Here is a 57,671-nt window from a genome sequence, read left to right as displayed (position 1 = left end):
GAGGATTTCGCCCAGATGGTGCGGGTAATCTTCGGGCAGGCGACCGCTGATTTCTGAACTGGTTTGCAGGATGTCGCCCTTGTTGGTGTGCAGCACGTCGACGTAACGGTATTTATCTACTCTTACATTCTCTGCCACCCGGCTCAGGTCGTTCCTTATCAGATCTACGATGGTGGCGTGTTCTGCTGCCTCTTTCCGGTCTTCCATCAGCAGCTTTTCGGCATTGGGGAGGGATGCATCCAGGGTTCCCTTCATGGGATAGGAGTAGATTCTTCCGCCCTTGATTTTGACGAAGGTTTCGGGCGAAAAGCAGACGAAGGGATTTGAAATCTCTTCGATGATGTCTTCTTTCTTATAAGCTATATTCTGTGCTTCTTCTTTTTTCTGCTGAACTTTATCTTCTGCTTGATTTCTCTTTTTTCTGAGCAGCAGTTTATACTTTCCTTTTGCACGATGGAAAATTTCTTCTAATGAAAGATTGCAGCTTACGGGAACCTTGCAGGTGAGATTCGTGAGATAGCTGTTGCCCGCCATGATGTTGTTCTTCACGATGCCGAAACTTCGCTCGTAATCCTCATAAAGGGGTGGGGCTATCTGCCAAGAAATCTCCGCAATCTTTTCCGAATTATTTTTCATCTCATCAGAAGAATTCCCTCTTCCTTCGAAATCAAAGAGGCATTCTTCGGGATTTATATCTGATAGCTGGCGGATGAAAGCCTTGTCTCCCTGATAGTTGATAACAAAGAGAAAAGGCTCATCCTGGCTTGCCAATCGATTGATTTTATCTATGATTTCCTGTTTCATGTCTGCAAAGATACTGCTTTTATTTGGATGGGCAAAAGATTGGTTACAGATTTTTGTTTGATGGGACGTCTTCTCCACACGCCCTGAAAGGGCAGAAGTTCCTAGCCCAGGGCAACACCCTGGGTTTTAGCAAGATTTCAGCAATGCGCCCTGTAAGGGCAAAAGCTTTAAAATGCGGCGATGATAAAGCTTTTGCCCTTACAGGGCGACGTTGTTGCTTGCATGTTTACCCAGGGCGATGCTCTGGGCTAGGAGCTTCTGCCCTTTCAGGGCGTGTGGAGCATATTTAATAGGCTTTTCCTGCCTTTTCAATAGGCTTTCCCTGCCTTTTTTAATACGCTTCTCCCTGCTCTATCTCTTCCTGCGTGATGCGCTTGCGGTCGATGGCACGCCAGGCGAAGACGATGTAGGCGAGCACGAACGGGATGAGGAGGGAAACTATCGCCATGGTGCGGAGCGTGAACTCGCTGCTGCAACTGTTGGCGAGAGTGAGCGAACTCTGAAGGTCGATGTTGGATGGATAGTAGGCGGTATTGTTCCAGCCGGCTATCAGCAGCAGAACCAACACGGTAAGCACGGTTCCGATGCCCGTAAACCAGATTCCCTTTCTATACTGCACGCTCCTCGATGACTTGAAAATGCCGAAGAGAACGAGCACTATTCCTATTAATAATATTACAATCAAGATTGGCATCTCCAGAAGATTGTGAAGATACTTCATGCTCTCTATCGTAATGTCGGAAGAAGAAGTGCTGAATCCATCCTTTACCAGCAATCTGATGAGGAATGGCAGGAAGAACAATAGGAAGAGCAGGGCATTCCATGGCAACTGGCGGGTGCAGCGCTCCTGAATCTGCTGGTGCTCAATGTTGTTCTTGATGTAGAGCATGCCCAGAATGCGGGCTAGCATCAGTACGGCAAGTCCCAGCACCACATTCCATGGGTCGAGCAGGGCATCAAGACCATGGCTGGCGTTTGCCCAGCGGCTGATGACGGGTTGCAGACTGTTGGTAATATTGCCCTTGTCTATCAGAAAATTGCTGCCGTTGAAGAAGGTGGCTACGGCGCCGCCAAGGAGCAGAGGACCTACGATGCCGTTGATAATGAGGCAAATCTGAAAGGTTTTCGGTCCAAGAAAATTACCTATCTTGTTCTGGAATTCATAGCTCACGGCTTGAATCACAAACGAGAACAGGATGATCATCCACAGCCAGTAGGCTCCGCCGAAACTGGTGCTGTAGAACAATGGGAACGAGGCGAAGAAGGCTCCGCCGAAGGTGACGAGCGTGGTGAAGGTAAACTCCCATTTTCGTCCCGTAGAGTTGATGATGAGGCGACGCTCTTCTTCCGTTTTTCCCAAACAGAATATCAAGGTGTTGGCTCCCTGTACAAACATGAGAAACACCAGCAGGGCTCCTAATAATGATACGAGGAACCACCAGTATGATTGCAAAAATTCGTATGTCATAATGCTAATGTCATAAAGTTAATTCATAATCTTAAGTTTATCATCTTAAGTTTTTATTCGTATTCCGGTCCTTTCTTAATCTGCTTCACCAGGATGCTGATTTCCACGGCAAGCATGGTGGTGAAGAGTGCCAGGAAGATGAAGAAGGTGGTGGCCACGCTGCCTGCCTCGATGTCGGAGATGGCGGCACTTACTGGCAGCAGGTCTTGGATGGTCCAAGGCTGGCGACCGATTTCTGCTACTATCCAGCCCGATTCTGAGGCGATGTAAGCCAGCGGAATCATGATGATGGCGGAAATGAGGAACCATCGGTATTGGGCGATTTCCTTCTTATAGACCAGGAATAGGCTGAGGGCGAAGAAGAGGATGAGCAGGCAGCCTACTCCCACCATCAGGCGGAAGGCGTAGAAGCAGATCGGGATGCTCGGTACCAGTTCTTTGGCGTCCTTGATGTAACCATATCCGAAGTATTTCATGTTCTCCTTTAAGATAGGGAGCTGGTCTTTCGCCTGGGTTGCGCGATAGGTTTTCAGGGCAACAATCGCCTTCTTGCCCCGCGCTATCTTTTCCTGTACGGATGGTTCCCGGGTGCCATCCTCTTTAGTGTAACCCTTGATAATATCGTTTACGCCTGGCACGTAGCCATCGGCTGTGCGGGTGGCTAAGAACGAGAGCATGTTAGGGATGGCGATGCGCATGGCTGGCTCTTGCTCGTTTTCGTAATCGGGCTGCTGGAAGGGGTGAACGGCTGCTATTGCCGTGAGGCTTTCGCCATTTCCTCCATTATATAATGCTTCCATCGCAGCCAGTTTCATCGGCTGCACTTGTGCCACCCGATAGGCGGAATTGTCGCCGGTCATCGCAGCCAGCAGGGTGGCGATGAGTCCTACTCCGGCACCCATCTTGATGCTCGCCTTCGCCAGCTGGGTTTCTCTCTTTTTCAGTAGATACCAGCAACTTACGGCTACCACGAAGGTGGCGCCGATGATCCAGGAGGAAGTAACGGTATGGGTGAACTTGATGATGGCGAATGGCGAGAGTGCCACATCCATAAACGAAGTCATCTCGAAGCGCATGGTGTCGGGATTAAATTCTTGACCTACAGGATATTGCATCCAGGCGTTGGCTACGAGAATCCACCAGGCTGAAATGGTGGCGCCAAGTCCCGTGAGCCAGGTAGAGGCAAGGTGGAAGCCCCGGCTCACCTTATCCCAGCCGAAGAACATTACGGCCACGAAGGTGCTCTCCATGAAGAATGCCAGGATGCCTTCGATGGCTAGGGGAGCGCCGAATACGTCGCCCACGAACCAGGAGTAATTGCTCCAGTTGGTGCCGAATTCAAACTCCAGGATGATGCCTGTGGCAACGCCCATGGCGAAGTTGACGCCAAAGAGTTTTTGCCAGAAACGGGTTACGTGCTTCCAGAACGGCTTGTTGGTGCGGTAGTAGCATGTTTCGGCGATGCCCATGATTACTGCCAGTCCCAGGGTGAGCGGCACGAACAGCCAATGGTAGATGGCCGTGAGTGCGAATTGCGCCCTCGACCAGTCGATGGTGGCTGATGTAATGTCTAACAATAGATTTGTCATCATAGTTGAATGGTTTTAAAATTGTTATTATATAATGTTTTTGTATTTCTTTCGATGTGAAGGTTGCGGGGATTCTGAGTCTTATCTGCTCAGAATTTCCTTTGAAACGAAGCCAGCCTTATCTCCGTTCTTGGCATTCGTATTGATAAAATCTGGAAAGAAAAAGAGCTTGAGCACCAGGAAGATGATAGCAAGCTTGATGAGGATGACAGCCCAGAGCGTCTTGCCCAGGGTCATCGTCCTGAAACCATCGTAATAGAGATGGAATATCCGGGACAGCAGTCCTTGTTTCATCGGTTTTACATCCGTTTTCATCAGGTTTTTATCCTTTTTCTTCTGCATAAGCACTCCTTCTTAAAAAAATCTGCTGCAAATCTACAATAAAATTATGTAACTACCAAATATTTTCTTGAAAAAGTTACAAAAAGATTATTTTTAGGTATCCCATAAGGGAGTTATTTTAAAGTTTTTCTTTTTTTTATGAGATAAGTCTTGCCGTTTCATCAGAATTCATTATCTTTGCAGAAAAAATGCTGCACTCGGCAATTTGAAAGCAAGCTTTCATTGCGCTCGTTTGCAATTTCTTTGTCCCCTAAAACATAGAAACATTTTAATCAGAAATAATCAGTAGAAATGATGAATATAGAATCAGTTAGAGAGTATTGCCTCTCGCTTCCCCTCGTAGCTGAGGCTTTTCCTTTTGATGAGCGGACCTTGGTGTTTCGCATTTTGGGCAAGATCTTTGCCTGTGTTGACCTGGAGCGCCCCGAGTGGGTTACGATGAAATGTAATGCCGATTATGCCCTCGAACTCCGGGAAGTGCATCCCGAAATAGAAGGCGCATGGCATTGGAATAAGAAATACTGGAATCAGGTAAACCTTTATGGCACGTTGGAAGATGATTTCATCCAGGCCCTGATTCGCCACAGTTATTCCGAAGTGGTGAAGAAACTCAAGAAACAGGAAAAGCTTGAGCATCCTGAAATCATGGAGGTGGTGGAGTAGTTTCTACCACTCCACCTTATCGTTGAGAATCACGCCGTCGGTTGCATCTTCGGCTGTAAAGGTTTCGGCCTTATACTGCACGCAGAGCATCACGAGTGGTTCTGTACCGTTGTTGCGAACAGAGCGCTTGCCGGTTGGTGCTACTCTCACCACGCTTCCTTCCTGAATAGGGAATACCTTGCCATCCACCTGGAACTCGCCCTTGCCGCTGAGGAAGAAATACAGTTCCTCATGGTTCTTGTGGGTGTGGAGGAATCCTGTCTCTGTGCCAGGAGCAAAGCTTTGGAATGAGAACTCACCACCAGTAGCGTTCACGCTCTGACCTCCGAATACCTTTCCGGGAATCTTAATCTCAGGACCCATCTCTAAGGTGTAATCCTTGAGATCACTCATCTTGCCAAAATCTGTGGCTGTGAAGTTTTCAGCCTTTGCAATAATCTTTGTTTCTTTCATCTTGTCTGTTATTTTTAAATGTTTATATTTCTTTTTCTTTCTTTTTGTGAATTTGTGAATACTTCTGTTTTCTGCTTTCATTTCTGAATTACGCTGCAAAGATACTGCGAAAAACCGGTTCCTGCAAGAGGGCACTTGGGGGTAAGATGGTTACCGGGAGGTAACTATTGCGTGGGAATGGGAGAAAGAAAAATGAAGCGTTAACTTAGATTAACTTGGTATGTTTGGTATCTTTTCGGATATTAGTTACTTTTGTAGCCTATTGCAGAATATTGTAGAGTTTTGCAGAATATTATAGATTATTGTAGAATATAAAGAAGATAGATTATGGGAAGAATGATAAAAGAAATGGTAGTACAGGACTGTCCCATCCGTAACGTTTTGGCGCGCGTTTGCGACAAGTGGTCGCTACTGGTAATCTACACCCTGAAATATCATCAGGATGGCCCCCTCCGGTTTAATGCCCTGCGTAAGCTGATTCCGGATATTTCGCAGAAAATGCTTACCAGCACGTTAAAATCGTTGGAGGCTGATGGCTACGTTACCCGCAAGGCTTATGCCGAAGTGCCGCCAAGAGTGGAGTATTCTCTCACACCCCGTGCTGAAACCCTTATTCCTATTATGGATCATCTGATAGAATGGGCGCTGGATAACATGGCTGTGATTCTGAAGGATAGGGATAAGGCAGCAGGCTGATTTCCAAGATGAGTTTTCCGGAAAATCATTCATTTTTTCTGTAGTTGGGGTAATGCGTGTTTTCGGGAATCTTCGTATCTTTGCACCCAGAAATCATAATTAAAACTGTAAGAAAATGTATATTGAGAAAATAAAGTCGCCAGCAGACTTGAAGAAGCTGGATTTGAAGGAACTGCAGGTGGTGGCTGATGAAACCAGACAGGCTGTGCTGAACCGTGTAAGCAAGCATGGCGGTCATGTGGGACCAAACCTCGGATTCGTGGAGGCTACCGTGGCGCTTCACTACGTTTTTAATGCGCCAAAGGATAAGCTCGTGTTTGACGTAAGCCACCAATGCTATCCGCATAAGGTGCTCACCGGACGAGCTGCGGGATTCCTCGGCGATGTGGATGACATGAATGCCATTTCGGGCTATTCTTCTCCTGCCGAATGTCCGGAGTATGATAACTTCGAGGTGGGGCATACTTCCACTTCCGTGAGTCTTGCCACCGGTTTGCAGAAGGCGCGCGACGTCAAGGGTACCGATGAGAACATCATCGCCATTATCGGCGACGGCTCCCTTTCAGGCGGCGAGGCTTTCGAGGGACTGGATGAGGCTTCGGAACTCGGTACGGGCATCATCATCGTGGTGAACGACAACGAAATGTCTATCGCCGAAAATCATGGCGGAATCTACAAGAACCTGCGTGCCTTACGCCAGAGCAACGGAACCTGCGAGCACAACTGGTTCAAGGCGTGGGGCTTTGAATACAAGTATCTGGAAGAGGGTAACGACATCGAAAAACTCATCCAGGTTTTCGAGAGCGTGAAGGATACGGATAAGCCTACCGTGGTTCACATTCATACAGAGAAAGGTCATGGATTTGCGCCAGCCGTAGCCAATAAGGAGGCTTGGCATTGGGGAATGCCTTTCAATCTGGAAGACGGTTCGCGACCAAGAAGGAATGCCGATGGAACCCTCCCGGAGGTTGCTCCAACAGAGGATTACGGCACTTTATTCTCTGACTGGATGCTCAGCGAGATGAAGCAGGATAAGACGCTCATCGCCGTAACCGCCGGTACTCCTGCCGCAGGCGGCTTTACTGCCGATAAGCGCCAACTGGCTGGCAATCAGCACATCGATATGGGAATCGCCGAAGAGCAGGCAGTAGCGATGATTTCGGGAATGGCGAAGGGTGGATTGCATCCGGTATGGACTGTTTACAGCACCTTTATCCAGCGCACCTACGACCAGATTGCGCAAGACCTCTGCATCAATTCCAACCCAGCCGTAATCAACGTGGTAGGAGGCGGAGTGAACTCGATGAACGACATCACCCACATCTGCCTTTTCGATATTCCGATGCTCTGCAGCATTCCGGGGCTCATCTATCTGGCTCCAACCACCTGCGAGGAGTATTTCGCCATGCTCCGCTGGAGCATTCTGCAGGATAAGAAACCTATCGCCATCCGTGTGCCAAGCAATGGCGTGGTTCATGCGTCTGAAACCGTTGATGCTGAGTATGGCTACGAGGCAAAGTACAAGGTGATGCATCAGGGCGAGAAGGTGGCAGTCATCGCCGCTGGTTCGTTCTATCAGAAGGGCGAGAATGTAGTCCGCCTGTTGGCTGATAAGGGCATCGATGCTACGCTCATCAATCCCCGTTATCTGAACGAGGTGGATGCCGAGACGCTGGATAGCCTGAAGGCAAATCATCAGTTGGTGGTAACCTTGGAGGATGGCTCGAAGGAGGGAGGATTCGGAGAGCGCATCGCCTCTTACTATGGAACTTCAGAAATGAAGGTGATGGTGGGCGGCATCAGGAAGGGACTCTACGACAGATACGATGTGCAGCAGTTGCTTTCGGATAATCGCCTGCTCGATGAGCAGATTGTGGAAGACATCTTGTTAGTGATTAATGATTAATTATTAATGATTAATTATTAGTTAGTCGGCATAGTTAGTTTTTATTTAACGAGAAATCCAAGCCGGAGAATGATCTCTAGCTTGGATTTCTTCTGTTTTATCATCGAATGTTTGTCTTAATCTTAGTCATCATCCCTGTCATTATCTCAATCATCATCATCATCGTCATCATCATCATCATCCCAATCTCTATCGTGCTTCCACTTCTTCTTGTCGTGCTTCCACTTCTTGTCGTGCTTGTGATGCTTGTCCGGCTTTCCAGGTCCATAGGTTACATGGGTTCCGCCTGGCCATCCTGGTCTTCCGTAGCTGCACTCAGGGCGAGGGCGGCGCTTGTCGTGTCCCCAGTTATGCTTTGGATACTTGGTGTAAATATGGTGAACATACACATGATTCTGCCAGCCGATAGGGCGATAGAAATAGTATGAGTTCTTAAATTTCTTCCATTGTCTGGCGGTCATCATGCGCTTGAGCTGCTTGTTGCGGTAATGCCAGCCGTAGGCATCGATGTCGCGATAGCTGCGGATGCCATTGAGATAATTGAGATTGATGTTCAGGATGCTGTTGCGCTGGGCGCTGCTCAATCCCAGTTCCACCACCATCTTATCTGTGATAAAACGGGCTTCTGCCTGAATATTTGTCAGTCTCTGAGCATTCATAGATGTAATCATCATCCATACTGCTACCAATGTCATAATCATTCTTTTCATAACTATCTTCTCTTTAAAGGGTTATTACTGCATTTATTTTAATTGAAGAGGCTACTTGGTGCCGCTATCAACTTTTTGATGGTGCAAAGATAGGGAGAATAGCTGAAAACAACAAGGGGAAAACCATAATCTGATGTATGATTTTCCCTAAAAGCATCGGGGAAACTCCCGTAATAAAATTGTAGTATCTTTTATCTGCTAATTAAAATCCTTGTAACCTCTTTGACACATAATACCCCTACCTTTGCACCCGAAATTTAACAGGTATTACCCCGGAAGGGGAAATCTTTAATAAAAGAATTATAGTCAGATAAAGAAAAATGGAAAAGAAAGTATCGGGTAAGCATAGCAGCATGAATGGCTTTGCTATGATGAAAGGTAGAGTAGCAACTGTAGTTTTGGCTTCGGCTTTATTGTTGGGTGGAGGCTTGACTGCACAGGCTCAAAACGCAGCATTAACAACCTGTTCTCAGAGTGCAGCAACCGCAATTCCGCAGAATCCAAACTGGAAGGCGAATGCTGCCGAATGGCAGAAACTGAAGGGCGAAATCACCCTCTACATGACCAATGATATGGGCCGCAACGGCTACTACGACCAGAAGCCTATCGCCGAACTGATGGGCGAGATGGCGGGCACGGTAGATCCTGAATGCGTACTTGCCGTAGGCGACATCCACCATTTCAATGGCGTGGCTTCCACCCAGGATCCTCTGTGGCTTACCAATTACGAATATGTTTATTCTCATCCCGACCTGATGCTCGACTGGTTTCCGGTTTGTGGAAACCATGAGTATCGTGGTAATACTCAGGCTTTTATGGAATACGGCAAGGTGAGCCGCCGCTGGATGATGTCAGCCAAATATTACACCAAGGTGTTTGACCACAAGGGAACTACCATCCGTGTCATCTTCCTCGACACCACACCTCTTATCGATTCTTACCGCAAGAATTCAGAAATCTATCCTGATGCCTGCAAGCAGGATGCTGAGGCTCAGCTTTCATGGCTCGACGAAACCCTGAAGAATGCCAAGGAAGACTGGGTCATCGTGGTAGGCCATCATCCTATCTACGCCTACACCACGAAGAAGGAGAATGAGCGCCTCGACATGCAGAAGCGCCTTCTGCCTATCCTCCATAAATATAATAATGTGGCGATTTATGCCTGCGGCCACATCCACAACTTCCAGCACATCCAGAAGAAGGGCGACAACATCGACTACGTAGTCAATTCCTCTTCATCTCTGGCTCGTCCTGTAAAGCCTATCGATGGCACCGTGTTCTGCAGTCCAGCCGATGGTTTCTCTGTATTTACAGTAGATAAGAAGCAGCTGAGAATGTCGATGATTGACAAGGATGGAAAAATCATCCACACGGTTCTAAAGGTAAAAAAGTAAAAAGGTAAAAAAGTAAAAAGAGCTTTAACCCCTTTGTCCCCCCGTTCCCAGCGATTCCATCGCTGGTCTCCAAGCTTTTATATTAAAGGTAAAAGAAACTTTTTTGCAAAAAGAAACGAATGAAGATTTCAATAGCGATATAGATGAAAAGATTTTTACTGAGTGCGGCGCTTCTTGCCGCAGCGACTACCGCCATCCAGGCACATACGCTGGATGGTATAGTCAAGGATAACAAAACGGGCGAACCCCTCATCGGAACCGTAATCCGAGTAAAGGAGCTGCCCAACGTGAGTACCACTACCGGACTTGATGGTACTTTCACCCTGCATGAATTGCCTGATAAAGGCAAGGTGACCATCATCGTTTCCTACATGTCGTACAAGACCAGGGAGATGGTAGTAGATGTGGCTAAGAAAGACAAGGTGGATATTCCGATGGATGAAGACTTGAAGCAGTTGGGCGAAGTGGTGGTTACCGGTCATCGTGAATACCGTAGCGACCGCAGCGCCATAGAAACCGTGAAGAATGCCGGCAATGTGCTCAACGTGATGAGCCAGCAGAGCATCCAGCTTTCGCCTGATGTCAACGTGGCGAGCGTTCTGCAGCGAGTATCGGGTGTAACCATGGAGCGTGATGCATCGGGCGAGGCTTCCTACGCCATCCTCCGAGGCATGGACAAGCGCTACAACTACACCCTGGTAAACGGCGTGAAGATTCCTAGTCCGGATGATAAAAACCGTTACATCCCATTGAATATCTTCCCTTCAGATCTGATGGACCGCCTCGTGGTTTCCAAGTCTCTTACTGCTGATATGGAAGGCGATGCAGCCGGCGGCGTGGTGGATATGGTGATGAAGGATGCCCCATCCCGCTTTCAGATTCAGGCGAATGCTGCCATCGGAGCAAGTGATTATTTCTGGAAGGATGGCAGAGATTATCTTACCAGCAATCGCTCTGATTATACAAAGAAATCTCCTTACGAGGCTTTCGGAAAAGACTACAAGGCGCAGATGAGCGATTTCAAGAACGGTCCTGTTCAGTTGAAGAGCCATTCTCTTCCTGCTCCTAACTTCATAGGAGGTCTGAGCATCGGCAACCGCTTCTGGAACGACCGTCTGGGCGTGATGCTTGCCGGAAGCGTGCAGAATGTTTTCCGTGGTACCGAGCGCACCTACAATTCCGTAAAGATGGCTTCGGGCGAGCAGGCCATGTACATTTCCAATCTGCAGCATCGCTACTACAGCATCCACGACCTTACCACGGGTGCTCATGCCAAGATAGATTTAACCCTGCCTGGCTACAAGCTGGAATGGTACAACATGTATGTGCACACCAATTCCAAGGGCATCAGATACAACAATAGCGTCAATACCGAATACATCGGAGCCGACAGCTACACCCAGGATGATGAGGTGCGCTCTCTCTCAACCACCCAGAGCATCTTCGCCACCAACCTGAAGGGTACGCATCATCTTACCAAGGATTTTACCGTAGATTGGTCGGGCGTGTTCTCGCAGGCTAAGGAGGAAGATCCGGATAGAACTTACGTTACCCTGACGAATACCGTGAGCAGAAAAGCCGAGAATGGCGGCGATGCCGTTTCGGGTTCCATCTGGGAAGGCGACAAGAACATCACCAAGACCCTGCCTAAGAGTGCCGAACGCCGATTCCAGCACAACAAGGATACCGACTGGGCGGGTTACATCAACCTCTCTTACGATACCCATTTCGCCAACTCTGTGGAGGCTCTCTGGAAGGCGGGCGCGCAGTATCGCAGAAAGGAACGCAGCAACAGATATTATTCTTACATCTTCAATCCTGCCGACATCTCGCAGCGATTGGATGGCAACGGAATAGACCAGTTTGCTCACATCGATTGGGTTTGCAAGACTCCTTATTCTCAGGCTTCGCAGCTCAACTACGATTCCAAGGAGCACATCGGCGGAGCCTATGCCATGGTAACCCTGAAGAGCGAGGTGGGCGAACTGAATGCCGGTTTCCGTGCCGAGCACACCAACCAGATTTACACCATGCTCCAGCATTTCCGCAACATGGGACAGGTGGGCGAGCAGAGCTACTGGGATTATCTGCCATCGGCATCCATCAAGTGGACGCCAACCAAGAAGATGAACGTGCGTCTCTCTTACTATCGCTCCATCAACCGTCCGGGCTTCTACGAGATAGTGCCTTATCAGATTCAGGGCGAGGAGTATCAGGAAAAGGGTAATCCAAACCTGAAGCGTGCCCGCATCGACAACATCGACCTGCGCTGGGAGTGGTTCCCAAGCAAGACCGAACAGATTCTTGCTGGCGTATTCTATAAGTATCTGAAAGACCCTATAGAGCAGGTGTTCGTAACATCGGATGGCAAGATTGGAGCCGGAACCGATGCCTATTACATGCCGGACAATCTGGGTAATGCCAAGAACATGGGCTTCGAAATCGACGTAATCAAGTACATCCGCCACTTCGGAGTAAAAGCGAATTATACTTACACCCATTCTGAAATCACCACCTCGAAGCGTGAGTACCAGGAGGGTAGTGCCGAGTATAAGACGGGTGTAACCCAGACCCGTCCGCTGGTTAATCAGGCTCCTCATACCGCCAATATCTCCTTATTATATAAGGATACGGAGCATGGCTGGAATGCGCAGCTGGCCTCTTCCTTCACGGGCACCAAGCTTGCCCTGGTTTCTCCCTTCAAGGATGCCGACCAGTGGGACAAGGCGATGTTCGGTCTCGACCTGAGTGCCGAGAAGCAATTCAAGAACGGCATCTCCATCTTCTTCAAGGCAAACAATCTGCTCGATGCCAAGCGTGAGAGATACTTGAAGACCGTGAACAAGAGCAATCTGGAGTATGAGGGCCAGAAGAGCGATAAGACCATCGTGGGAACTTATCAGTATGGCAGAACCTTCCTTCTGGGAGTAAGATACAAGCTATAAAAGGTAAAAAGGCTTTTAAAGGTAAAAAGGTAAAAAAGTAAAAAAAGAAGAAATGAAAAAGATAAATACTTTTGCTGCTTTGCTGTTGATGGCAGCAGCTGCAATGTTCTCCACATCTTGCGAGAACGATAATATCAATCCATACGATTACGTGAATAATGGCGGTAATGGAAGTGATGGCAATGAGAACCAGGGTTCTAAGGATGTCATCACAACGAAGGTGGCAGAATATCCTAAAGGTTCTGTGGTTTGGACCAAGGATACTACCCTGAGCCAGAGCGTTGAAATTCCAGTAGGAGCATCGCTCTACATTGAGCCAGGCGTAACCGTTACCTGCAAATCAGAGGTTCAGGTGCCGGTAGAAATCGTAGTATTGGGCAATCTCTATTGCCTGGGAACCGCCGAAAAACCGGTAGTCTTTACTTCTGATACCAGGAAGCCTGCTGATTGGGGCGGCATCATCTGCGGCTACAATTCAGAAGAGGTGGTGCTCAACCACGTGGATGTGGCCTATGCCGGTGCTACTCCTACCGAGAGTTCAGCTTCTTTCCAGAACAAGCTTTTCAAGACCACCATCGATGGCGGTGTGCCAGCCTTTCACTTCTGTAATGTAAACGGCAAGTTTGTGATGGCAAACAGTTTCTTCCATGACAACTACAACGACCAGACTTATTTTACAGGTGGTAACGGCGTGATTATCAACAATATCTTTGCCGATAGCGGAAATGCAGCCGATGGTGGCGAGGCCATCAACGTAAAGGCAGGTTGCAAGATTGATGTAGCCAACAACATCATCTACAACGCCTGCACCAACGCCTTCAAGCTTTCTAATGCCGGCAATAGCGAGGTAATCCCTCTCTCTGAGATGACCGTCTATAACAATACCATCATCAACTGCGGCTGGCGCCGTTCCAAAAACAAAAAGGGTGGTTCTGTCTGGGTAGAGAAGGCTGCGAAGCCAGTCTTCGTGAACAACCTCATTTACGATTCCCGTTTCGGACTGAAGCAGCCAAAAAAGGATGGTGCTGATATGGAGCACAGTCGTCTTACACCAAACTACTACTTTGCATCTACAGAGACAGGCGTAGCGCAGATGTCGAAGGATGCAGAGCTCGGCATCTGGTTTGATACCGATATCAAGAGCAGCGTGGCTGGTCAGCTCAATCCTCTCTTCAAGAACTTCAAGCAGAGCGACAAGATGAACATTAATTGCGAGATAGATGATGTAGCCCAGGGGGCTCCATTGGCATTCGACAAGAGTTGGAATTTCGATTATCAGGCAGACAGTCCTGCCCTTTCAGGAGGTGTAACCGATTTTGCCCGCCTCTTCCCACAAGGTCTGCCATTCTTCGGCATGAAGCAGGTGAATTTCCTGGATAAGAATAACGACCAGAACTATTACTTCACCGCCCCATTGCCAAGCGCAAGATTCGGAGCGAGATTGTAAAAAGCGATTATAATATCATAGCGCGATTAAATAAAAGAGGATGCGTGCAGGCGACAGAGATGTAGCTTGCACGCTTTTCTTGTACAATCGGTTTAGTTCGAGATAGAAACAACGTCTTTTCTTCATCTCTCTTACCTTCTTTCTTCCTTCTTCCTGCATTAATTTTGTGTTAATCCTAGGAAAAGTCTTGGTTGATTATAGGATAAAATGTTCTTTAACCCTATTGAAATCTCCGTTCATAGACGTTGAACGGCGGTTCAGCGTCTTTGAACGGCGGTTCAACGTCTTTGAACGGACATTCAACGTCTATGAACGGAGATTTTATCTAAGTATAAATGTTTCTTTTCTTAGTTGAAAGAACTGTTTTAGTAGGGTAAATTCCTTGTTTTACCTCTTTTTTTGTTCTAATTCATCCGCTTACTCCGAATGATGCAAGAAAAAAAGAAAAAGCTTTGAAAACAATCTCGTTTTCAAAGCTTTTTCCTTATTTATGCCTCTTTCTTCTTCGTCTTAGGAAGAACGAGGTTGAGTACTACGCCGATGACGGCGGAAAGACCGATGCCGGAAATGGCGAAGGAACCGGATGAGAGAACGGCGCCACCCAAGCCCATCGTCAGCATCACAGAGGTGATGATGACATTGCGGGTTTCATTCATGTCTACCTTGTTCTGCATCAGATTCTGAACGCCCACACTTGCGATGGTTCCAAAAAGCAGCAGCATGATGCCACCTAAAACCGCCTGAGGAATGCTCTGCAACAAAGCACTCAACTTGCCCACGATGGAGAAACAGATGGCGGTGGCTGCGGATATGCGAATCACAGCAGGACTCGTTACCTTGGTGATAGACATCGCACCTGTTACCTCTGAATAAGTGGTCTCAGGAGGTCCGCCCAGAAAGGCTGAACAGAGACATGCCAGTCCATCGCCCAACATTGTGCGATGCAATCCCGGATCTGCCACGAAATCCTTCTTGGCTACGGCACTCACCACATATACATCGCCGATATGCTCCAGCACCGGAGCTATCGCCACGGGCAACATATAGAGGAATGGAGCCCAGGAGAAATGGGTGATGGTATCGAAGGATACAGGACAGGAGAACCATGATGCCGCTGCCACGCCCGAGAAATCTACCTCGCCCATGCAGATGGCGATGACATAGCCCACAATAACCCCCGAAATGATAGGAACCAGCTTCATCAAACCCTTGCAGAAGGTAAGCACCAGGATAGCGGTGATGAGCGATGTAAAGGCGAGAATCCAGTTGGTCTTTGCCATATCCACAGCGCTGCCAGAAAGGGAGAGACCAATGAGGATGATGGCGGGACCGATGACTACCGGAGGAAAAATCCTGTCCAGCAGTTTCTTGCCCTGCCATTTCACTAGGGCGCTCATGACGAAATACACCAGAGAAACGCTGGTTAGTCCGGCGATTGTTCCAGGCAGTCCCCATTGCTTGGTTGCAGCGATGATAGGGGCAATAAAGGCGAAGGAACTGCCCAGAAAAATAGGCACCTTACCCTTGGTGATGAAGTGAAAAAGAAAGGTTCCTACACCAGCGGTGAAGAGAGCCGTTGCCGGATCGATGCCTATCAGAAGAGGCACCAGAACCGTTGCACCGAAAGCCACAAACAGGAACTGTACTCCCACAAGGGTTTTCTTGGTCATAGAAAGTTGTTCTGTATCCATAGTCGATATTCTTTATTAGTCTTTCAGACTCTCCTGATACCAGTCGAAGAGTTTCTTCACACCATCCTCAATCTCTACCTTATGCGTCCAGCCGAGGCTGTGGAGCTTATCTACAGAGATGAGCTTGCGCATGGTTCCATCTGGCTTGCTGGCGTCAAACTCTACCTCGCCTTCGAAACCTACTGCCTTTACTACAAGCTCAGAAAGTTCACGGATGGTGAGCTCCTTGCCGGTACCCACGTTGATGTGGCAGTTGCGAATCTCACCGAGAGAAGGGATAGCGCCACCACGGCCCTCAGAGTTGTTTCTATCCACAGCACCATCTACCTTGGCACCATAGAATACAGAACTGTACTTCTCGATACCGATGATGTCCTTGAAATCTACATTCAGGAGCACGTGAACGCTGGCATCTGCCATATCCTCGCTCCAGAGGAATTCACGCAATGGTTTGCCTGTTCCCCAAAGCACTACCTTGTTGTCGTAGATGCCATAGAACTCCAGCGCCTTCAGAATGCGCTCGTGAGAGTTGCTGCCGTCTACGTTACCCTCGCCGATGATTTCGCGGAGCTTATCAGTAGGGTTGATAGGGCGCTTGTTCATATCCACCTCGATGCTGTGCCAGTCGCCATCGTGGATGAGTTTGGCAAGATAAATCTTGCGCATCATCGCAGGCATTACGTGGCTGTTCTCCAGATGGAAGTTATCGTTAGGGCCATAGAGGTTGGTTGGCATCACAGCGATATAGTTGGTACCATACTGAAGGTTGTAGCTCTCGCACATCTTCAGTCCGGCAATCTTGGCGATGGCATATTCCTCGTTGGTATATTCCAGCGGGGAAGTAAGGAGCACATCTTCGCTCATAGGCTGCGGTGCATTCTTAGGATAGATGCAGGTAGAGCCCAGGAAGAGGAGTTTCTTCACGCCATGAGAATAAGCGTTGCTGATTACGTTGCATTGCATCTTCATGTTCTGCATGATGAAGTCTGCACGATACAATGAATTCGCCATGATACCGCCCACGAAGGCAGCAGCCAATACTACTGCATCAGGCTTTTCCTCGTCAAAGAACTTCTCTACTGCATACTGGTCGGTCAAGTCGAGTTCTTTGTGAGAACGACCTACCAGATTGTTATAGCCTCTCTTCTTGAGGTTATTCCAAATAGCAGAACCCACGAGTCCGTGGTGTCCTGCTATATAAATTTTACTATCTTTTGATAACATTGATTATTGCTATAAACTATCTATCAACTGTTAACTATAAACTATTACTTAACAATACCCTTCTCCAAATATTCTGCAAGATTGCAGCGAACCTTCTGACCGGCATCCTCGGCAGCAACCTTCGCCATATCGCTCTCTACCATGATCTTTACGAGATCCTCGAAAGAGGTGGTGTTAGGATTCCAGTTGAGCTTAGCCTTTGCCTTTGTTGGGTCACCCCAGAGGTTCACCACGTCGGTAGGACGGTAGAAATCAGGAGAAACCTCAACGAGTGTCTTGCCGATGAGTTCCTCAGGACCCTCAACGCAGATACCCTTCTCGTTCTCATCCTTGCCTTCCCATTTCAGTTCGATTCCTACATAGTGGAACGCCAGCTGGGCGAACTCACGAACAGAGTGCTGCTTACCTGTTGCAATCACGAAGTCCTCTGGTTTCTCAGCCTGGAGAATCAGCCACATACACTCTACATAATCCTTGGCATAACCCCAGTCGCGGAGCGAATCCAGGTTACCGAGATAGAGCTTGTCTTGCTTGCCCTGCTTGATGCGGGCTGCAGCCAAAGTAATCTTGCGGGTAACGAAAGTCTCACCACGGCGCTCACTTTCATGATTGAAGAGGATACCAGAGCAGCAGAACATATCATAAGCCTCACGATACTCCTTGACAATCCAGAAACCATACTGCTTGGCAACAGCGTATGGAGAATAAGGGTGGAATGGAGTGTTCTCGTTCTGAGGAACCTCTTCTACCTTACCGTAGAGCTCAGATGTTGAAGCCTGATACATGCGGCAGGTCTTCTCCAGACCGCATTGGCGGATAGCCTCCAGGATACGGAGCACACCGGTAGCATCTACATCTGCTGTAAACTCAGGGGAGTCGAAGCTCACCTGTACGTGGCTCTGTGCTGCCAGATTATATACCTCAGTAGGTTTCACCTTGTTCATTACCTGGATGATACTCATAGAGTCACCGAGGTCAGCATAGTGAAGATGGAAATTAGGTGTACCCTCCAAATGGGCAATTCTTTCGCGGTAGTCGGTAGATGATCGGCGGATAGTTCCGTGAACATCATACCCTTTTTCCAACAATAATTCAGCCAAGTATGAACCATCCTGGCCTGTAATACCTGTAATTAAAGCTACTTTTCTATTCATGTCATTATATGTTTTTAATGATGTCTTTTTATTGAATAAGTCAGAATATCTGTGGGTAAACCGGATTAAGCCTTAGCAATCAGGTTTTCAAAGTCATCACAGAATTCAGTCATCTGGTGATAGAGTAGATTGCAACCCTTATTGGATAATTCTTCATCTGGTAGCGGACCGCTGTTAATTGCTACCGTAAAAATGTTGGCTGCCACGCCGGCACGGACGCCCAAAGGAGCATTCTCTACCACGATGCCTTCCCAGGGGTTCAGGTTTCCTGCCTTCTGCAATCCCATGAGATATGGGTCAGGATTTGGTTTGCCGCGCTTTACATCATAGGCGGTTACGATATGTGCTTCATCCAGAAAATCACCGAAGTCGTTGAGCAGTCGCATGATGAGCGGGCGCTGTCCACTTCCTGTTACCACTCCTACCTGCATGCCGGCATCTTTAATCTTCTGCATGATTTCCTTTACGCCAGGAAATATTTCGGCAGTAGGCATCGAGTGGAATATTTCGGTCTTCACATCATACATCTTCTGTGCTTCGTCCAGCGTGATGTCGATGCCCTTCTGCTTCTTCACCATCATCTGGATGGTGTCAATGCCTCGGGCTCCTTCGGTGGCATAAGCATCGGCTGCTGTCATGTGGATATCAAACTGTTTCATCGATTCCTGCCATGCCACAGCATGATTTGGCATACTGTTGTACAGCACGCCGTCCATATCAAAAAGCACGGCTTTAGGGTTGAATTCCCCAAAGCCGTGTTCTTTCATATATTTAAAAATAATTTCCTTCATCAACCTTTGTGTTTTAATGTTAAGTGTTTAATGTTAAATGTTAAGTTGTCTAACGGAGCAATTTCTTTGCCCAGTATTAATGGCGCTAGCCCTAATTTAACATTTAACACTTAACACTTAACATTTAGCTTTACTCATTCTTCAAGCGCTCCTGGATAGCTTTGCTCTCTGCCTCATAACCTGGCTTGTTGAGCAATGCGAACATATTCTTCTTGTATGCCTCAACACCAGGCTGGTTGAATGGGTTCACCTCTTCCAAGAGACCGCTGATACCGCAAGCCTTCTCGAAGAAGTAGATCAGCTGACCGAGGTAGTAAGCGTTCAACTCTGGTACGTTAACCAGGATGTTAGGAACACCACCGTCAACGTGAGCCAGACGTGTACCGAGCTCTGCCATCTTGTTCACCTCGTCAACACGCTTGCCCTCGAGGAAGTTCAAACCGTCGAGGTTCTCATCATCGTGAGGGAAGAGCAACTTCTCGTTAGGAGTCTCTACGCTGATAACAGTCTCGAAGATAGAGCGCTCGCCCTGCTGAATCCACTGGCCCATAGAGTGAAGGTCGGTAGTGAAGTCGCAAGCAGCTGGGAAGATACCCTTCTGGTCCTTACCCTCGCTCTCACCATAGAGCTGCTTCCACCACTCAGCGAAGTAGTGAAGTTTAGGCTGGAAGTTGCATACAATCTCAATCTTCTTGCCAGCCTGAGTATAGAGAGCCTGACGTGTAGCTGCATAGATAGCTGCAGGATTCTCCTCGAAAGCTACGTCCTTGCCGCAAGCCTTCTCCATGTCAGCCGCACCAGCTACGAGCTGCTTTACATCGAAACCTGCTACTGCGATAGGCAACAAACCTACAGGGGTCAAAACAGAGAAGCGGCCACCTACATTATCAGGGATGATGAAGCTCTTATAACCCTCCTTGTCAGCACAAGTACGTGCAGCACCCTTCTTGGCGTCGGTTACAGCTACGATAACATTCTTAGCCTCTTCCTTACCGCGCTGATCCTCGCATTGCTTCTTCAAAAGACGGAAAGCGAGAGCAGTCTCAGTAGTGGTACCAGACTTAGAGATATTGATGACACCAAACTTCTTGTCCTTCAAGAAAGAAGTCAACTCGAAGAGGTAGTCCTCACCGATATTGTTACCTGCGAAGAGGATAGTAGGGTTCTTCTTGTCGTTTACGAGCCAAGCGAAAGAGTTGCCGAGGCCTTCGATAACGGCGCGTGCACCGAGGTAGCTACCACCGATACCTGCTACAACAACCACCTCACACTTTTCGCGCAAAGTATTGGCAACAGCCTGAATCTCATTGAGGAACTCAGGAGTGATAGAAGATGGCAAATGCAACCATCCCAAGAAATCGTTACCTTCACAAGTGCCGTTCTCAAGAGCTTCCTGAGCGGCCTTAACCTTAGGCTCGTAAGCCTTTACTGCACCTTCTGCAAGGAATGATGCAGCTTTTGTAATGTTTAAGCTGATACTTTTCATTTTTCTTTTAATATCTAAATGAATGTGTTAATGTTACTACTTGAAGACAAACTCTTCTGCCGAAACCGAAGGATAGGATGTGCCTATCTGAACGAGTCGGTCAAGAGTTTGATTTCGATTTGCGGACTGATGCGCTCGTACAATATATTATATACAGCATCGAGAATCGGCATGTTGACGTGCATGTGGCGATTGATTTCCTTCATACACTTGGTGCCGAAATATCCTTCTGCAATCATCTCCATCTCTATCTGCGCACTCTTCACGCTGTAGCCCTTGCCTATCATGGTTCCGAAGGTGCGGTTGCGGGAAAAGTTGCTGTAACCTGTTACGAGCAAGTCGCCCAGATAAACTGAGTCGTACATGCTTCGGTCGATAGGGTGGACGGCTGTCAGGAAGCGGTGCATCTCCTGAACGGCATTTGACATGAGTACCGCCTGGAAGTTGTCACCATACTTCAGACCGCCACAGATACCTGCTGCGATGGCGTATACGTTCTTCAGAACCGAAGAGTATTCGATACCGATGACATCGCTCGAAGTCTTGGTCTTGATGAATTCACTCGCCAGACAATCGTTGGCGAAGGCACGCGCCTTTTCGGTATCGCTACAGCCCACGGTGAGATAGCTCAGTCGCTCCAGTGCCACCTCCTCGGCATGAGAAGGACCTCCGATGCAGGCGAGGTTCTCGTAAGGCACATCGTAAACCTGATGGAAATACTCTGAGCAAACGAGGTTTTCATCAGGCACAATACCTTTGATGGCTGTGATGATGAACTTGTCGCTGAGTCGCGTCTTGAGCTTCTTGAGATGATTCTTCAGATAAGGCGACGGGGTGACGAACACGAGTGTATCGTAATTCTGCACTATCTTGTTGATGTCGGAAGAGAAGAAAATCTCATCTACATTGAATCGTGCCGACATCAGATAGGCAGGGTTGTGCCCCATGCGCTTGAAGTCCTCGATGCGGTCATCGCGACGCATATACCAGCCTATATGATGAGTATGACCCACCACAATCTTGGCTATTGCCGTAGCCCAGCTACCGCCGCCAATTATCGCTATTTTACCGCAGTTATACATGTTAATGTTGAATGTTGAATGTTGAATGTTGAGTTGGCATACGCCTTGCATGCTGGATGTTGTGAGACTTAATGGCTGTCTGGTTGTAATTTCTTAGTAACAGAAGCAAGAAGACTTACCATTTCATTGGCATCCTTATATATAGATAGGTATAGCTTTTCGTCTAAGTATTTAGTTTGATACAAAAGCTCTATCCAATATAATGTCTCTTTACTTTCTTTGAGAGAAATGTAAACCTTTGCAGCAAAGTCTGCTTTGCTGATTGCTGACTGAGCTTCGGAAAGATTAGCTCCGATACTAGTACCAGAACGAAGGAGTTGTTTGCTTAAAACAAACTCCTTCTTCTCGTTACATAACCATTTGTATAGATTAACGATGCGTACAGCAAAATCCATACTCTTGGTCATAAGTAAATCTTTTGCGCTGCTCATAATTCAACATTCAACAATCAACATTCAACATTACTGCGATCAATCCAGCCCTGGATGTCGTCAACAGAAGGCTTCTCGTAGCCGAGCTTGTACTTCTTGTTGATTTCTCCAATCTTCTGCTGCAAGCCTTGTGCTTTTTCTTCACGGATATCAGAGATGAGGTTGAAGCCTGCCTTGCGGAGCACGTATGCCCAATCCTCTGGCACGCCAATCTCTTCCCATTCCTTGATGGTGCTCTGTGGCATCTTCTTCTCTGGCTTCATCTGTGGGAAGAACAATACCTCCTGGATGAAGGTCTTGCCTGTCATCAGCATGACCAATCGGTCGATACCGATACCGATACCTGATGTTGGAGGCATACCGTACTGGAGGGCACGGAGGAAGTCCTGATCGATAATCATTGCCTCGTCATCACCCTTGTCAGCAAGCTTCATCTGGTCGATGAAACGCTCTTCCTGGTCAATTGGGTCGTTAAGCTCAGAGTATGCATTGGCAAGCTCCTTACCGTTAACCATCAACTCGAAACGCTCGGTCAAACCTGGTTTAGAACGGTGCATCTTGGTCAGTGGAGACATCTCTACAGGATAGTCGGTGATGAAGGTTGGCTGGAGGAAGGTTCCCTCGCAGAACTCACCGAAGAGCTCATCAATCAACTTACCCTTACCCATAGTCTCATCTACATCCATGCCCTTCTCCTTGCAGAATGCGCGGATCTCTTCCTCGGTCTTGCCGTTGCAGTCGAAACCGGTCTTCTCCTTGATGGCATCGAGGATAGGCAGACGGCGATATGGAGCCTTGAAACTGATGATGTTGCCATCAATCTCGCGCTCTGGCTTGCCGTTTACGGCGATACAGATTGTTTCGAGCAACTTCTCTGTGAAAGCCATCATCCAGTTGTAGTCCTTGTACTGAACATAAAGCTCCATACAGGTAAACTCAGGGTTGTGGTTGCGGTCCATACCCTCGTTGCGGAAGTTCTTGCCGATTTCATAAACACCCTCGAAACCACCTACGATGAGTCGCTTCAGGTAGAGCTCGGTTGCGATACGCATGTACATATCCTGATCGAGCGCATTGAAGTGGGTGATGAATGGGCGGGCAGAAGCACCACCGGCAATGCTCTGCAGGGTAGGAGTTTCTACCTCAGTATAACCTGCGTTGTCGAGTACGCTGCGCAGAGTGCGGAGCACGGTAGCACGCTGCAGGAAAGTATCCTTTACGCCATCATTAACGATGAGGTCAACGTAGCGCTGGCGGTAACGCAACTCTGGATCATCGAACTTGTCGTAAGCCACGCCATCCTTATACTTCACGATAGGGAGTGGCTTCAAGCTCTTAGAGAGCAGGCACAATTCCTTGGCGTGAACAGAAATCTCGCCAGTCTGTGTGCGGAATACGAAACCCTTTACACCGATGAAGTCACCGATATCGAGGAGTTTCTTGAATACAGTATTATAAAGGTCCTTGTTCTCGTCTGGACAAATCTCGTCGCGGGCGATATAAACCTGGATTCTTCCCTTTGAGTCCTGCAACTCAGCGAAGCTAGCTTTACCCATTACGCGGCGACCCATCATACGTCCGGCGATAACTACCTGGCGTAGCTCGTCCTCGTCCTTGTATTCAGCTTTGATATCTGTGCTGAATGCATTGGTTGGAAACTCTGCTGCTGGGTATGGGTCGATGCCCATCTCGCGCAATGTCTGAAGACTCTGTCTGCGAACGATTTCCTGTTCGCTTAGCTCTAAAATGTTCATATTCTATTCAGATATATCTTTTATTTTCTTATTTTTGGTGCAAAAATACAAAATAAATCTGAACTATATGCCGTTTTTTATGTTTTTTATTATTAAAGAAAGGAAAAGGTATGTAAAGTTTGCCCTTCATCAAATAAAAAGTGCGATAAATTTTGTTTTCTCTAAAGAAAGTCTTACCTTTGCGTTGAGTTTATCAGAAACATACTTTGGAGCGAAGAGAAAACGAATAGCTCTGAATCAATAACAAAATACGAAAAATAGGAGATAATAAGATGAACATAGATGAATTAGTAAAAAGAATCAGCAAGACTGATGGATTATCCAAGACCCTCGGAATGCATTTCATTTCTACCCCTGAGCCTGATACGCTTCAGGCAACGATGATGGTAGATGAGCGTAATCGCCAACCTTTCGGCTTCTTGAGTGGAGGTGCTTCTCTGGCTCTTGCCGAGAATGTGGCGGGTATCGGTTCCCTGGCGCTCTGTCCGGGACAGATTGCCGTGGGTATCAACGTGAACGGTACTCACGTTCAGGCGGTCAGCGAGGGCGATACGGTTACTGCCTTTGCCAAGATTGTGCACAAGGGCAGAACCTTGCATACCTGGCAGGTGGATATCAAGAATACGGCTGGTGAGGTAATCTGTACCGTACAGGTAACCAACTATGTGTTCACTCCAAAGAAAGACAATCAGAAAAAGGGGGCAGAAACTAAGGTATGATAGCTTTTGCGTATTATCGTCTGCCTTATCTGCACCATGCTACCTATGTGGCTCAGCATGAGGGAGAACCTGAGGTACTCTCTTCTGTGGCAGAACTGAATGGCAAGGAAGGTTTCGTGATAGCTCCTTTCGCGCCATCCAGCGAATGTCCCGTGGTGTTAATGCATCCGGATGAAAGTAAACTTCTCTCTGCCGAGGGGGCTGAAAATGCATCGCGATGCGGCACTTCCTGCGTCGTGACGCAGCAGGAATTACGTCGTGACGTAGCAGAATCTACGTCGGGACGTAATTTTGAAGCCTATGCAAGGGAGTTTGAATGCTTTCACCGGCAGCTCTCTGAAGGTAAATTCAGCAAGATTGTTCTGGCAAGAAAACTGCGTATTCAGAGCAATCGGCAGCCTTTAGAATCAGTCCAGACTTCAGCAGTGCAAGATGCCGGCAAGACTTCAGCTGTGCAGAATGTAGCCAATGCTTCTGTTGTGCAGGATTCAGACTCTTTAAAGGCTCTGTTTCTGAAGACCTGCCGGATGTATCCCCGTCTTTTTGTAGCCTTGGTTTATACACCCCAGTCGGGTTTATGGCTGATGGCTACACCTGAAATTCTGCTCAAAGGTGAACAGAATCAGATGGTGACCATGTCGCTGGCAGGCACCCAGAAGGCTGAACCTTCCAAGACCGTAGCCGATTATCCGGTAGAAGGGATAGAATGGTCGGAGAAGAACAGAGAGGAACAGCAGTATGTAACCGATTATATCGAGGATTGCATCAAGGCCTTTTCGGATGATTATCAGAAGAAGGGACCTTATACCACGATGGCTGCCAATCTCTATCATCTCCGTACCGACATCGCTTTCAGCCTGCATGATACGGGGTGTCTGGGCGATGTGCTCGATGCCTTATATCCTACGCCTGCCGTCTGCGGAATACCGAAGGATGAAGCTCGCCGGTTTATCCTGCAGTATGAACATCAGTCGCGCAAATACTACAGTGGTTTTGTGGGACCGATTTCGCCGAAAGGAAAGACGCATCTCTATGTTTCCCTGCGCTGCATGAACATCCTGGATGACGGCTCTTGCGAACTCTATGCCGGAGGCGGATTGCTGAAGGAAAGCGAGATGGAGAAGGAGTGGAAGGAAACTGAAGCTAAGATGCAGACCATCCTGTCGGTCCTGTAAAGGTCTTGCAGAGAAATGATAGGGATTCATTCTGATTTTATAATGCTAAAAGACAAAGGCTCTTCAAGAATCTGAAAACATAAAAACAACCTAAAAAATAAGGTGAAATGTATAGCAATAAAGAAAACGTCAATATTTTGACAAGTTTACTGGTAGCGCATGGTGTTCGCCATGCTGTGGTGTGTCCGGGCAGCAGAAATGCAGCCATAGTTCACAATCTCAACGAGTGTGAAGACATCACTTGCTATCCTGTAACCGACGAACGTAGCGCCGGCTTCCAAGCTCTTGGACTTTCTATGGCTGAAGGTTATCAGCCTGTCGTAGTGTGTGTGACTTCGGGTTCTGCATTGCTCAATCTTTATCCAGCAGTAGCTGAGGCTTATTATCAGCAAATTCCGCTCATAGTGATTTCTGCCGACAGACCGGCACAGTGGATCAACCAGCTGGATGGTCAGACGCTTCCTCAGCCTGATGCTTTGGGGCAGATGGTAAGAAAAGCGGTATCTCTGCCAGAAGTGTTCGAAGGTGAGCAGCAGGAAGAGATGCATTGGTATTGCAACCGGCTGGTCAACGAAGCGCTGTTGAAAAGCATGGGGCGGGTAAAGGGACCTGTACACATCAATGTACCTATCTCTGAGCCTTTCTATTCGTTTACGAAAGAAGCTTTGCCCGTTGAGCGGAAGATAGAGGTTGCTTACTGCAGGGCAAATATTGACACATTTGAAGAGACCCCTTTTGAATGTGTATTAAAAGCCAAACGTCCATTGTTGGTAATAGGCCAGTTGGACAATACCGAAAAATATGTAGACTTGTTGGCTTATATTGACCGGATGCCTATATTATGGGAATCTCTGGCAATGCCACCTTATCTATATAAGGTTCAGGAAGAACTGGGAGAAGATTGGAATAAAACCACCTTGTATGGCGCTTTCGAGAATTTGCTGGATGAAATAAAGGACGATGAAAGATTCCGTCCTGACCTGGTGGTTTATATAGGTGGACATATTGTGAGCAAGAAGCTGAAATCTTATCTGCGTTCGCTTAAAGGAGTTGAGCAGATAAGAATCTCGCAAGAGGCTGATATCGAAGATACGTTCATGCATCTTACTAAAGTGATGGATTTGCCAAACAGTGATGCTATGTCATGGTTGGATAATTTTGGCTGGCACAACCACTGGGAGGATTATCGCAAATTGTGGATGGATGCGTTGGCTAAAAGCTATGAACGCAAAGAGAACTTCAAGCCTGAGTTCAGCAGTCTGGCTACCGTAAAGGAATTCTTCAGCCAGCTTCAGAAGGTTGAGCCTCAGGATTTCAAAGCGTTCACCTTAGGCGATAAAGATGCTCATGACGATGGTATCTATGACCGCAAATTCGATACTTTCCTTCCTGGTCTGATGAGCAGCGTCATCTCCGGCAACAGTTCTACCATCCGGTTGATGAATCTATATGCCGACCGCCATGTTTACTGCAATCGTGGTGTGAACGGTATAGAAGGTTCTCTTTCTACGGCTGTAGGTTTCTCGATGTGCAAGAACAAGTCTGATAAGCATGTATACTGCGTTCTCGGCGACCTGAGTTTCTTCTATGACCAGAATGCGCTCTGGAATAGAAATCTGAACGGCAAGCTCCGTATCATCGTGCTCAATAATGGTGGCGGTGCCATCTTTGGCAAGTTCCAGGGATTAAAGGAGAGTCAGGCTCGCGAAGAAATGGTAATGGCAAAGCATCATGCAACGGCTGAAGGAATCTGTAGTCAGAATGAGGTAAAATATCTCGCAGCTCATACGAAGGAAGAGATGGAACAAGGCATCAGCCAATTGATTCATGCCGAGAGCGAGCGCCCGATGCTCCTGGAGGTTTTCACCGATATGGATGTAGATAATGAGATGCTGGAAGCCATCCAGAAGTGCTGATAGAGGACCTGTAAGAAACTATAACTGATAGTTCTGTCAAAAGAATAAGATAAATAGTAATCATAAAGTTCAAAGTAAAATGAGAGAATGGAAAAAGATAGAAGGTTTTGATTTCAAGGAAATCATCTTCGAGGAGTATAATCATATCGCTAAGATTACCATCAACCGTGAGCGCTACCGTAATGCCTTCACGCCGTTGACCACTTGGGAGATGGCACAGGCATTCAACTATTGCCGCGACTGTCTGGATATCCGTGTGGTTATTCTGACGGGTGCCGGCGATAAGGCGTTCTGTGCAGGAGGTGACATGCATGTGAAGGGCCGAGGCGGTTATGTAGGTAATGACGGTGTACCTCGCCTGAATGTGCTCGATGTACAGATGCAGATTCGCCGTCTCCCAAAGCCGGTTATCGCTATGGTGAATGGTTATGCCATCGGTGGCGGTCATGTGCTTCATGTGATGTGCGACCTGACCATCGCTTCAGAGAATGCCATCTTCGGACAGACCGGTCCTAAGGTAGGAAGCTTCGATGCCGGTTTCGGTTCTTCTTATCTGGCAAGAATGGTGGGTCAGAAGAAGGCTCGTGAAATCTGGTTCCTCTGCAAGCAGTATTCTGCCAAGGAGGCTGAAGAGATGGGAATGGTTAATAAGGTAGTGCCTCTCGACCAGTTGGAAGATACCTGTGTAGAGTGGGCTGAAATCATGATGGAACGTTCGCCTCTGGCACTCCGTATGATCAAGGCTGGCTTGAATGCCGAACTGGATGGTCAGGCTGGTATTCAGGAGTTGGCTGGCGATGCCACGATGCTCTATTATACGATGGATGAGGCTCAGGAAGGTGGCAAGGCGTTCCTTGAGAAGCGCAAGCCTCGCTTCGAGGATTATCCTCAGTTCCCGTAATTTCATCAGCAATAAACAATAAAAAACCTCGGAAGAAAAGCAATCTGCCAATCTTCCGAGGTTTCTTGTTTTTTATTCGTGAGTAGCGAATCTCTGCTCTGCCAGTTTCTCGTATTTGGTGCCTGGCTTGCCATAGTTGGCATACGGCCAGATGCTGATGCCGCCACGAGGAGTAAAGATGCCTGTTACCTCAATATATTTAGGGTCCATCAGCTTGATGAGATCCTTCATGATGATGTTCACGCAGTCTTCATGGAAGTCGCCATGATTGCGGAAACTGAAGAGATAAAGTTTCAGACTCTTGCTCTCTACCATCTTTACGTCAGGAATATAGCTGATGCGAATCTCTGCGAAATCTGGCTGTCCCGTAATAGGGCAGAGCGATGTAAACTCAGGGCAGTTGAAACGTACCCAGTAATCATTGCCAGAATGCTTGTTCACGAAAGTTTCGAGCACCTCTGGCGCATAATCCATTCTATATGTAGTCTTGGCACCTAATGCCTGAAGACCGTCTTCTTTTCTATCCACGCTTGGTAATGTTTTAATGTTTGATATTTACTGATGTCTTTTAGCCGAGGCTGAAGATCTTGAATACATTGTAGGAGATGTTATTGTCGTATGCATCTTCGCCTTCATGCTTCTTCACGTATTTCACTACACGGATGGTCAGAGGCAGTACCACAATCTCGTAGGCAGTCTTCAGTATCACCTGCCAGATCATGAGCCAAGGCAATTCTGATGCAGGCACCACACCGCCCAGGGCAAGTGGGAAGAAGATAAGACTGTCGCAACTCTCACCGGCAATGGTACTGAGGATGGCACGGGCAGAGAAATGCTTGCCACCATCGCGGATTTTCATCACGCTCATTACATAAGCATTGGCAAACGAACCGATGATGAAGGCTACGAAAGAGGCTGCTGCAATGCGGGGTGCCAGACCGAAGATGGCATGAAAACCGGCATCGTTGGTCCAATAAGGTGCTGCAGGAATTACATCGCAGATAGCACCCAGTGCCACGAAGAAGAAGTTCATCGCAAAGCCGGTCCAGATCAACAGACGCGCTTTCTGATAGCCCCATACTTCACATACCACATCGTTGATGATGTAGCTTACAGGGAATACGATGAGTCCACCGGTAAGGGAAACTGGCCCGAAGGCGATTTGCTTTGTTTCGAGTACGTTTGCTGCAATCAGGCAAACGCAGAAGAGGATGCTGAAAAGCATAAACAGCACGCTCACTTGAGTTTTTTTCTTGTCCATTTTCTTGTTTTTTACGAGGTTTACCAAGCACTCGGGTTATTGAATATGATGATTCTTTTCAGAAATCGGCTGCAAAATTACAACTTTTCTTCCTAATAGCCAAATATTTGGGCAAAAAAATGGCTCCAAATACTAATCACTAGCACTTGAAGCCCTTATCTAACTAAAAACCTAAAACCTTTTTCTAAAAACTAAACCTAACAATCTTAACCTATGAGAAACTAACCTTTTCAGATTATATTGTGATAGCAAAATAACACTCTTGTTATCCGCTGTCATCTGTCATCATGCAACAGATATACCAAAAAGTAGTTTCGTGACAAGATGTCAGTGAATTTTTACTTTTCCATAAACTTCTTTGCAGCTCTTAACTGATGTCTCATCACACTCAGGAATTCCTGACTCTCCTGCAGTACGTTGAGATAAACCAGAGAAATCTGCATCAGCGTATTGTCAGTCATGTGCTGGATGCGGTCGATATGCTTCTTGCGGAGAACAGAGAGTTCGTCTTTGCAGGCATCTGCCTCGGCAAGAATCTCGCGATAGCTGTCATATCTGCCGGTCTCTATCAGTTCGCAGCTCATGCGCATCAGGTCGTTGATCTTCTGGCGTACAGGAGCAAACTCCTTGATGTATTCAGCAGGAAGCGGATTGAAGTTGTTGTCAACATGTTCCTTGATTGGTTCGAGCATACGGCGCAGAGAGTAGATAAACTGCTGGTTGCTGTTGGCACCCAGATGGAACCAGGTGTTGCGCTCGATGGCAATCTCGATAGGCGATTTCTTCAAACCGAGCATCTCCTGACGGCGGAACTTCTTCAGCATATCCTGCTCCTTCTTCAGATTCTTGTTGGCATGACGAAGGTCGCGGGTATTCTCGTTGGCAAGACCATCCATAATCTGGTTGAACTCGTTCAGGGCGAAGTGGCAGACGTAAGACTGGGTGCGTGAAACCTGACGGCGAAGCAAATCCCATACAATCTCCGGGTCGCGGGAACGCATCATCAGCTGGAATGTACTGCTCTTGCCCTCTTCCTTAGCCTTCTTGTTATACTTGATGTTGCTGCGGATGAGCAGGTAGATAACCAAGCCCATGAAGCAAGCCTGGATGCCCACACCACCGAAGTGCATGATGATACAAACAATGGCACAGGCTGCGAAAGCTACACCGGCTGTGATGAACCAACCACCGATTACACTCAATACACCTGTTACACGGAATACGGCACTCTCACGGCTCCATGCTCTATCAGCAAGTGAAGAACCCATAGCTACCATGAAGGTAACGTAGGTGGTAGAGAGAGGCAACTTCAGGTTGGTACCGATGGTGATCAGCATAGAAGCAAGTACCAGGTTTACGGCTGCACGAACCACGTCGAAAGCAGCACTCTCCTCGAGTTCAACATTATTCTTGTCGAAACGGCTGTTGATCCAGTTCATCAGCGCCTTTGGCATAAACTGCTTCAACCATGAATCTGTAGCCTGGCAGTTGCGTACAATCACGCGGGCTGCAGAAGAACTGCCGAACATCTCATCGCCCTCGTCCTGACGGCTCAAGTCAACAGAAGTCTTGATTACGTTCTGTGCCTTCTTGGATGTCGCCATGGCGATAATCATCACGGCACCGGCAACAAGCAGGAAGCCTGGAGTAGTCTTGGCACTCTCCATCAATGAAGTCATCATAAACTGGTCTGGCGCTGCACCGTTGGCATTTGCCATATAGTCCTGATAAGAAGAGAGACCAGCCAGAGGCACACCGATGAAGTTTACCAGGTCGTTACCGGCGAAAGCCATAGCCAGGGCGAAAGTACCCATCAGCACTGTAAACTTGAAGATGTTGACACGGCAGAGGTGCAGGAATTCCATCACAACAGCAGACACCACGAAGGTGATGCAGATGAGGAAACCGAGATTCTGGTCGATGTAATCGCGCACCTCAGCAGGCAGGTAAGGACTCTTGCCCAAACCCTTCATGAAGATGAAGTAAGAGAGGGCTGTAAAGGCGATACCGCCGAAGATGGCGATGCTGTAGCGTGAATGCTTGCGATAGTTGAAGGTGAAGACGATACGTGAAAGCCACATCACAAAGGCACCAAACACGAAGGCGATGATGACAGATGAAAAGATACCCATGATTACCTCCAACGCCTTGTTGCTGTTGAGCAATACGCCATAGTTGAGGCTGTCGTCTCCATACATCTTCAATGTAGCGAGGATGAAAGCACCACCCAGCAGCTCGAATACCAGAGAGACGGTAGTAGAGGTTGGCATACCTAAGGTGTTGAACACATCCAGGATGATGACATCAGTCACCATGACCGCCAGGAAGAGCGTCATCACTTCTTCGAAGGTGAAGTGGTCTGGACTCATGATACCATGTCGGGCTATATCCATCATTCCTGATGACATGATGGCTCCGAGAACCACACCGCAGGATGCGATAATCAGCACCGTGCGAAACTTAGCCACCTTAGCTCCGATGGCAGATTGCAGGAAGTTGACAGCATCGTTGCTGACTCCTACGAAGAGATCGAACACTGCCAGACAGAGCAGGAAGATCACAATACATAAATAAATTGTACCCATTATTATCTTAATGTTTATTGTTATTATTTACTTTGTGGGGGACATTTCTTTCCCTTATTTGCGGGAGTTATCCATTTTCTCCTTCTTTTCGGCTGCAAAAGTACGTAGGAAATGTTACAGGCTATTTAAACAGATGTTACATTCTTGTTAAAAACGATTTTTCTTCTGTTTTTCTGAAAGAAAGTAGTATCTTTGCAGTCAGAACGCCTATATATAATAAGGTGTAAAACATAACAAACATGAAAATGGATAGATTTAAAGATATCAGGGCGATAGCCTTCGATGCCGATGATACGCTCTGGGCATTACAAAACTATTTCGAGGACGTGGAGCATGAGTATTGCGAGTTGCTAGCAGAATATGGAAAGGAAAAGGATATTTCTGCTGCTCTCTTCGAGACGGAGAGTAAAAATATGGCTGATTTGGGTTATGGTTGCAAGGCTTTCACCATATCCCTGGTAGAGAATGCGGTGAAGGTGAGTCATGGTAAGGTGGAGGCGAATGTCATCGCCCAAATTGTGGACTTGGGTAAGAGTCTCCTGCATCTTGATGCCAAGCCTTTGGAAGGGGTAGAGAAAACCTTGGCTTGTTTCCGTGAGATGAAGAAATATAAGCTGGCAGTCTTCACCAAGGGTGAGTTGATGGATCAGGAGAATAAGTTGTGGCGTTCGGGTCTGCAGCGGTATTTTGATGTGGTGACTATCGTGAGCGACAAGACGCCCAAGGCTTATCATCGTCTCTGCAGGGAACTGGATGTAACTCCCGACGAGCTGGTGATGGTGGGCAACAGCTTCAAAAGCGATATTGCTCCGGCATTAAAAATCGGAGCTTCGGCTGTCCATATCCCTTTTCATACCACATGGGCGCATGAAAAGACAGAGGAATTTGAACATCCCAAGCTCCGTCGTATTTCAAGATTCGAGGAACTTCTCGATATCTTATAACTCGATATTTTATAAGGGTCTTAAAACCCTTATAAAATACTCATATAATACTTTTATTCTTCTCCTTCTTTATCTTTCAGTGATACCAAAGTCTCAACGAATGGACTGTGCCGAATGCCTCATCCTTCGGCACCTTCTTCAAGAAGCATACCGGATTATCGCCAAAGAATTACCGCATGGGGGCGGAGTAGCTTAATTTGTAAATGCTTTATACTTTTTTGCATGCGAAATTAAAATTTCTCCCCAAAAAATTGCTGGTTTCGAAAAATCTTCGTACCTTTACAACACTAGTACCCGCCAAGCCTCTCGACGATGCTCAAATGTACGGGTCGTTTTATTTTTTTATACATTTCCCTTGCTGAGATTCTCGTATTTTCAAACGATTCTTATTTCTTTGTGAATATTGAAAATATGGAAGGAAATGGTAATATGTTAATAATCAAGGAATTATGGATTTGTTGGTTAATAGCGCTAAAATAGGAATTCTATAGTTGTACGACTATAACCCCTATAGTTGTACAACTATAACTCTACAGTTGTACGACTATAGCCTATATAGTCGTACGACTACAACTTTATAGTTGTACAACTATAGGGTATTCGCTTAATTAGAAACAAAAAATAGAGAATTCGAGATGCCCAAAACTCCCTATTTTCGTTGCTAGATTCCAAGTTTACCAGTATACAAAATTTGGTTATAAATATTGACAGAAATACCCTTTTTGGCAGGGGAAGATTACTTCTGCTCTAAATGAAATAGGCTTCAATGGCGAATGAAGCCTATTTCAATCGCACATGAAGCCTGTTTCGATCGCACATGAAGCTTATTTCATTTTTACCTCCAATTATTTAGAATTCTGCATCAAACAAGACGCTGATTTTATAAGGTATGAAGAAAATCATCAAAGAACACGAGCATTTTGAAAAGTTCATGGGCTATAAAGCACCAGAATTCAAATCTGATTCCGGAGAATTCCATGTAATATTATGGAATCTCAACTATATTTCTAACAACAAAAATGAATATGCTATCGGGCGATTATGTCTATATCTCTTCATCGATAAATCGGATGATTTCATCTTGCTGGTCGGGATGATACCAGTGAATTTCTGCATCTCGCTTAAACCAGGTGAGCTGCTTGCGCATGTATTCACGGCTATGCGACTGTATCTGGCGGATGGCTTCATCCTTATCTATCTCGCCATCGAAATAGGCAAACATTTCCTTGTAGCCCACGGTTCTCAAGGCTGTGAGGCCCTTGTGTGGATATACGCTGCGTGCTTCTGCCTCCAGACCATCCTCCATCATCAGCAGCACACGCTGGTTGATGCGATCGTACAGTTCGGCACGGTCGCGGTTCAGGCCTATCTTGAGGATGCGGAAAGGGCGCTGCTTCTTTTCGGCTGTGCGGAAAGAAGTATAAGTCTTGCCGGTCTGATGGCAGATTTCTAGGGCATGAACCACGCGGCGTGGATTCTTCCTGTCTACTATCGCCCAGTGCTCCGGATCCATCTTGTGGAGTTCTTCTACCAGTGCCTCCAGCCCTTCCTCTTCCAGACGCTGTTTCATCCAAGTGCGGATGTCGTCACGAACTGTAGGGATGTCGTCGATTCCCTTGCATACAGCATCGATATACATCATGCTGCCGCCTGTAAGCAGCGCCACATCGTGATTCTTGAAGATGTCTTCCTGCAGGAGATTCATCACATCAGCCTCGTATTGGGCAGCGCTGTAATAATCTTCGATGTGGTGATTTCCTACGAAATAATGCTTCACCCGCTGCTGCTGTTCGGCAGTAGGGGCTGCGGTTCCTATAGGGAGTTCGGCGAAAATCTGGCGGGAGTCGGCATTGATGATAGGTATAGCGAGATGCTCTGCCAGTGAAAGGCAAAGCTCCGTTTTACCTACACCGGTAGGACCTAAGACCACAATCAATGTTTTCATATATCATTCTTTATATTCAAGAAAAAAGCATCCTTGCTCGTTTCATAAACCTATGCAAGGATGCTCTTTTTACCTTTTTACTTTTTTACCCTTTTACTTTTATCGGATAATGCCTCGCTGAGAACTCTCTACGAAGTCGATAATATACTGAATCTCCTTGGTAACCTCAAGATTCTTCTTGATTTCCTCAATACCTTCCTTCAAAATACCCTTGCTGTAGAGCAGGCGGTAAGCCTCGTGGATGTTCTGGATGGTCTCATTGCTGAAACCGCGACGGCGCAGACCGATGAGGTTGATGCTGCAGTAGCGGGTTGGCTCCTTGCCGGCAATGATGTAAGGAGGAATATCCTGAGAGAAACGGCAACCGCCCTGGATCATCACGTAACCTGCGATATGGCAGAACTGGTGAACGAGAACGTTGGCGCTGACGATGGCGTTGTCATCTACTACCACCTCACCGGCAAACTTGGTAGAGTTGCCGATAATCAAGCCGCTGCCGAGCACGCAGTCGTGAGCCACGTGAACGGTCTCCATCAGGAGGTTGTTGCTGCCTACTACGGTCTTGCCCTTAGAGGCTGTACCACGAGAGATAGTAACGTTCTCACGGATACTGTTGTTATCGCCAACCTCGCATGTTGTCTGCTCGCCCTTGAACTTCAAATCCTGAGGCTTGGTAGAGATGCTGGCACCAGGGAAGAACTCATTGTTGTTTCCGATGCGGGCACCTACATGGATGGTGACGCTGTTCTGTAATACGTTGTTATCGCCCAAAACGGTATCCTTATCAATATAGCAGAAAGGGCCGATGATGTTGTTATCACCGAGTTTTGCCTCTGGGTGAACGAACGCTAATGGACTAATCTGATTCATATTTCTATTTTATTATTACTTGTTCTTAACAATCTGTGCAGTGAAAGTAGCCTCTGCCACCACCTGGTCGCCTACGAACATATAGCCCTTCATAGAGCTGATGCCATGACGTACAGGTGCGAGGAGTTCTACACGGAAGAGGAGGGTATCGCCCGGAACCACCTTCTTGCGGAACTTCACATCATCGAGCTTCATGAAGTAAGTACTCCAGCGCTCAGGCTCCTCCAACTGGTTGAGGACGAGCAGACCGCCACACTGTGCCATAGCCTCTACCTGGAGAACACCCGGCATAACCGGCTCCTCAGGGAAGTGACCGGTGAAGAATGGCTCGTTGCTGGTTACATTCTTTACGCCCACGATGCTGTTAGGACCCATAGCGATGACCTTGTCGACCAGCTGCATAGGGTAGCGGTGAGGCAGGAGCTGACGGATGCGGATATTATCCATGATTGGCTCCTCGTTAGGATTGTAGATAGGAGCCTGAATCTCGTGCTTGCGAATCTCCTTGCGCATGAGGCGGGCGAACTTGTTGTTTACGGTATGACCAGGACGGGTAGCGATGATGCGGCCCTTGATAGGCTTGCCGATGAGTGCCATATCTCCGATGATGTCGAGCAGCTTATGACGTGTACACTCGTTCTCCCACTGCAATGGGCGGTGCTGGATGTAACCCAACTTGTTGGCATCCATGTGAGGCACCTTGAGATGGTCGGCGAGCTGGTCGAGCTGAGCCTGTTCTACCTGGCGCTCGTAGATAACGATGGCATTGTCCAGGTCACCACCCTTGATGAGGTTAGCCTGGAGCAGAGGCATGATATCGCGTACGAAAACGAAGGTACGGGCAGAAGCAATCTCCTCTGCGTATGTCTCCATCTTATCGAGGGTAGCAAACTGGCTGTTGATGAATTTGCTCTCGAAAGAACACATGGCTGTGATGCTGAAGTCCTCGTCTGGAAGAATGGTGATAACAGACCCGTTATTATCTTTCACCTCAATCTTATGACGGATGATGTAGTAATCTTTCTCTGCATTCTGTTCCTGGATGCCTACGCTCTGAATCTTCTCTACATAAGGAGCAGCAGAACCGTCGAGGATAGGGAACTCAGGACCATTTACCTGGATGAGACAGTTGTCGATGCCGAGGGCATAGAGTGCTGACATACCATGCTCGATGGTAGAAACGCGGATGTCACCCTTACCGAGTACGGTACCGCGCTGTGTTTCAACAACGTTTTCAGCTACAGCCTGGATGACAGGCTCGCCTTCAAGGTCGATGCGCTGTATTTTATAACCGGTGTTCTCTGGTGCTGGATTGAATGTTACGGTGAGGCTCAAGCCTGTATGCAAACCCTTTCCGCAAAGAGAGAAGCTACCTTTCAGTGTCTTCTGTTTTGACATAATTATATGATTTCTATTTATTTTTCTTTAATTCTTCAATCTGCTTCTTCAGGTCGTTGAGTTCCTTGTACATATCAGGCAGGCGACGGAAGATGGCCTGTGACTTGAAGTAAGCGCGCTGCTCCATAGGAGGAGTTCCGATGAGCTGCTGGCCGCTCTTGAGGCTGCCCGGAACACCACTCTGGGCACCGAGGAACACCTTGTCGCCGATAGTGATGTGGCCGGCAATACCCACCTGACCGCCAAACATACACCATTCGCCTACCTTTGTACTGCCTGCTACACCTACCTGAGAAGACATCACGGTGTTGGCGCCGATGTCGGTATTGTGGGCAATCTGTACGAGGTTGTCGAGCTTTACGCCCTTGCGAACATAGGTAGAACCCATTGTAGAACGGTCTACACAAGTGTTGGCACCAATCTCTACATCGTCTTCGATGGTAACGATACCAATTTGTGGAATCTTGTCGTAACCTTCAGGACCTGGAGCGAATCCGAATCCGTCGGCACCGATTACACAACCAGCATGAAGCGTAACGTTATTGCCTAATTTACAGCCGTGATATACGGTAACGTTCGGATAGATGAGTGCATTCTTACCAATCTTCACACCCTCTCCGATGTAGGCATGAGGATAAATCTGGCTACCTTCGCCTACCTCTGCACCCTCGCTGATATATGCGAAAGCACCTACATATACGCCTTCTGCCACCTTAGCCTTTGGAGATACGAAAGCCAGCGGATCGATGCCGGTCTTCTTAGGCTTCATGGATTCGTACATCTGCAGGAGCTTAGCCACACACTCGTATGCATTCTTCACACGGATGAGGGTTGTGCTGACAGGGTGTTCCAATTCTACGGTTTCATCAATGAGTACGATGCTTGACTTGGTTTCGTAAACATAATGAGTGTATTTAGGGTTAGAAAGGAACGAGATAGCGCCTTCCTTACCTTCTTCGATTTTTGCGAAGGTGTTGACTGTTGCGTTCTCATCACCTTCCACACGGCCCTGAACGAACTGGGCTATTTGTTGAGCGGTAAATTCCATAATTTATCTGACTTCTAGTTTGTTTTATTTAGGTTCCCAAGGCATCATTACCTTTAGGTAACCGCAATTTGTTTGCAAAAATAGCAAAAAAGATTTAGATTCTCGACTTTATTTTGTAATATTTTGCTTTTTCGCCCCATAAAAAGGTATTTTTTAGGCGCAAAGCCTCTTTTTCAAGATACTTTGCGCCTAAATCGAGTTTTTATAACTTAGCAAGTTCTGCTGCCATTTCTGCCTGCAACTCCTTAGTTTTCTGACCTGCTACCTCAGCAAAGTCATCGCCGTTGCTGGCATAGATGATGCCGCGGGAAGAGTTGACGAGCAAGCCGCAGTCCTTGATGATGCCATACTTGCAAACCTCCTGCAGGCTGCCACCCTGTGCACCTACGCCCGGTACGAGGAGGAAGTGGTTAGGAGCCACCTTGCGGATGTCTTCGAACATCTTGCCCTGTGTAGCGCCTACTACATACATCATGTTCTCATCGTTGCCCCATTCCTGGCTCTTCTTCAGAACCTTTTCGAAGAGGCGCTCGCCCTCCTTATCCGCGGTGAGCTGGAAGTCGTGGCTACCCTTGTTGCTGGTCAGCGCCAGGAGGATAACCCACTTGCCTTCATACTCGAGGAATGGCTTGACTGAATCCTCACCCATATAAGGTGCTACGGTTACTGAGTCGATATTGTACTCCTCGAAGAATGTCTGGGCATACATCTTGCTGGTGTTGCCGATATCGCCGCGCTTGGCATCTGCGATGATGAAGTGGTTAGGATAGTGGCTGTGGAGATACTTGATGGTGTTTTCGAAGGCAATCATGCCATCGATGCCGCGGCTCTCATAGAAAGCCAGGTTTGGCTTGTAAGCCACACAGTATGGGGCTGTTGCGTCGATGATAGCCTTGTTGAATCTGAATATCATTTCGGCTTCTGCGCCCTGGATGTCTTCACTCTCGGTGATGCACTTAGGCAACTTGTTGATATCTGTGTCAAGACCTACGCACAAGAAACTCTTCTTGGCGAAAATCTGCTCTACGAGTTCTTTTCTGTTCATTTCTTTAAATTATTTGGGGGGCAAATGTTTGCTCCACACGCGTTTATAATTCTGTTTCTTTCAGCTTCTCTGCGTTCTCGGCTACGGTCAGGGCATCAATCATGTCCTGAATATCACCTGCCAGGAAACCGTTGAGATCGTGAGTGGTGTAACCGATACGGTGGTCGGTAACACGGCCCTGCGGGAAGTTGTAGGTACGGATCTTCGCACTGCGGTCGCCGGTAGAAACGAGGCTCTTGCGGCGGCTGGCGATATCGTCAACATACTTCTGGTGCTCACGGTCGTGGATGAATGTATAGAGGCGGCTCAAGGCACGCTCCTTGTTCTTTGGCTGGTCACGGGTTTCGGTACACTCGATGAGGATTTCCTCTACCTCGCCTGTGTTAGGGTTTTTCCAAGGGTAGCGGAGACGTACACCAGACTCCACCTTGTTCACGTTCTGACCACCGGCACCTGAACTTCGGAAGGTATCCCACTTGATGTCTCCTTCGTTGATGTTCACCTCAAACTTGTCTGCCTCTGGCAATACGGCCACGGTAGCAGCTGAGGTATGCATACGGCCCTGTGTTTCAGTAGCAGGCACACGCTGAACACGGTGAACACCTGATTCGTACTTCAATGTACCGTAAACGTCAGTACCGCTTACAGCGAAGTCGATTTCCTTGTATCCACCTACTGCGCCTTCAGAAACAGAAGTCACGCTGACGGTCCATCCCTTCGATTCGCAGAATTTCTTATACATATTAAATAGGTCGCCTGCAAAGAGGGCAGCCTCGTCGCCTCCGGCACCGCCTCGGATTTCCATCTGTACGTTCTTGGCGTCTTCTGGGTCCTTAGGTACCAGCGCAATCTTGATTTCTTCTTCGAGTTTAGGCTGCAGCGCCTCGTTCTCGTTGAGTTCTTCGCGAGCCATCTCCTTCATTTCCGGATCGCTCTCGTTGGCAAGGATGTCCTTTGCCTCCTTGATGCTATTCAGGCAGTTGATGTATCGCTTGCGTGCGTCCATGATGTCACCCAGGTCTTTCCATTCCTTGGTGAGCTTCACGTAGCGTGGCTGGTCGGCGATGACATCTGGGTCGGTAATGAGGGTGCTTACTTCCTCGTATCGGCTCTCTAAGCCTTCTAGCTTCTGTAATATGTTGTTATTATCCATTGATTTTAATGTTGAATGTTGAGTGTTGAATGTTGAGTTTACACTAACATTGTTTTTAGTATTCGAATGTTCCGAATTCGCTCTTGATGGTCAGGCTGCGCTTGCCTTCTTCGATGTGACCCACAATCTGGGCATCGATGTTGAAGCTCTTGCTGATGGCGATAACCTTCTCGGCAACCTCAGGACGTACGTAGATCTCCATGCGGTGACCCATGTTGAATACCTGATACATTTCCTTCCAGTCGGTCTCTGAGCAGTCGTGGATCGCCTTGAAGAGTGGAGGCACTGGGAACATGTTGTCCTTCACTACCTTGCAGTTCTCGCCTACGAAGTGAAGAACCTTGGTCTGGGCACCACCGGTGCAGTGAACCATACCGTGAACCTCTGGGCGGAGCTCATCGAGAATCTTCTTGATGACAGGAGCGTAGGTACGGGTAGGAGAGAGTACCAGTTCTCCGGCATTGATAGGTGAACCCTCTACCTCATCAGTCAACTTATACTTACCGCTGTAAACCAACTCCTCTGGCACGGCGTGGTCGTAGCTCTCAGGATAGTTCTCTGCGAGATACTTGGCGAATACATCGTGGCGGGCAGAAGTCAAACCGTTGCTGCCCATACCGCCGTTGTACTTCTTCTCGTAAGTAGCCTGACCTGTAGAAGAAAGACCTACGATGACATCGCCTGGACGGATGTTGGCGTTGTTGATGACGTCGCTGCGCTTCATGCGGCAGGTAACGGTAGAGTCAACGATGATAGTACGAACCAGGTCGCCTACATCGGCAGTCTCACCGCCTGTAGGATAGATGCCGATACCCATCTCGCGCATCTCGTGGAGCAGGTCGTCAGTACCGTTGATGATAGCTGAGATTACCTCGCCTGGGATGAGCATCTTGTTGCGTCCGATGGTAGAGCTTACGAGGATGTTGTCTACGGCGCCTACGCAGAGCAGGTCGTCGGTATTCATCACGATAGCATCTTGAGCGATACCTTTCCATACAGAGAGGTCGCCCGTCTCCTTCCAGTACATGTAGGCCAAGCTCGACTTGGTACCTGCACCGTCGGCATGCATAATGTTACAATACTCTGGGTCGCCGCCCAAGATATCAGGTATGATCTTACAGAAAGCCTGTGGGAAGATACCCTTGTCGATGTTCTTGATAGCGTTGTGAACATCTTCCTTTGCTGCGCTAACACCGCGCATCATATATCTATTGTTACTCATATTCTTACTTTGAACTTTGATCTTTGAACTTTATGATATGCTTATTTTTCCTGGTGCCAGAAATCCCATGATGCAAAGGCTTGCAACAAGAGCATTTCTAAGCCATTCTTTACTGTGGCTCCATGTTCTTTGCCCTTCTTCATGAAGAGGGTTTCGTCGGGATTGTAGATGAGGTCGTAGAGCAGGGTGTGGCTGTCCATTGCCTCGTAAGGCAGCGCAGGACACTCGTCTACGTGTGGGTACATGCCCACTGGGGTACAGTTTACGATGACGTTATACTCCTTGATAACCTCAGGGGTGATTTTTTCGTACTGGATTGTACCCGGACGCTCGTATCGACTCACGAAGGCTGTTTCCAGTCCGAGCGATTTCAGACCGAAGTTGATAGCCTTTGAAGCTCCGCCTGTACCCAGGATGAGAGCCTTCTTGTGATAAGGCTCGATATAAGGTTCGATGCTCTTGGTAAAACCGATTACATCGCTGTTATATCCTTTCAGATAAACATCTTCGCCTCTGTGCTCCACCTTGATCACGTTGACGGCTCCGATAGCATTCGCCTCAGGGCTTACCACGTCGAGATAGCTGATCACTTTCTCCTTATAAGGTATTGTGACGTTGAGACCCTTTAGTTCAGGATTTGAGTCGAGAATCTCGGTAAGATTTTCGATAGAAGGTATCTCGAAGTTGATGTATTGGGCATCGATGCCCTCGTTCTCAAACTTTTCGTTGAAATAGTTTTTTGAGAACGAATGCCCTAGAGGGTAACCTATGAGTCCATACTTGTCCATAATATTTTTATTTTATTTGGTTGCAAAATAGAGTGTGCAGATGCCGAAGGTGAGTCGCTTGAACTCTGCCTTTGCGAATCCTGCCTTTTTGAACACCTCCATCATGACCTCGCCCTGAGGGAATGCCTCGATGGTCTTGTTGAGATAACTGTAGGCGCTTTGGTCTTTGCTGATGAGTTTGCCATACATCGGCAAGACAGTGTTGCTGTAGATGCTGAACAGCTGCTTCATCGGGAAACTGACCGGCGTGGTGAGTTCTACGATGCAGAGATGTCCGCCTTTTTTCAGTACCCGGCACATTTCCTTCAGTCCCTGATCCAGGTTCTGGAAGTTCCTGATACCGAAGGCTGCGGTTACAGCGTCGAAGCTCTCGTCCTGGAACGAGAGGTTGAGGCAGTCTTCCTTGGCAAAGGAGATGGTGTTTTCCAGTCCCAGCTGCTTTACCTTCTGTCTGCCTATCTCCATCATGCCTTCCGAGATGTCTGCTCCGATCAGCTGGTCGGGATGTAGCATCTGTGCGGCTAGGATGGCGAAATCGCCGGTACCGGTAGCGATGTCGAGCATCTTTTTAGGAGAGAAGGGCGCAAGACGCCTGATTGCCTTCTTGCGCCATCCCTTATCGATATCCCACGAGAGACGGTGGTTCAGGGTATCGTAGGTAGGGGCGATGTTGTCGAACATCTCCTCTACCAGCTTGCCCTTGTCTCCTGTGCCCTCGTAGGGCTTTATCTGTTCTTGCTTATACATTTATATATAGTTTACTTGTGTGCAGCAAGCCACTCGCTTACGTTCTTCTCGATGCGGGCAGCGATGTCGCCTTCCTCTGCAGCCTTGTCAAACTTCTCGCCGGTGATGTGCTCGTAGAGTTCGATGTAGCGGTCGGATACGCTCTCTGCATACTCGTCGGTAATCTCTGGCATGGTCTGGCCTGGCTCGTTCATGAAGTTGTGCTCGATGAGCCACTGGCGAACGAACTCCTTAGAGAGCTGGCGCTGTGGTTCACCCTTCTCAAACTTCTCCTCGTAACCATCTGCATAGAAGTAGCGGCTAGAGTCTGGAGTGTGGATCTCATCGATGAGATAAACCTTGCCGTCGCGCTTGCCGAACTCGTACTTGGTATCTACGAGGATCAAGCCCTGCTTGGCAGCGATTTCCTGACCACGGGCGAAGATGCGGCGTGTGTAGTCCTCCATCACAGCGTAATCCTCTGCACTAACAATACCCTGGGCGATAATTTCTTCCTTAGAGATATTCATGTCGTGACCTTCGTCAGCCTTTGTAGTAGGAGTAATGATAGGCTCTGGGAAACGCTGGTTCTCGCGCATACCGTCTGGCAACTTCACACCGCAGATCTCGCGGCAGCCCTTCTGATACTCGCGCCATGCACTACCGGTGAGGATAGAACGGATGATCATCTCCACGCGGAAACCTTCGCACTTCAAACCTACGGTAACCATTGGGTCTGGAGTAGCCAACTTCCAGTTTGGACAGATGTCTGTAGTTGTGTCCAGGAACTTAGCTGCAATCTGATTGAGCACCTGTCCTTTGAAAGGGATACCCTTAGGCAGAACAACGTCGAACGCTGAGATTCTGTCGGTAGCGACCATCACGAGGAGGTCGTCGTTAATGTCATACACATCACGTACTTTACCGTGGTAAACACTCTTCTGTCCATCAAAATGGAAATCTGTCTTTGTTAATGCTTTCATTTTACTTTGAACTTTGAATTTTGAACTTTGAACTTTATGATATGCCTTGAGTAATCATTCTGTTCATTCTTAATTCTTATTATTTTGAATTATCTTTTTCTGCTTTCTGAGCTTCCCGTGCTTCCGCTTTCTCCTTGTCATACTTGTCGTATGCGTTGACGATGCGGGTTACGAGTTTGTGGCGCACGATATCCTTCTGTCCCAGCTTCACCACTCCGATGCCTTCCACGCCGTCCAGAATCTTGAGCGCCTCCTTCAGTCCGCTTCGCTGTTCGCGTGGCAGGTCAATCTGTGTCAGGTCGCCGGTGATAATCATCTTGGTGTTCATGCCCATACGGGTTAGGAACATGCGAATCTGTTGGGAGGTTGTGTTCTGCGCCTCGTCGAGGATGACGACGGCATCGCTGAGTGTGCGTCCGCGCATAAAGGCGAGCGGAGCAATCTGGATAATGTGCTTTTCCATCATATCCTGCAGCTTTACGGCAGGTATCATGTCTTCCAGCGCATCGTAGAGCGGCTGGAGGTATGGGTCAATTTTGTCTTTCATATCGCCAGGCAGGAAACCGAGTTTTTCGCCGGCTTCTACGGCTGGTCGTGAGAGGATAATTTTCTTGATGGCTTTCTCCTTGAGGGCCTTTACGGCAAGGGCGATGCTGAGATAGGTCTTGCCGGTACCGGCTGGTCCCACGGCAAATACCATGTCGTTCTTCTCGTAAGCATCTATCAGCTGCTGCTGGTTTTCGCTGCGGCTCTTGATAGGTCGGCCGCTGATGCTATATACCAGCACGCCTTTTACGCTGTCCGCCTTGGTCTGTTTTCCTTTCACGATGTCCAGGATGTCTTCATCATTGAGCATGTTGTATTTAAGCAAGTGCTTGCGCATCTGCTCAATATCCTCTTCCACCTTTGCCATTTCCTCTTCGTCGCCGAGCACACGAATCACGTTGTCGCGTGCTACGATACGCAACTTAGGATACAGCGATTTAATCATCTGCAGGTGGGCATTGTTCACACCGTAGAACATCACTGGATCGATATCTTCGAGTACAATATGTTTCTCTATCAAAATGTCTTAATTCTATAAAGTTTAAACTATCCTATCTAATATTTTGTTATATAACGCTGCAAAATTACTACTTTTCCATGAAATGAGCAAATTTCGGCGAATAAAACATTCTTTAAATATTAAAAAAGCTATTTTTTCGAGAGATTTTGTTACCTTTGCAGCTAAATTTGGCGATGCGGTTCCCGTTTTGCCTGAAGAATATAGAATATTATTTCGTGAAAATAAGATAATTATGAAGATTAGTAAGAATAGATATTTACAGGGTTTTGGTATTGTGGTTTTGCTTCTGGCGCTGGTAAGAGTCATCTTCCCGGGAGTAGCAAAACCGAAGGTTGCGGCTGCTGGTGCGGCTGATTCTACGCTCGTGGCAGCGAAGGATTCGGCTGCTTCTGATGCTTCTTCTGCTGAGATTTCTAATGCATCGGCTGATGCTGAAGGGAATGTGGCTGAGGACCTGAAGAAGGATGAACTCTCTGTTATGCCTGATACGGCACAGAGCGGAAAGCCTTCTATCTTCTTCGACAAGGATGGCAAGGAGGTGAAGCATCGCATCTTCTCGGTGCCTCATTTCGGCAATACTTTCCCCGACCAGCAGGATGTGCAGATTCTGGCGGCTACTAAGCATGGTGTGAAACCGGTACAGAACCGTCTGGAGGCGGAGAACAGCAAGGGCAAGCTGGTGTATGTGGGCAGCAATCCTTTCTTTTATGTCGACAAGCTGAACAACAGTATTCCTTACCTGGTGCCTCGCGCCTCTGTGCTGCTCCAGGATATCGGCCGTGCCTATTTTGATTCGCTGCAGATCAAGGGCATTCCGCTGCATAAGATTATCGTAACGAGCATTCTGCGCACCAAGGATGATGTGGCGAAACTGCGTACCCGAAACGGCAATGCTACTGAGAATTCGTGCCATCTTTATGGTACTACCTTCGATATCTGCTACAACCGCTACAAGCAGATTCAGACCCGTGAACAGCCTCGCCGACAGGTGCAGAATGATACCCTGAAATGGGTGTTCTCCGAGGTGCTCCGCGATTTCCGCAACAAGAACCGCTGCTATATTAAATATGAGGTGAATCAGGGCTGCTTCCATATCACCGTGAAGTAATCTGGTTGTTCCCGGCACGCCCTTTCAGGGCGTATGGAGCTTACTTACGAAAGTTCTTTTATTTAATTTTTGATTCTCTTCAAATCTGCTTCTTCTCCCACTATCCAGATGATGTCTCCCTTCTTGAAGACTCGGGTGGGGGATACGTGCGTCAGGTTCTCCTGTCCTTCTTCCAGACCTACCACCATACAGTTGTATTTATCCCTTATTCCGCTTTCTATCAGCGTCTTTCCCAGGAATTCGCTGCCGCCGCTGATGATGAGCTGACTGAGCTTCATCTCGCGCTTTTCTATTTCAGCCTCCTCAGGCAGCAGGTCGCTCTGCAGGGCGGTGTTGAATTTCTGCAGCTGGTCGTCGTTGCCGATTACCTGCAGTTTGTCGCCCGGGAAGATGATCATGTCGCCGTTCGGGATGTTCAGTCGGTGAGAGCCGCGGTGAATGCTGCTCAGGTCTACACCGAAACGCTGGCGCAGATGCAGCTCTCGCAGCGATTTGCCAGTCCAACTGCTATCTTCAGGCACTTCAAATTCGCTGATGTGGATATCCCGGTCCAGCAGTCTGCCCTCGTAGAGCGGCCGCTTTTCGCCATTCACCTGAGCCGCAATATCGCGCGAGCGAAGGTTGTGAACGAAGACGCGCTCCATCACGATGCTACGCTTCTTGATGCGGCGGGAGGTTATCATCAGCATCACCACGGCGGCACCGATGCAGACAATCAGCGCATTGGTAAAGCGCGAGAGGAAATTGATGATATAGAAGATGAAAGCCAGTGCTATCATGAAGCGCACGAACACCGTAAAGAGCAGCGGCACGCGGTTGATGCTGCTCTCCACCCAGAGGCGTTTCCACTCGGCACTGTGGTTCTTCTTCATCACGATGGCGCGCAGGAACGGCGAGATGAACAGGACGGTGAGCAGACCGGTGATGGCATTGGCATACCAGTGGAGATGCCAGCCTGGCAGCAGATTGCGCATCAGTGGCAGCACGAAGGTGAACATCAGGGCGATGACGGCTGCCGAAAGGATGGAGTAGGCGGTGGTGTTGACCAGCATCTGGCGGATCAGCGATTTCCACTTGCTCTGCTGCTGCGTCTGTGGATGACTCATCGCGAAATGGTTCAGAATATGGATGAGCTTGTCGGGCAGATGTTTCTCCATCACCTGATAGGTAGGTGTGGCAAGACGGATCATATAAGGTGTAAGGAAGGTGGTGATGACGCTCACCGCTACCACTACTGGATAGAGGAACTTGCTGATGACGCCGAGCGACAGACCCAGCGAGGCGATGATGAAAGAGAACTCACCAATCTGAGCCATCGAGAAACCGCAGCGCATCGCCGACTTCAGCGACTCGCCTCCGAGCATGAAACCGAAGGTGCCGAATATCGCCTGACCTACCAGTATCGTGCCCACTAGGGCGAGGATAGGAACGGCATATTCTACCAGAATCTTCGGGTCTACCAGCATACCTACCGATACGAAGAAGATGGCTCCGAAGAGATTCTTTACCGGTTCTACGAGCTTGATAATCTTCTCTGCCTCAATGGTTTCTGCCAGTATGCTGCCCATGACGAAGGCTCCGAAGGCGCTGCTGAACCCCACCTTGGTGCTCAGTACCGCCATGCCGCAGCACAGACCCAGCGAAACGATGAGCAGGGTTTCGGCATTGATAAGTTTCCTCACCGAACGCAGGAACCACGGAATGGCGAAGATGCCCACGATAAACCACACGCCCAGGAAGAAGCCTATCTTCACGATAGAGGCAAGCATCTGCCCGCCGTCGGGACTGCTTCCGCTCGCTATCGCCGACAGCATCACCATCATCACGATAGCCAGGATATCTTCCAGTATCAGCACGCTCATTACCATCGAGGCAAACTTCTGGGTGCGCAGCCGCATATCATCGAATGCCTTATATATAATAGTGGTGGAGCTCATGGCGAGCATACCGCCCAGGAAGATGCAGTCCATCCTTCCCCAGTCGAAACTGTGGCCTACGCTGATGCCCAGCATCATCATGCAGAACACGATGACCACGGTGGCGATGATGGGAGAAGCGCCCATCTTCACGATTTTCTTGAACGAGAAGTCGAGACCGAGCGAGAAGAGGGTGAAGATGACACCGATGTCGGCCCAGGTCTGGATATCCGTCTCGTCGACTACCGACATGGTGTAGGGCATGTGTGGCGAAACCAGGAATCCCGCCATGATGTATCCCAGCACCAGCGGCTGCTTGAGCCTTTTGAAGATGAGGGTTACGATGCCTGCCACCATCAGGATGAGGGCGAGGTCTTTTACTAAGAATGGAATTTCAGCCATATTTTTCTGTTTATGAAAAAGGGGAATTTAGATGTGTCTAAATTCCCCATATCTGTATTAGTCGTTAAATTCTTCTGTGATTTCCGCAATCTTCACGATGGTCTTCACTACCTTCTCCATTACCTGAATGCTCACAAACTCGTGAGGACCGTGGAAGTTGACACCGCCGGCGAAGATGTTAGGACAAGGCAGACCCTTGAAGCTCAGCTGGGCTCCGTCGGTACCGCCGCGGATAGGTTCTACGCGAGGTGGAACGCCGCTCTCCTGCATCGCTCTGAGCACGATGTCGATGACGTGCATGTTAGGATCAATCTTCTCCTTCATATTATAGTACTGGTCGTAGATAACCGCCTTTACGGTTCCGTCGCCATACTTCTCGTTCATCTTGTTCACGCAGTCCTCGATGAAATCCTTGCGGTTTTCAAACCTGTTGCGGTCGTGATCTCGGATGATGTAGCTGAGTTTTGCCTCCTCGCAGCGGCTCTCGATGCCGATGAGGTGGTAGAAACCCTGGTAGCCTTCAGTCTGCTCAGGAGTCTCGTTCTCAGGAATCATGTTCTGGAATTCCACAGCCAGTCGGCTTGCATTCACCATCTTTCCCTTGGCATAGCCTGTATGAACGCTCACGCCCTTGATGACGATCTTGGCTCCGGCAGCATTGAAGTTCTCGTATTCCAGGTCGCCCAGGTCGCCGCCATCTACGGTGTAAGCCCAGTCGCAGCCAAACTTCTCTACGTCGAAATGATGTGCACCCATACCGATTTCCTCGTCAGGATTGAAACCTACTCGGATGTCGCCGTGCTTGATTTCGTTGTGGTCGCGCAGATAGCACATAGCCTGTACGATTTCAGCGATGCCCGCCTTGTCGTCAGCACCCAGCAGGGTAGTACCGTCTGTCACGATGATATCCTCTCCCTTGTGAGCCTTCAGCTCTGGGAAAGTCTCAACGCTTGAGATGATGCCCGGGCTCAGCTCGATGTCGTTGCCGTCATAGTTCTTGATGACGCGCGCCTTTACATCCTTTCCGCTGGCATCAGGCGATGTATCCATGTGTGAAATAAATCCGATGGTAGGAGTCTTTTTCTTGGTATTGCTCTTCAGAGTGGCATAGATATAGCCCATGTCATCCATTTCGACATCGCTCAATCCTTCGTCCTCAAGTTCCTTCTTCAGGTACTTGGCAAATTCGAGCTGTTTTGCCGTACTAGGCACGCTGGTCGATTCTTCGCTCGACTGTGTGTCGAATTTCGTATAGTTTATAAATCGTTCTACTAAATCCATGTTTTCAATTATTAATCATTTCTGTTGTTTCGGGTGATCTCGGTGGGATTCAAACCCACGACCTTCAGAACCGGAATCTGACGCTCTATTCAGCTAAGCTACGAGACCCTCTTTTCTGCCGCCCGTTTCTCCAGTTGTATGACATCGAAACGGAAGTCGACTGCAAAATTACTGCTTTTATTTGAAATAACCAAATATTTGGGGCAGATTTTTTCATATATATAATGTGTATTTGCAAATTGTTCTACAAAATGCTACTAAAAAACTTAAAAATGCTATCATTTTGCGAAAAAATACGGAAAAATGCTTGCAGATTAATTATTATTTTGTACCTTTGCAGCGCAAATACTAAATATGAAATAAAAATGAGCAATTTGATAAAACCTGAAGGGTACAAGGCGCTGCTGGATATGCGCCAGACCGAAATGGGTATTAAAATGATAAAAGAATTCTTCCAGCAAAACCTGAGCACCGAGCTCCGTCTGCGTCGCGTTACCGCTCCGCTCTTCGTATTGAAGGGTCTTGGTATCAATGATGACCTGAACGGCGTAGAGCGCCCTGTAAGTTTCCCTATCAAGGATTTGGGCGAAGCCCAGGCTGAGGTGGTTCATTCTCTTGCCAAGTGGAAGCGACTGACGCTTGCCGAGTATGAGATTGAGCCTGCTTATGGCGTATATACAGATATGAACGCCATCCGTGCTGACGAGGAACTGGATAATCTTCATTCGCTCTATGTTGACCAGTGGGACTGGGAGGCTGTGATTACCAAGGAAGACCGTACCATTGCCTTCCTCGAGAATATCGTGCGCCGCATCTATGGTGCCATCTTGCGTACCGAGTTCCTGGCTTGCGAGCATTATCCTCAGTTGAAGCCTTTCCTGCCTAAGGAGATTCATTTTATTCATGCGCAGGATTTGCTCGATATGTATCCAGACCTTTCTCCTAAGGAGCGCGAGGATGCAATCTGCAAGAAGTATGGTGCTGTATTTGTAGAGGGCATCGGAGGCAAGTTGAGCGATGGCAAGAAGCATGATGGCCGAGCTCCTGACTATGATGACTGGAGCACCGTGGCTGAGAACGGCAAGATGGGACTGAATGGTGATATCCTCATCTGGTATCCTGTTTTGGGTCGCAGTTTCGAGCTCAGTTCTATGGGTATCCGTGTCGACAAGGAGAGTCTGCTGCGTCAGCTTAAGCTGGAGGGCAAGGAGAATAGAGAGAAGCTTTACTTCCATCAGCAGCTCCTGAACGACAAGTTGCCTCTGAGCATTGGTGGCGGTATCGGCCAGAGCCGTCTGTGCATGGTATTGCTTCATAAGGCTCATATTGGTGAGATCCAGGCTAGCATCTGGCCTGAGGAGATGCGCAAGGAGGCTGAGGAAGCGGGCATGAACCTCATCTAAGGCTTTCTGACGGTGCGTCATGGTGTATACTTTGATGTGCTGCATATTCAGTTGATCTTTTTAAGATAATAATAATTTGCTTACGAAGGCTCCCGGTGCGTTTCTGCATCGGGGGCTTTTTTTTTGTTGTGTGTCGGTATGACACTAACCTAGTTGGTTCAAATTCCCCAGAACGCCCCGTTTCTGCCGTTTTCGGGGTCTTCATTGATGACCGGCGTCTGCCATCATTTATAACCCGTGTTGGTCTTAATAGAAGACTCGAGCGAGGCACAAAAGACTGTTCTTTCGATTGCCGGTGCAAAGATATGAAGATTTCTGGTATCTACCAAATTTAGGCATGTGATAAGGAGCGATTTTCAGCAGCTTACGATTTGAAACTTAGTAAAGAGAAATAACTCTATGTTTCATGGGACGCATCTCTATGTTTTGCGGTGTGGAAAACTATGTTTTACGCTATAAACCAGTATATTACAAAGTAGTAACCGATTACGTGGAACGTATTCAGTATTCAGTATTCAGTTTTTTTCGCTGTTGTTACCACTCTCTGTATAGATAGTATATTATATATATAATAATATATATATATAATATAAAATAATTACTTACAATTTGTAACCGTATAAAAGGTAACTATCGCGAAAAAAACTGAATACTGAATACTGAATAACCTCTTGGGGCATCATACGCCCGGGTATAATGGCAGCATTTGGGGGAAGATAGTACTAGTTTCTCCACTCCGTATAGGTTGTTCTACATGGAGTGGAGAATTTCGTATCGTGTGGAGTATCTTCTATGTCATGACCAGATCCAGGTCCTTTGTGAGTTTTTTCATTGCAGGGTTCTTCTCCATAAGAAGTTCCAGAACTTCATTCTTGGTCAGAACCTTGCCTACCTCTTCCTGGTCGGCAAGGCGGTAGCTGATGCTCAGTTCGCTGTTGTGAAGACCTAAGACGAAAGTCTTGAGAATGCGGTTCTTGATGTTCAAAACGTCGTCTAGCAAGAGCTGGTTGTTGATGATAACCTCTATCTGCGGATAGTTGGTTATCTTCGGTACAATACTCTTCATGCGGTTGGCTAAGCCTATGAAATCCAGCTTGTTCTGCATTCTCATGCACATACTGAACCATGTTGCTTCCACCTGCTCCTGGGTGAACTCGTTCTGGTCGCCCGTGATGGTCGCTTTTTCCTCATTGGTATCATCATACGGACTGTGCAGGCGGCGCTGGTTCTCCTCCCTCTTCTTCAGGTTAGAGAAAGTCATGCCTATGCCGCCCAGCTTGATATTCTTGAGTCGTGGCTTGTGAGGCGATGCAGCATCAGTAGCAGCTCCGGCAGCGGCTGAGCCTTCTGGAGAGGCGGATGCGGCTGCGGTGGCAGATGCAGAATAAGATGCAGAATAAGGCGCAGCATTGGAGGCTGCAGAAGCGGCTGCCGGTGCCCCTGACGAAGGCACAGCAGTAGCTGTAGCAGCAGACGCTCCCGGCTGTGATGACCGGTTTTCGCTGCTGCCAGAAGGCTCAGAACCTGCACCCTGAGAGGCAAGCTTAGACTGAGCCAGGAGTTTCTGAAACAGGGATTTTAATCTATTGGGCGTACGCCCCGCACTAGGCACATCCTGATCCTCGGGCTGCGTAATCTGGCCTATCTGTATCAGGGTGAGCTCTACCAGTAATCGCTTGTTGCTGCTGGCGCGGTAATGGATATCGCACTGGTTCATCAGTTCCAGCGCCTTATATAAGAAAGGTGTAGGTGCCTTCTGGGCCTGAGCCTGGAACTTGGCTTTCTGGTCGTCGCTGGTCTCGAGCAGAGGCAGGGTCTGAGGATCCTTCGCCATCATCACATTGCGCACATGCTGGGCAAGCCCCTGTATCATGTTGCCGCCATCGAAACCGCGGCTCAGAATGCCGTCGAGTGTTACCATCATCTCGGCCACCTTATTCTCCAGAGCCAGGTCTACCAGACGGAAATAGTTATCGCTGTCGAGCACGTTCAGGTCCTCGATCACCTTCTGGTAAGTGATGTTGCCCATGCAGAAGCTGGCAGCCTGGTCGAAGATAGAGAGGGCATCGCGCATACCTCCGTCAGCCTTTTCGGCTATCACGGCGAGCGCCTGCTCTTCATATTGTATGCCTTCCTTCTCAGCCACCATCTTCAGGTGGTTGATGGTATTGGCTACCGTCATTCGTTCGAAGTCGTAAATCTGGCATCGGCTCAGGATGGTAGGCAGAATCTTATGCTTCTCGGTAGTGGCGAGGATGAAGATGACATGCTGAGGCGGCTCTTCCAGCGTCTTGAGAAAGGCGTTGAAGGCGGCTGTTGAGAGCATGTGCACCTCATCGATGATAAACACCTTATACTTGCCTACCTGAGGCGGGATGCGGGTCTGCTCCATCAGAACCTTAATCTGGTCAACACCGTTGTTGCTGGCGGCATCCAGCTCGAAGATGTTGTAGGAACGCTGCTCATTGAAGGCACGGCAGCTCTCACATTCGTTGCATGCCTCGCCGTCTTCACGAGGATGCTCGCAGTTGATTGCCTTCGCAAAAATGCGGGCACAAGTGGTTTTGCCCACACCTCTCGGACCGCAGAAAAGATAGGCGTGCGCCAGCTTGCCGCTCTTCACTGCATTCTTCAAAGTGGTGGTCAATGCACTCTGTCCGACAACCGAATCGAAGGTCATCGGACGGTACTTTCTTGCAGAAACTATATACTCTTCCATTATTTTTTCTTAATTGATGATGCAAAGATAACAAAAAAATATTATCTTTGCAAACAAATTCGGAAGAAATGAGTAAAAAACTTGGTATTATATGGAATTATCTCGCTCATTATAAGTATCTTATAGTGATTGTAGCGGGTGTTCTGGTAGTTGGTGTAGTTGACGACAACAGTGTAAGACAGCACATTAAATACCAGATAGAGATAGCTACGCTCCGTTCGGAGATAGAAAAGTATCATGAGCAGTATGAAAACGACAAGCGTACCCTGCGCGATATGCAGCATGGTGCGCGGGCATTTGAGAAGATAGCCCGCCAGCGTTATTTCATGAAGGCTGATGATGAAGATATCTTTGTATTGAGTTCGGATATTCCGGAAAAAACTAACGAACAAGACGAAAATGAAACAATTGAGTAAACTGGAAAGTGCTATTTTCTTGCTGGGCGGCGTGCTGATGGTTGTCGGTGCGGCTTGCTTCGCATTTGGTTTTTCACATCCGCAGCTGGTGCAGGTAACGAGCTGGGGGTTCCTGCTGGGTACCATACTCTTCAGTGTAATGCAGGCGATGCAGTTCTATGAGGGACCTTCGCTGGTTATCCACCGCCTGAAGCGCATGCAGTATGTAGCAGACATCTTCTTCGTGCTCTCAGGCATCTCGATGGTAGATACGGTGTATGCTTTCCTGCGCCGCTGGTTTGAGAATTATGAGACCTATATCACCTATTTCTATAATAAGTGGGTAGTCTTCCTCCTCATCGCAGCCCTGCTGGAACTGTATACCACGCATCGCATCTCTCATGAACTGAAGAAGGAAAACAATCAGTAATATAGAAAGGACGAGAAAAAAGCTTTCGGTGGCCAACAGGAGTGCAAACAAAACATAAATCTTGTAAGAATGAATTAAATTGCTGCAATTTATTTCGTCAGTTCAAATTAAGATTGTACTTTTGTTCACCGAAAGTGATATAGATAGCTTATGAATAGAATATTTTACGCATTCATTGCCTTGATGGCACTTGCATCTTGTGCCAACAGTTACGATATCTCGGGTACTTCTAACGTAAGTACTCTGGACGGACGCATGCTGTACCTTAAGATACTGGAAAACAACGATTTCAAGAACGTGGATTCTTGCGATGTAGTGCACGGACAGTTCCATTTTCAGGGTTCTGTCGACTCTATGAAGATGGCGAATATCTTCATGGATGATGACCCTGTGCTGCCGCTGGTGCTGGAGAGTGGAAGCATTACGGTGAAGCTCGATGATACACAGCAGGTGGTAAGCGGTACTCCTATGAACGATAAACTCTTCGGATTCTTCAAGAAATACCAGCAGATTCAGAATCAGTTGCGCGAACTGGTACACAAGCACGACCAGGCTATCATGAACGGTAGCGATATGGTGGCTGTCAACAAGCATCTGAACGAGGAATCCATCCGCCTCTCTGAGCAGGAAGACAAGCTCATCACTTCGTTTGTTACCGACAACTTCAACAATGTGCTGGGACCGGGCGTCTTCTTCCTCGTTACAATGGGCAACCAGTATCCGATGCTCTCTCCTTGGATTGAGGATATCATGAGCAAGGCTACCGACTATTTCAAGAACGATCCTTATGTAAAGGACTATTATAAGAAAGCTCAAGAGAATCAGGAGATTATGAACGGTACACGAGATGCGCAGAGCGGCATGCAGCCAGAGATGGAAGCGGCTCCACAGGTAAATCCTGATGCGGCTCCGGCACCTACAGCCAACGAACTGGCTGCGCCTACGATTCCTGAAAAACAGGAAGGTCAGGAGTAGAAACAGGGCTCTTTCAAAGTCTTGGGCATTAACATCTTGTAAAACTCTTCATTTTATAAGTTTAGTAATATGAAATTAATCAAGAATGGAACCATTATAAATGAGGGTCGCTCTTTTGTGGGCGACCTCTTGTTGGATGGTGAATTTATCAAGGAGATATATGAAGGCGAGGCACCCCGTGGCAATTACGATGAAGTCATCGATGCCTCGGGGTGTTTTGTTTTGCCGGGTGTGATTGATGATCATGTTCACTTCCGTGAGCCGGGACTTACGCAGAAGGCTGACATCGAGAGCGAAAGCCGCGCTGCTGCCTTTGGTGGTGTGACCAGTTATTTTGAGATGCCTAACACGGTACCTCAGACTACCACTCTGGAGGCCTGGCAGGCGAAGCGGCAGCTGGGTGCTGAGAAGAGTCATGTGAACTACAGTTTCTTCTTTGGTGCTACCAATGATAATGTAAATGATTTTGAACAGCTCGATACGCATCATGTTCCGGGAATCAAGCTCTTTATGGGCTCCAGTACGGGCAATATGCTGGTGGATAAATATGAGGCGCTGCAGGCTATCTTCAAGAAGGCGAAAGAGCTGGATTTGCCGGTGATGACCCACTGTGAGGATACTGAAATCATCAACCGCAACATGCAGCTGGCTAAGCAGAAATGGGGTGAGGACCCTGCCGTAGAACATCATCCGGAAATACGCAGCGAGGAGGCTTGCTATGAAAGCAGCCGTCTGGCGGTGCAGCTGGCTAAGGAAAGCGGGGCGCATCTCCATATCGCCCATGTTACTACGGCTAAGGAACTGGAGTTCTTTGGTAAGGATGAAAATATTACAGGCGAGGCTGTTGTGGCTCATCTCATGTTCTCGGATAAAGATTACGCTGTGAAGGGCGCACGCATCAAATGCAACCCTGCAGTAAAGACCGCTGTTGACCGAGATGCTTTGCGTAAGGCGCTGAGTAATGGTAAGATAACTGTAGTGGGTACCGATCATGCTCCTCATCAGTTGAAGGATAAACAGGGCGGTTGTGCCAAGGCTGCATCAGGTATGCCAATGGTACAGTTCTCACTGGTAAACATGCTGAAACTTGTTGACGAAAAGGTAATCAGTATCGAGCGCCTGGTTGAACTGATGTGCCATAATCCAGCCCGTCTGTTCCATATCAGTCAGCGCGGCTTCCTGCGTCCGGGTTATAAGGCAGATGTCGTTGTGGTGCGCAAGGGAGAGCCTTGGAAGGTGACCGCAGAGGTGATTCAGAGCAAGTGTA

Annotated in this window: 48 protein-coding genes and 1 tRNA gene (2 of these 49 running past the window's edge); 17 read left to right on the top strand and 32 right to left on the bottom strand. The window is 48.0% G+C overall.

The window, feature by feature from the left end:
- The 4 genes from KUA46_RS08615 to KUA46_RS08600 all read right to left on the bottom strand — a co-directional run.
- Positions 1–804, bottom strand: partial view of an aminodeoxychorismate synthase component I gene (locus tag KUA46_RS08615; RefSeq protein WP_218486867.1) — the 5' portion only. 342 nt of this gene lie to the left of the window's left edge; the window shows 804 of its 1,146 coding nt (coding positions 1–804); its start codon is at positions 802–804; its stop codon lies beyond the left edge, outside the window.
- A gap of 331 nt (positions 805–1,135) precedes the next feature.
- Positions 1,136–2,272, bottom strand: coding sequence for a cytochrome d ubiquinol oxidase subunit II (gene cydB / locus KUA46_RS08610; protein WP_218486866.1), 1,137 nt, complete (start codon positions 2,270–2,272; stop codon positions 1,136–1,138).
- Positions 2,273–2,325: 53 nt separating this feature from the next.
- Positions 2,326–3,861: a cytochrome ubiquinol oxidase subunit I gene (locus tag KUA46_RS08605; RefSeq protein ID WP_218486875.1), complete on the bottom strand. Its 1,536-nt coding sequence runs from the start codon at positions 3,859–3,861 to the stop codon at positions 2,326–2,328.
- A gap of 81 nt (positions 3,862–3,942) precedes the next feature.
- Positions 3,943–4,203: a DUF4492 domain-containing protein gene (locus KUA46_RS08600; RefSeq protein ID WP_228113432.1), complete on the bottom strand. Its 261-nt coding sequence runs from the start codon at positions 4,201–4,203 to the stop codon at positions 3,943–3,945.
- 294 nt (positions 4,204–4,497) lie between these two features.
- Here KUA46_RS08600 and KUA46_RS08595 point away from each other — a divergent pair, with 294 nt between their 5' ends.
- Positions 4,498–4,866: an MmcQ/YjbR family DNA-binding protein gene (locus tag KUA46_RS08595; RefSeq protein WP_118151034.1), complete on the top strand. Its 369-nt coding sequence runs from the start codon at positions 4,498–4,500 to the stop codon at positions 4,864–4,866.
- Positions 4,867–4,869: 3 nt separating this feature from the next.
- Here the strand turns inward: KUA46_RS08595 and KUA46_RS08590 are convergent, their stop codons facing one another.
- Positions 4,870–5,319, bottom strand: coding sequence for a cupin domain-containing protein (locus KUA46_RS08590; protein WP_218486865.1), 450 nt, complete (start codon positions 5,317–5,319; stop codon positions 4,870–4,872).
- Between the two features lie 327 nt (positions 5,320–5,646).
- Here KUA46_RS08590 and KUA46_RS08585 point away from each other — a divergent pair, with 327 nt between their 5' ends.
- Together KUA46_RS08585 and KUA46_RS08580 are read left to right on the top strand one after the other, a co-directional pair.
- Positions 5,647–6,015: a winged helix-turn-helix transcriptional regulator gene (locus tag KUA46_RS08585; protein ID WP_022121690.1), complete on the top strand. Its 369-nt coding sequence runs from the start codon at positions 5,647–5,649 to the stop codon at positions 6,013–6,015.
- A gap of 115 nt (positions 6,016–6,130) precedes the next feature.
- Positions 6,131–7,921: a 1-deoxy-D-xylulose-5-phosphate synthase gene (locus tag KUA46_RS08580; protein WP_218486864.1), complete on the top strand. Its 1,791-nt coding sequence runs from the start codon at positions 6,131–6,133 to the stop codon at positions 7,919–7,921.
- Between the two features lie 146 nt (positions 7,922–8,067).
- Here the strand turns inward: KUA46_RS08580 and KUA46_RS08575 are convergent, their stop codons facing one another.
- Positions 8,068–8,631 carry a hypothetical protein gene (locus KUA46_RS08575; RefSeq protein WP_218486863.1) on the bottom strand — a complete coding sequence of 188 codons (564 nt, stop codon included), beginning with the start codon at positions 8,629–8,631 and terminating at the stop codon, positions 8,068–8,070.
- A 320-nt stretch (positions 8,632–8,951) separates the two neighbouring features.
- Between KUA46_RS08575 and KUA46_RS08570 the strand changes: the two genes are divergently transcribed.
- The 3 genes from KUA46_RS08570 to KUA46_RS08560 all read left to right on the top strand — a co-directional run bounded on the left by KUA46_RS08570 (position 8,952) and on the right by KUA46_RS08560 (position 14,417).
- Entirely contained in the window at positions 8,952–10,025 is a 1,074-nt protein-coding gene (locus KUA46_RS08570; protein ID WP_218486862.1) for a metallophosphoesterase, read from the top strand.
- Positions 10,026–10,168: 143 nt separating this feature from the next.
- Entirely contained in the window at positions 10,169–12,970 is a 2,802-nt protein-coding gene (locus KUA46_RS08565) for a TonB-dependent receptor (protein ID WP_218486861.1), read from the top strand.
- Between the two features lie 52 nt (positions 12,971–13,022).
- On the top strand, positions 13,023–14,417 hold the full coding sequence (locus KUA46_RS08560) for a hypothetical protein (protein ID WP_218486860.1): 1,395 nt from the start codon (positions 13,023–13,025) through the stop codon (positions 14,415–14,417).
- 488 nt (positions 14,418–14,905) lie between these two features.
- Here KUA46_RS08560 and KUA46_RS08555 read toward each other — a convergent pair whose 3' ends face one another.
- The 8 genes from KUA46_RS08555 to lysS all read right to left on the bottom strand — a co-directional run bounded on the left by KUA46_RS08555 (position 14,906) and on the right by lysS (position 24,030).
- Complete coding sequence (locus KUA46_RS08555) at positions 14,906–16,108, bottom strand: uracil-xanthine permease family protein (RefSeq protein WP_218486859.1); 1,203 nt, start codon at positions 16,106–16,108, stop codon at positions 14,906–14,908.
- 15 nt (positions 16,109–16,123) lie between these two features.
- Positions 16,124–17,332: a GDP-L-fucose synthase family protein gene (locus KUA46_RS08550; protein ID WP_006847208.1), complete on the bottom strand. Its 1,209-nt coding sequence runs from the start codon at positions 17,330–17,332 to the stop codon at positions 16,124–16,126.
- 44 nt (positions 17,333–17,376) lie between these two features.
- A complete protein-coding gene (gmd, locus tag KUA46_RS08545; RefSeq protein ID WP_022121697.1) occupies positions 17,377–18,486 on the bottom strand; it encodes a GDP-mannose 4,6-dehydratase in 1,110 nt (369 codons plus the stop codon).
- A gap of 65 nt (positions 18,487–18,551) precedes the next feature.
- Entirely contained in the window at positions 18,552–19,277 is a 726-nt protein-coding gene (locus KUA46_RS08540) for an HAD family hydrolase (RefSeq protein WP_119229396.1), read from the bottom strand.
- 130 nt (positions 19,278–19,407) lie between these two features.
- A complete protein-coding gene (locus KUA46_RS08535) occupies positions 19,408–20,763 on the bottom strand; it encodes a glucose-6-phosphate isomerase (protein WP_218486858.1) in 1,356 nt (451 codons plus the stop codon).
- An 83-nt stretch (positions 20,764–20,846) separates the two neighbouring features.
- Complete coding sequence (locus tag KUA46_RS08530; protein ID WP_022121699.1) at positions 20,847–21,845, bottom strand: NAD(P)H-dependent glycerol-3-phosphate dehydrogenase; 999 nt, start codon at positions 21,843–21,845, stop codon at positions 20,847–20,849.
- A gap of 68 nt (positions 21,846–21,913) precedes the next feature.
- On the bottom strand, positions 21,914–22,276 hold the full coding sequence (locus KUA46_RS08525) for a four helix bundle protein (RefSeq protein ID WP_117727408.1): 363 nt from the start codon (positions 22,274–22,276) through the stop codon (positions 21,914–21,916).
- A gap of 17 nt (positions 22,277–22,293) precedes the next feature.
- Positions 22,294–24,030, bottom strand: a complete 1,737-nt coding sequence (lysS, locus tag KUA46_RS08520; RefSeq protein ID WP_218486857.1) for a lysine--tRNA ligase — start codon at positions 24,028–24,030, stop codon at positions 22,294–22,296.
- Positions 24,031–24,302: 272 nt separating this feature from the next.
- Here lysS and KUA46_RS08515 point away from each other — a divergent pair, with 272 nt between their 5' ends.
- From KUA46_RS08515 to menB, 4 genes are all read left to right on the top strand, one after another.
- Positions 24,303–24,749: a PaaI family thioesterase gene (locus tag KUA46_RS08515; protein WP_119238091.1), complete on the top strand. Its 447-nt coding sequence runs from the start codon at positions 24,303–24,305 to the stop codon at positions 24,747–24,749.
- Positions 24,746–25,924 (top strand): chorismate-binding protein, encoded by a 1,179-nt coding sequence (locus KUA46_RS08510; protein WP_218486856.1) that lies wholly within the window; start codon positions 24,746–24,748, stop codon positions 25,922–25,924. Before KUA46_RS08515 ends, KUA46_RS08510 begins: the two co-directional genes overlap by 4 nt.
- Positions 25,925–26,031: 107 nt before the next feature.
- Positions 26,032–27,840, top strand: coding sequence for a 2-succinyl-5-enolpyruvyl-6-hydroxy-3-cyclohexene-1-carboxylic-acid synthase (gene menD / locus KUA46_RS08505; protein WP_218486855.1), 1,809 nt, complete (start codon positions 26,032–26,034; stop codon positions 27,838–27,840).
- 79 nt (positions 27,841–27,919) lie between these two features.
- On the top strand, positions 27,920–28,741 hold the full coding sequence (gene menB, locus KUA46_RS08500; RefSeq protein ID WP_089545278.1) for a 1,4-dihydroxy-2-naphthoyl-CoA synthase: 822 nt from the start codon (positions 27,920–27,922) through the stop codon (positions 28,739–28,741).
- Between the two features lie 72 nt (positions 28,742–28,813).
- Here the strand turns inward: menB and queF are convergent, their stop codons facing one another.
- The 3 genes from queF to KUA46_RS08485 all read right to left on the bottom strand — a co-directional run bounded on the left by queF (position 28,814) and on the right by KUA46_RS08485 (position 32,587).
- The gene (gene queF / locus KUA46_RS08495; RefSeq protein WP_218434424.1) at positions 28,814–29,269 is read right to left on the bottom strand and encodes a preQ(1) synthase; all 456 of its coding nucleotides are present in this window, start codon (positions 29,267–29,269) and stop codon (positions 28,814–28,816) included.
- 40 nt (positions 29,270–29,309) lie between these two features.
- The gene (locus KUA46_RS08490) at positions 29,310–30,002 is read right to left on the bottom strand and encodes a queuosine precursor transporter (RefSeq protein ID WP_217745726.1); all 693 of its coding nucleotides are present in this window, start codon (positions 30,000–30,002) and stop codon (positions 29,310–29,312) included.
- 338 nt (positions 30,003–30,340) lie between these two features.
- The gene (locus KUA46_RS08485; protein ID WP_218486854.1) at positions 30,341–32,587 is read right to left on the bottom strand and encodes an inorganic phosphate transporter; all 2,247 of its coding nucleotides are present in this window, start codon (positions 32,585–32,587) and stop codon (positions 30,341–30,343) included.
- 245 nt (positions 32,588–32,832) lie between these two features.
- Here KUA46_RS08485 and KUA46_RS08480 point away from each other — a divergent pair, with 245 nt between their 5' ends.
- Positions 32,833–33,531 carry an HAD family hydrolase gene (locus KUA46_RS08480; protein ID WP_153093318.1) on the top strand — a complete coding sequence of 233 codons (699 nt, stop codon included), beginning with the start codon at positions 32,833–32,835 and terminating at the stop codon, positions 33,529–33,531.
- Positions 33,532–34,576: 1,045 nt separating this feature from the next.
- Here KUA46_RS08480 and miaA read toward each other — a convergent pair.
- The 11 genes from miaA to KUA46_RS08425 all read right to left on the bottom strand — a co-directional run bounded on the left by miaA (position 34,577) and on the right by KUA46_RS08425 (position 45,775).
- On the bottom strand, positions 34,577–35,476 hold the full coding sequence (gene miaA / locus KUA46_RS08475; protein ID WP_218486853.1) for a tRNA (adenosine(37)-N6)-dimethylallyltransferase MiaA: 900 nt from the start codon (positions 35,474–35,476) through the stop codon (positions 34,577–34,579).
- A 99-nt stretch (positions 35,477–35,575) separates the two neighbouring features.
- Complete coding sequence (gene lpxA, locus KUA46_RS08470) at positions 35,576–36,346, bottom strand: acyl-ACP--UDP-N-acetylglucosamine O-acyltransferase (RefSeq protein WP_022120462.1); 771 nt, start codon at positions 36,344–36,346, stop codon at positions 35,576–35,578.
- A 15-nt stretch (positions 36,347–36,361) separates the two neighbouring features.
- The gene (locus tag KUA46_RS08465; protein ID WP_153080826.1) at positions 36,362–37,744 is read right to left on the bottom strand and encodes a bifunctional UDP-3-O-[3-hydroxymyristoyl] N-acetylglucosamine deacetylase/3-hydroxyacyl-ACP dehydratase; all 1,383 of its coding nucleotides are present in this window, start codon (positions 37,742–37,744) and stop codon (positions 36,362–36,364) included.
- A 13-nt stretch (positions 37,745–37,757) separates the two neighbouring features.
- On the bottom strand, positions 37,758–38,792 hold the full coding sequence (gene lpxD / locus KUA46_RS08460) for a UDP-3-O-(3-hydroxymyristoyl)glucosamine N-acyltransferase (protein WP_218486852.1): 1,035 nt from the start codon (positions 38,790–38,792) through the stop codon (positions 37,758–37,760).
- Between the two features lie 202 nt (positions 38,793–38,994).
- Positions 38,995–39,837 (bottom strand): orotidine-5'-phosphate decarboxylase, encoded by an 843-nt coding sequence (gene pyrF / locus KUA46_RS08455; RefSeq protein ID WP_218486851.1) that lies wholly within the window; start codon positions 39,835–39,837, stop codon positions 38,995–38,997.
- A gap of 43 nt (positions 39,838–39,880) precedes the next feature.
- Positions 39,881–40,990, bottom strand: coding sequence for a peptide chain release factor 1 (gene prfA, locus KUA46_RS08450; protein ID WP_117691596.1), 1,110 nt, complete (start codon positions 40,988–40,990; stop codon positions 39,881–39,883).
- Positions 40,991–41,045: 55 nt separating this feature from the next.
- Positions 41,046–42,194 carry an AIR synthase-related protein gene (locus KUA46_RS08445; RefSeq protein ID WP_118078683.1) on the bottom strand — a complete coding sequence of 383 codons (1,149 nt, stop codon included), beginning with the start codon at positions 42,192–42,194 and terminating at the stop codon, positions 41,046–41,048.
- A gap of 59 nt (positions 42,195–42,253) precedes the next feature.
- Positions 42,254–43,000, bottom strand: a complete 747-nt coding sequence (locus KUA46_RS08440; RefSeq protein WP_006847236.1) for a shikimate dehydrogenase family protein — start codon at positions 42,998–43,000, stop codon at positions 42,254–42,256.
- A 12-nt stretch (positions 43,001–43,012) separates the two neighbouring features.
- Positions 43,013–43,747 (bottom strand): bifunctional demethylmenaquinone methyltransferase/2-methoxy-6-polyprenyl-1,4-benzoquinol methylase UbiE, encoded by a 735-nt coding sequence (gene ubiE, locus KUA46_RS08435; RefSeq protein WP_006847237.1) that lies wholly within the window; start codon positions 43,745–43,747, stop codon positions 43,013–43,015.
- A gap of 11 nt (positions 43,748–43,758) precedes the next feature.
- Positions 43,759–44,709, bottom strand: a complete 951-nt coding sequence (locus KUA46_RS08430; protein ID WP_006847238.1) for a phosphoribosylaminoimidazolesuccinocarboxamide synthase — start codon at positions 44,707–44,709, stop codon at positions 43,759–43,761.
- Positions 44,710–44,788: 79 nt separating this feature from the next.
- Complete coding sequence (locus KUA46_RS08425; protein ID WP_218486850.1) at positions 44,789–45,775, bottom strand: PhoH family protein; 987 nt, start codon at positions 45,773–45,775, stop codon at positions 44,789–44,791.
- Between the two features lie 232 nt (positions 45,776–46,007).
- Here KUA46_RS08425 and KUA46_RS08420 point away from each other — a divergent pair, with 232 nt between their 5' ends.
- Positions 46,008–46,883 carry a DUF5715 family protein gene (locus KUA46_RS08420; protein WP_218486849.1) on the top strand — a complete coding sequence of 292 codons (876 nt, stop codon included), beginning with the start codon at positions 46,008–46,010 and terminating at the stop codon, positions 46,881–46,883.
- Between the two features lie 62 nt (positions 46,884–46,945).
- Here the strand turns inward: KUA46_RS08420 and KUA46_RS08415 are convergent, their stop codons facing one another.
- From KUA46_RS08415 to KUA46_RS08405, 3 genes are all read right to left on the bottom strand, one after another.
- Positions 46,946–49,201, bottom strand: coding sequence for a cation:proton antiporter domain-containing protein (locus KUA46_RS08415; protein WP_218486848.1), 2,256 nt, complete (start codon positions 49,199–49,201; stop codon positions 46,946–46,948).
- 57 nt (positions 49,202–49,258) lie between these two features.
- Positions 49,259–50,482, bottom strand: coding sequence for a peptidase T (gene pepT, locus KUA46_RS08410; RefSeq protein WP_022120147.1), 1,224 nt, complete (start codon positions 50,480–50,482; stop codon positions 49,259–49,261).
- Between the two features lie 34 nt (positions 50,483–50,516).
- Positions 50,517–50,590, bottom strand: a tRNA-Arg gene (locus KUA46_RS08405).
- Between the two features lie 257 nt (positions 50,591–50,847).
- Between KUA46_RS08405 and asnA the strand changes: the two genes are divergently transcribed.
- Positions 50,848–51,885: an aspartate--ammonia ligase gene (gene asnA, locus KUA46_RS08400; protein WP_218486847.1), complete on the top strand. Its 1,038-nt coding sequence runs from the start codon at positions 50,848–50,850 to the stop codon at positions 51,883–51,885.
- Between the two features lie 790 nt (positions 51,886–52,675).
- Here the strand turns inward: asnA and KUA46_RS08395 are convergent.
- Entirely contained in the window at positions 52,676–54,604 is a 1,929-nt protein-coding gene (locus tag KUA46_RS08395; RefSeq protein ID WP_153138626.1) for a DNA polymerase III subunit gamma/tau, read from the bottom strand.
- A gap of 68 nt (positions 54,605–54,672) precedes the next feature.
- Between KUA46_RS08395 and KUA46_RS08390 the strand changes: the two genes are divergently transcribed.
- From KUA46_RS08390 to KUA46_RS08375, 4 genes are all read left to right on the top strand, one after another.
- The gene (locus KUA46_RS08390; protein ID WP_022120846.1) at positions 54,673–55,020 is read left to right on the top strand and encodes an FtsB family cell division protein; all 348 of its coding nucleotides are present in this window, start codon (positions 54,673–54,675) and stop codon (positions 55,018–55,020) included.
- Entirely contained in the window at positions 55,004–55,429 is a 426-nt protein-coding gene (locus tag KUA46_RS08385) for a hypothetical protein (protein ID WP_006847247.1), read from the top strand. Before KUA46_RS08390 ends, KUA46_RS08385 begins: the two co-directional genes overlap by 17 nt.
- 150 nt (positions 55,430–55,579) lie before the next feature.
- Positions 55,580–56,404: a DUF4369 domain-containing protein gene (locus tag KUA46_RS08380; protein ID WP_022120844.1), complete on the top strand. Its 825-nt coding sequence runs from the start codon at positions 55,580–55,582 to the stop codon at positions 56,402–56,404.
- A 69-nt stretch (positions 56,405–56,473) separates the two neighbouring features.
- A protein-coding gene (locus KUA46_RS08375) for a dihydroorotase (RefSeq protein WP_218486846.1) crosses the window boundary here: on the top strand, positions 56,474–57,671 show its 5' portion. 137 nt of this gene lie beyond the right edge of the window; only the first 1,198 of its 1,335 coding nucleotides appear in the window; the start codon lies at positions 56,474–56,476; its stop codon lies beyond the right edge, outside the window.

It is taken from the genome of Segatella copri (assembly GCF_019249765.2).
Taxonomy (GTDB): domain Bacteria; phylum Bacteroidota; class Bacteroidia; order Bacteroidales; family Bacteroidaceae; genus Prevotella; species Prevotella copri_K.
Note: the sequence above shows the minus strand (reverse complement) of the source record. Positions and strands in the feature narration are given on the sequence as shown.

Coding starts and splice junctions, on each gene's coding strand:
- ubiE (WP_006847237.1), bottom strand. CDS start 43,747: ATGTATAAGCAAGAACAGATAAAGCCCTACGAGGGCACAGGAGACAAG.
- KUA46_RS08570 (WP_218486862.1), top strand. CDS start 8,952: ATGGAAAAGAAAGTATCGGGTAAGCATAGCAGCATGAATGGCTTTGCT.
- menB (WP_089545278.1), top strand. CDS start 27,920: ATGAGAGAATGGAAAAAGATAGAAGGTTTTGATTTCAAGGAAATCATC.
- pyrF (WP_218486851.1), bottom strand. CDS start 39,837: ATGAACAGAAAAGAACTCGTAGAGCAGATTTTCGCCAAGAAGAGTTTC.
- KUA46_RS08575 (WP_218486863.1), bottom strand. CDS start 8,631: ATGAAAAGAATGATTATGACATTGGTAGCAGTATGGATGATGATTACA.
- KUA46_RS08590 (WP_218486865.1), bottom strand. CDS start 5,319: ATGAAAGAAACAAAGATTATTGCAAAGGCTGAAAACTTCACAGCCACA.
- KUA46_RS08515 (WP_119238091.1), top strand. CDS start 24,303: ATGAACATAGATGAATTAGTAAAAAGAATCAGCAAGACTGATGGATTA.
- KUA46_RS08390 (WP_022120846.1), top strand. CDS start 54,673: ATGAGTAAAAAACTTGGTATTATATGGAATTATCTCGCTCATTATAAG.
- KUA46_RS08445 (WP_118078683.1), bottom strand. CDS start 42,194: ATGATGCGCGGTGTTAGCGCAGCAAAGGAAGATGTTCACAACGCTATC.
- KUA46_RS08485 (WP_218486854.1), bottom strand. CDS start 32,587: ATGGGTACAATTTATTTATGTATTGTGATCTTCCTGCTCTGTCTGGCA.
- KUA46_RS08480 (WP_153093318.1), top strand. CDS start 32,833: ATGGATAGATTTAAAGATATCAGGGCGATAGCCTTCGATGCCGATGAT.
- menD (WP_218486855.1), top strand. CDS start 26,032: ATGTATAGCAATAAAGAAAACGTCAATATTTTGACAAGTTTACTGGTA.
- KUA46_RS08530 (WP_022121699.1), bottom strand. CDS start 21,845: ATGTATAACTGCGGTAAAATAGCGATAATTGGCGGCGGTAGCTGGGCT.
- KUA46_RS08490 (WP_217745726.1), bottom strand. CDS start 30,002: ATGGACAAGAAAAAAACTCAAGTGAGCGTGCTGTTTATGCTTTTCAGC.
- KUA46_RS08600 (WP_228113432.1), bottom strand. CDS start 4,203: ATGCAGAAGAAAAAGGATAAAAACCTGATGAAAACGGATGTAAAACCG.
- cydB (WP_218486866.1), bottom strand. CDS start 2,272: ATGACATACGAATTTTTGCAATCATACTGGTGGTTCCTCGTATCATTA.
- KUA46_RS08380 (WP_022120844.1), top strand. CDS start 55,580: ATGAATAGAATATTTTACGCATTCATTGCCTTGATGGCACTTGCATCT.
- pepT (WP_022120147.1), bottom strand. CDS start 50,482: ATGGATTTAGTAGAACGATTTATAAACTATACGAAATTCGACACACAG.
- KUA46_RS08585 (WP_022121690.1), top strand. CDS start 5,647: ATGGGAAGAATGATAAAAGAAATGGTAGTACAGGACTGTCCCATCCGT.
- KUA46_RS08395 (WP_153138626.1), bottom strand. CDS start 54,604: ATGGAAGAGTATATAGTTTCTGCAAGAAAGTACCGTCCGATGACCTTC.
- asnA (WP_218486847.1), top strand. CDS start 50,848: ATGAGCAATTTGATAAAACCTGAAGGGTACAAGGCGCTGCTGGATATG.
- KUA46_RS08535 (WP_218486858.1), bottom strand. CDS start 20,763: ATGAAAAGTATCAGCTTAAACATTACAAAAGCTGCATCATTCCTTGCA.
- KUA46_RS08560 (WP_218486860.1), top strand. CDS start 13,023: ATGAAAAAGATAAATACTTTTGCTGCTTTGCTGTTGATGGCAGCAGCT.
- KUA46_RS08415 (WP_218486848.1), bottom strand. CDS start 49,201: ATGGCTGAAATTCCATTCTTAGTAAAAGACCTCGCCCTCATCCTGATG.
- KUA46_RS08525 (WP_117727408.1), bottom strand. CDS start 22,276: ATGAGCAGCGCAAAAGATTTACTTATGACCAAGAGTATGGATTTTGCT.
- lpxA (WP_022120462.1), bottom strand. CDS start 36,346: ATGAATCAGATTAGTCCATTAGCGTTCGTTCACCCAGAGGCAAAACTC.
- KUA46_RS08605 (WP_218486875.1), bottom strand. CDS start 3,861: ATGACAAATCTATTGTTAGACATTACATCAGCCACCATCGACTGGTCG.
- KUA46_RS08550 (WP_006847208.1), bottom strand. CDS start 17,332: ATGTTATCAAAAGATAGTAAAATTTATATAGCAGGACACCACGGACTC.
- KUA46_RS08430 (WP_006847238.1), bottom strand. CDS start 44,709: ATGAAAGCATTAACAAAGACAGATTTCCATTTTGATGGACAGAAGAGT.
- lysS (WP_218486857.1), bottom strand. CDS start 24,030: ATGAACATTTTAGAGCTAAGCGAACAGGAAATCGTTCGCAGACAGAGT.
- KUA46_RS08465 (WP_153080826.1), bottom strand. CDS start 37,744: ATGTCAAAACAGAAGACACTGAAAGGTAGCTTCTCTCTTTGCGGAAAG.
- prfA (WP_117691596.1), bottom strand. CDS start 40,990: ATGGATAATAACAACATATTACAGAAGCTAGAAGGCTTAGAGAGCCGA.
- KUA46_RS08595 (WP_118151034.1), top strand. CDS start 4,498: ATGAATATAGAATCAGTTAGAGAGTATTGCCTCTCGCTTCCCCTCGTA.
- KUA46_RS08510 (WP_218486856.1), top strand. CDS start 24,746: ATGATAGCTTTTGCGTATTATCGTCTGCCTTATCTGCACCATGCTACC.
- lpxD (WP_218486852.1), bottom strand. CDS start 38,792: ATGGAATTTACCGCTCAACAAATAGCCCAGTTCGTTCAGGGCCGTGTG.
- KUA46_RS08385 (WP_006847247.1), top strand. CDS start 55,004: ATGAAACAATTGAGTAAACTGGAAAGTGCTATTTTCTTGCTGGGCGGC.
- KUA46_RS08555 (WP_218486859.1), bottom strand. CDS start 16,108: ATGGATACAGAACAACTTTCTATGACCAAGAAAACCCTTGTGGGAGTA.
- KUA46_RS08440 (WP_006847236.1), bottom strand. CDS start 43,000: ATGGACAAGTATGGACTCATAGGTTACCCTCTAGGGCATTCGTTCTCA.
- KUA46_RS08580 (WP_218486864.1), top strand. CDS start 6,131: ATGTATATTGAGAAAATAAAGTCGCCAGCAGACTTGAAGAAGCTGGAT.
- KUA46_RS08540 (WP_119229396.1), bottom strand. CDS start 19,277: ATGAAGGAAATTATTTTTAAATATATGAAAGAACACGGCTTTGGGGAA.
- KUA46_RS08565 (WP_218486861.1), top strand. CDS start 10,169: ATGAAAAGATTTTTACTGAGTGCGGCGCTTCTTGCCGCAGCGACTACC.
- KUA46_RS08420 (WP_218486849.1), top strand. CDS start 46,008: ATGAAGATTAGTAAGAATAGATATTTACAGGGTTTTGGTATTGTGGTT.
- gmd (WP_022121697.1), bottom strand. CDS start 18,486: ATGAATAGAAAAGTAGCTTTAATTACAGGTATTACAGGCCAGGATGGT.
- miaA (WP_218486853.1), bottom strand. CDS start 35,476: ATGAAAACATTGATTGTGGTCTTAGGTCCTACCGGTGTAGGTAAAACG.